The organism is Pseudomonas sp. St316 (genome assembly GCF_018325905.1).
Lineage (GTDB): Bacteria > Pseudomonadota > Gammaproteobacteria > Pseudomonadales > Pseudomonadaceae > Aquipseudomonas.
In genome coordinates, this window is sequence record NZ_AP021901.1 from 4,289,838 (window position 1) to 4,347,508 (window position 57,671).

General features: G+C 62.2%; 49 protein-coding genes (2 of these 49 cut by a window edge). 16 read left to right on the forward strand and 33 right to left on the reverse strand.

Translation table 11 applies throughout. The features are described 5' to 3' along the window. Both nfuA and KI237_RS18910 read right to left on the reverse strand, forming a co-directional pair. Positions 1 to 132, reverse strand: partial view of a Fe-S biogenesis protein NfuA gene (gene nfuA, locus KI237_RS18905; RefSeq protein WP_003182850.1) — the 5' end (the start) only. 453 nt of this gene lie to the left of the window's left edge; only the first 132 of its 585 coding nucleotides appear in the window; its start codon is at positions 130 to 132; the stop codon falls past the left edge of the window. Positions 133 to 247: 115 nt separating this feature from the next. Continuing rightward, the gene (locus KI237_RS18910) at positions 248 to 2,539 is read right to left on the reverse strand and encodes a fatty acid cis/trans isomerase (RefSeq protein WP_212796536.1); all 2,292 of its coding nucleotides are present in this window, start codon (positions 2,537 to 2,539) and stop codon (positions 248 to 250) included. A gap of 155 nt (positions 2,540 to 2,694) precedes the next feature. On the opposite strand from KI237_RS18910, the gene metH reads away from it, so the two are divergent. Both metH and KI237_RS18920 read left to right on the forward strand, forming a co-directional pair. Then, positions 2,695 to 6,405: a methionine synthase gene (gene metH, locus KI237_RS18915; protein WP_212796537.1), complete on the forward strand. Its 3,711-nt coding sequence runs from the start codon at positions 2,695 to 2,697 to the stop codon at positions 6,403 to 6,405. A gap of 54 nt (positions 6,406 to 6,459) precedes the next feature. Next, positions 6,460 to 6,678, forward strand: coding sequence for a DUF2970 domain-containing protein (locus KI237_RS18920; RefSeq protein WP_212796538.1), 219 nt, complete (start codon positions 6,460 to 6,462; stop codon positions 6,676 to 6,678). 88 nt (positions 6,679 to 6,766) lie between these two features. Here KI237_RS18920 and KI237_RS18925 read toward each other — a convergent pair whose 3' ends face one another. Next, entirely contained in the window at positions 6,767 to 7,906 is a 1,140-nt protein-coding gene (locus tag KI237_RS18925) for an ABC transporter substrate-binding protein (RefSeq protein WP_212796539.1), read from the reverse strand. Positions 7,907 to 8,409: 503 nt separating this feature from the next. On the opposite strand from KI237_RS18925, the gene KI237_RS18930 reads away from it, so the two are divergent. Next, positions 8,410 to 10,068: a nitrite/sulfite reductase gene (locus tag KI237_RS18930; RefSeq protein ID WP_212796540.1), complete on the forward strand. Its 1,659-nt coding sequence runs from the start codon at positions 8,410 to 8,412 to the stop codon at positions 10,066 to 10,068. After that, the gene (locus tag KI237_RS18935; protein WP_053121484.1) at positions 10,052 to 10,546 is read left to right on the forward strand and encodes a DUF934 domain-containing protein; all 495 of its coding nucleotides are present in this window, start codon (positions 10,052 to 10,054) and stop codon (positions 10,544 to 10,546) included. The genes KI237_RS18930 and KI237_RS18935 overlap by 17 nt, the downstream gene beginning before the upstream one ends. A 232-nt stretch (positions 10,547 to 10,778) precedes the next feature. Here KI237_RS18935 and sohB read toward each other — a convergent pair whose 3' ends face one another. Then, entirely contained in the window at positions 10,779 to 11,810 is a 1,032-nt protein-coding gene (gene sohB, locus KI237_RS18940) for a protease SohB (protein WP_212796541.1), read from the reverse strand. A 226-nt stretch (positions 11,811 to 12,036) separates the two neighbouring features. Here sohB and KI237_RS18945 point away from each other — a divergent pair, with 226 nt between their 5' ends. From KI237_RS18945 to KI237_RS18960, 4 genes are all read left to right on the forward strand, one after another. Beyond that, positions 12,037 to 12,747 (forward strand): histidine phosphatase family protein, encoded by a 711-nt coding sequence (locus tag KI237_RS18945; protein ID WP_212796542.1) that lies wholly within the window; start codon positions 12,037 to 12,039, stop codon positions 12,745 to 12,747. 51 nt (positions 12,748 to 12,798) lie between these two features. After that, positions 12,799 to 13,113: an SCP2 sterol-binding domain-containing protein gene (locus tag KI237_RS18950; RefSeq protein ID WP_212796543.1), complete on the forward strand. Its 315-nt coding sequence runs from the start codon at positions 12,799 to 12,801 to the stop codon at positions 13,111 to 13,113. Between the two features lie 218 nt (positions 13,114 to 13,331). After that, positions 13,332 to 15,050 (forward strand): hydrogenase maturation protein, encoded by a 1,719-nt coding sequence (locus KI237_RS18955; protein WP_212796544.1) that lies wholly within the window; start codon positions 13,332 to 13,334, stop codon positions 15,048 to 15,050. A 63-nt stretch (positions 15,051 to 15,113) separates the two neighbouring features. Next, positions 15,114 to 15,977 carry a LysR family transcriptional regulator gene (locus KI237_RS18960; protein ID WP_003200177.1) on the forward strand — a complete coding sequence of 288 codons (864 nt, stop codon included), beginning with the start codon at positions 15,114 to 15,116 and terminating at the stop codon, positions 15,975 to 15,977. Between the two features lie 73 nt (positions 15,978 to 16,050). Here the strand turns inward: KI237_RS18960 and KI237_RS18965 are convergent, their stop codons facing one another. Continuing rightward, positions 16,051 to 16,287 (reverse strand): HP1242/YdcH family protein, encoded by a 237-nt coding sequence (locus KI237_RS18965; protein WP_212796545.1) that lies wholly within the window; start codon positions 16,285 to 16,287, stop codon positions 16,051 to 16,053. 217 nt (positions 16,288 to 16,504) lie between these two features. On the opposite strand from KI237_RS18965, the gene KI237_RS18970 reads away from it, so the two are divergent. Then, positions 16,505 to 17,026, forward strand: coding sequence for a DUF4142 domain-containing protein (locus tag KI237_RS18970; RefSeq protein WP_212796546.1), 522 nt, complete (start codon positions 16,505 to 16,507; stop codon positions 17,024 to 17,026). 228 nt (positions 17,027 to 17,254) lie between these two features. Here the strand turns inward: KI237_RS18970 and KI237_RS18975 are convergent, their stop codons facing one another. The 15 genes from KI237_RS18975 to KI237_RS19045 form a co-directional block, all read right to left on the reverse strand. Next, positions 17,255 to 17,467: a hypothetical protein gene (locus KI237_RS18975; RefSeq protein WP_502937131.1), complete on the reverse strand. Its 213-nt coding sequence runs from the start codon at positions 17,465 to 17,467 to the stop codon at positions 17,255 to 17,257. Between the two features lie 81 nt (positions 17,468 to 17,548). Next, on the reverse strand, positions 17,549 to 19,660 hold the full coding sequence (locus KI237_RS18980; protein WP_212796547.1) for a hybrid sensor histidine kinase/response regulator: 2,112 nt from the start codon (positions 19,658 to 19,660) through the stop codon (positions 17,549 to 17,551). A gap of 315 nt (positions 19,661 to 19,975) precedes the next feature. Beyond that, positions 19,976 to 23,074, reverse strand: coding sequence for an error-prone DNA polymerase (locus KI237_RS18985; protein ID WP_212796548.1), 3,099 nt, complete (start codon positions 23,072 to 23,074; stop codon positions 19,976 to 19,978). After that, a complete protein-coding gene (locus KI237_RS18990; RefSeq protein ID WP_212796549.1) occupies positions 23,050 to 24,471 on the reverse strand; it encodes a Y-family DNA polymerase in 1,422 nt (473 codons plus the stop codon). Before KI237_RS18990 ends, KI237_RS18985 begins: the two co-directional genes overlap by 25 nt. 7 nt (positions 24,472 to 24,478) lie before the next feature. Then, the gene (gene imuA / locus KI237_RS18995; RefSeq protein ID WP_212796550.1) at positions 24,479 to 25,111 is read right to left on the reverse strand and encodes a translesion DNA synthesis-associated protein ImuA; all 633 of its coding nucleotides are present in this window, start codon (positions 25,109 to 25,111) and stop codon (positions 24,479 to 24,481) included. Beyond that, entirely contained in the window at positions 25,111 to 25,728 is a 618-nt protein-coding gene (gene lexA, locus KI237_RS19000; protein WP_212796551.1) for a transcriptional repressor LexA, read from the reverse strand. The genes imuA and lexA overlap by 1 nt, the downstream gene beginning before the upstream one ends. A 434-nt stretch (positions 25,729 to 26,162) precedes the next feature. Continuing rightward, positions 26,163 to 26,435 carry a DUF971 domain-containing protein gene (locus tag KI237_RS19005; protein ID WP_212796552.1) on the reverse strand — a complete coding sequence of 91 codons (273 nt, stop codon included), beginning with the start codon at positions 26,433 to 26,435 and terminating at the stop codon, positions 26,163 to 26,165. After that, positions 26,432 to 27,394 carry a HEAT repeat domain-containing protein gene (locus KI237_RS19010; RefSeq protein ID WP_212796553.1) on the reverse strand — a complete coding sequence of 321 codons (963 nt, stop codon included), beginning with the start codon at positions 27,392 to 27,394 and terminating at the stop codon, positions 26,432 to 26,434. Before KI237_RS19010 ends, KI237_RS19005 begins: the two co-directional genes overlap by 4 nt. Then, the gene (locus KI237_RS19015) at positions 27,391 to 28,239 is read right to left on the reverse strand and encodes an ABC transporter ATP-binding protein (RefSeq protein ID WP_212796554.1); all 849 of its coding nucleotides are present in this window, start codon (positions 28,237 to 28,239) and stop codon (positions 27,391 to 27,393) included. The genes KI237_RS19010 and KI237_RS19015 overlap by 4 nt, the downstream gene beginning before the upstream one ends. Continuing rightward, positions 28,239 to 29,021 carry an ABC transporter permease gene (locus tag KI237_RS19020; RefSeq protein ID WP_212796555.1) on the reverse strand — a complete coding sequence of 261 codons (783 nt, stop codon included), beginning with the start codon at positions 29,019 to 29,021 and terminating at the stop codon, positions 28,239 to 28,241. Before KI237_RS19020 ends, KI237_RS19015 begins: the two co-directional genes overlap by 1 nt. Positions 29,022 to 29,161: 140 nt before the next feature. Further along, positions 29,162 to 30,568: an ABC transporter substrate-binding protein gene (locus KI237_RS19025; RefSeq protein ID WP_212796556.1), complete on the reverse strand. Its 1,407-nt coding sequence runs from the start codon at positions 30,566 to 30,568 to the stop codon at positions 29,162 to 29,164. A gap of 235 nt (positions 30,569 to 30,803) precedes the next feature. Then, positions 30,804 to 31,049 (reverse strand): 4Fe-4S dicluster domain-containing protein, encoded by a 246-nt coding sequence (locus KI237_RS19030; protein ID WP_003180418.1) that lies wholly within the window; start codon positions 31,047 to 31,049, stop codon positions 30,804 to 30,806. Between the two features lie 24 nt (positions 31,050 to 31,073). Continuing rightward, positions 31,074 to 32,804 (reverse strand): fumarate reductase/succinate dehydrogenase flavoprotein subunit, encoded by a 1,731-nt coding sequence (locus tag KI237_RS19035; protein WP_212796557.1) that lies wholly within the window; start codon positions 32,802 to 32,804, stop codon positions 31,074 to 31,076. Further along, positions 32,797 to 33,555 carry a GntR family transcriptional regulator gene (locus KI237_RS19040; RefSeq protein ID WP_212796558.1) on the reverse strand — a complete coding sequence of 253 codons (759 nt, stop codon included), beginning with the start codon at positions 33,553 to 33,555 and terminating at the stop codon, positions 32,797 to 32,799. The genes KI237_RS19035 and KI237_RS19040 overlap by 8 nt, the downstream gene beginning before the upstream one ends. Positions 33,556 to 33,639: 84 nt before the next feature. Beyond that, a complete protein-coding gene (locus tag KI237_RS19045; RefSeq protein ID WP_212796559.1) occupies positions 33,640 to 34,683 on the reverse strand; it encodes an AraC family transcriptional regulator in 1,044 nt (347 codons plus the stop codon). A gap of 207 nt (positions 34,684 to 34,890) precedes the next feature. Between KI237_RS19045 and KI237_RS19050 the strand changes: the two genes are divergently transcribed. Next, positions 34,891 to 35,835, forward strand: coding sequence for a SphA family protein (locus KI237_RS19050; protein WP_212796560.1), 945 nt, complete (start codon positions 34,891 to 34,893; stop codon positions 35,833 to 35,835). A gap of 217 nt (positions 35,836 to 36,052) precedes the next feature. On the opposite strand, the gene KI237_RS19055 is transcribed toward KI237_RS19050, so the two are convergent. From KI237_RS19055 to KI237_RS19065, 3 genes are all read right to left on the reverse strand, one after another. Next, entirely contained in the window at positions 36,053 to 37,351 is a 1,299-nt protein-coding gene (locus KI237_RS19055) for a D-arabinono-1,4-lactone oxidase (RefSeq protein WP_212800659.1), read from the reverse strand. Between the two features lie 115 nt (positions 37,352 to 37,466). Beyond that, a complete protein-coding gene (locus tag KI237_RS19060) occupies positions 37,467 to 37,838 on the reverse strand; it encodes a c-type cytochrome (protein ID WP_212796561.1) in 372 nt (123 codons plus the stop codon). A 262-nt stretch (positions 37,839 to 38,100) separates the two neighbouring features. After that, entirely contained in the window at positions 38,101 to 38,985 is an 885-nt protein-coding gene (locus KI237_RS19065; protein ID WP_212796562.1) for a LysR family transcriptional regulator, read from the reverse strand. Between the two features lie 130 nt (positions 38,986 to 39,115). Between KI237_RS19065 and KI237_RS19070 the strand changes: the two genes are divergently transcribed. After that, the gene (locus tag KI237_RS19070; protein ID WP_212796563.1) at positions 39,116 to 40,759 is read left to right on the forward strand and encodes a GMC family oxidoreductase; all 1,644 of its coding nucleotides are present in this window, start codon (positions 39,116 to 39,118) and stop codon (positions 40,757 to 40,759) included. Between the two features lie 204 nt (positions 40,760 to 40,963). Further along, positions 40,964 to 42,586 carry an MFS transporter gene (locus tag KI237_RS19075; protein WP_212796564.1) on the forward strand — a complete coding sequence of 541 codons (1,623 nt, stop codon included), beginning with the start codon at positions 40,964 to 40,966 and terminating at the stop codon, positions 42,584 to 42,586. Positions 42,587 to 42,628: 42 nt separating this feature from the next. Here the strand turns inward: KI237_RS19075 and KI237_RS19080 are convergent, their stop codons facing one another. From KI237_RS19080 to KI237_RS19095, 4 genes are all read right to left on the reverse strand, one after another. Beyond that, positions 42,629 to 45,106 (reverse strand): TonB-dependent siderophore receptor, encoded by a 2,478-nt coding sequence (locus KI237_RS19080; protein WP_212796565.1) that lies wholly within the window; start codon positions 45,104 to 45,106, stop codon positions 42,629 to 42,631. A 96-nt stretch (positions 45,107 to 45,202) separates the two neighbouring features. Beyond that, positions 45,203 to 46,162 carry a FecR domain-containing protein gene (locus tag KI237_RS19085; RefSeq protein WP_212796566.1) on the reverse strand — a complete coding sequence of 320 codons (960 nt, stop codon included), beginning with the start codon at positions 46,160 to 46,162 and terminating at the stop codon, positions 45,203 to 45,205. Further along, positions 46,159 to 46,680 (reverse strand): sigma-70 family RNA polymerase sigma factor, encoded by a 522-nt coding sequence (locus KI237_RS19090; protein WP_212796567.1) that lies wholly within the window; start codon positions 46,678 to 46,680, stop codon positions 46,159 to 46,161. The genes KI237_RS19085 and KI237_RS19090 overlap by 4 nt, the downstream gene beginning before the upstream one ends. Before the next feature lie 102 nt (positions 46,681 to 46,782). Next, the gene (locus KI237_RS19095) at positions 46,783 to 47,190 is read right to left on the reverse strand and encodes a response regulator (protein WP_212796568.1); all 408 of its coding nucleotides are present in this window, start codon (positions 47,188 to 47,190) and stop codon (positions 46,783 to 46,785) included. 242 nt (positions 47,191 to 47,432) lie between these two features. Here KI237_RS19095 and KI237_RS19100 point away from each other — a divergent pair, with 242 nt between their 5' ends. Then, entirely contained in the window at positions 47,433 to 49,379 is a 1,947-nt protein-coding gene (locus tag KI237_RS19100; RefSeq protein WP_212796569.1) for a DNA topoisomerase III, read from the forward strand. 632 nt (positions 49,380 to 50,011) lie between these two features. Beyond that, entirely contained in the window at positions 50,012 to 50,341 is a 330-nt protein-coding gene (locus KI237_RS19105; protein ID WP_212796570.1) for a hypothetical protein, read from the forward strand. A 63-nt stretch (positions 50,342 to 50,404) separates the two neighbouring features. Here the strand turns inward: KI237_RS19105 and glsB are convergent, their stop codons facing one another. After that, positions 50,405 to 51,313 carry a glutaminase B gene (gene glsB / locus KI237_RS19110; RefSeq protein ID WP_212796571.1) on the reverse strand — a complete coding sequence of 303 codons (909 nt, stop codon included), beginning with the start codon at positions 51,311 to 51,313 and terminating at the stop codon, positions 50,405 to 50,407. A gap of 326 nt (positions 51,314 to 51,639) precedes the next feature. Between glsB and KI237_RS19115 the strand changes: the two genes are divergently transcribed. After that, on the forward strand, positions 51,640 to 51,834 hold the full coding sequence (locus tag KI237_RS19115; protein WP_003200134.1) for a hypothetical protein: 195 nt from the start codon (positions 51,640 to 51,642) through the stop codon (positions 51,832 to 51,834). Between the two features lie 9 nt (positions 51,835 to 51,843). Here the strand turns inward: KI237_RS19115 and KI237_RS19120 are convergent, their stop codons facing one another. The 5 genes from KI237_RS19120 to KI237_RS19140 all read right to left on the reverse strand — a co-directional run bounded on the left by KI237_RS19120 (position 51,844) and on the right by KI237_RS19140 (position 56,110). Further along, positions 51,844 to 52,863, reverse strand: a complete 1,020-nt coding sequence (locus tag KI237_RS19120; protein ID WP_212796572.1) for a hypothetical protein — start codon at positions 52,861 to 52,863, stop codon at positions 51,844 to 51,846. Positions 52,864 to 52,980: 117 nt separating this feature from the next. Beyond that, positions 52,981 to 53,628 carry an amino acid ABC transporter permease gene (locus tag KI237_RS19125; RefSeq protein ID WP_212796573.1) on the reverse strand — a complete coding sequence of 216 codons (648 nt, stop codon included), beginning with the start codon at positions 53,626 to 53,628 and terminating at the stop codon, positions 52,981 to 52,983. Between the two features lies 1 nt (position 53,629). Further along, positions 53,630 to 54,310, reverse strand: coding sequence for an amino acid ABC transporter permease (locus KI237_RS19130; protein WP_212796574.1), 681 nt, complete (start codon positions 54,308 to 54,310; stop codon positions 53,630 to 53,632). Between the two features lie 3 nt (positions 54,311 to 54,313). Beyond that, positions 54,314 to 55,090: an amino acid ABC transporter ATP-binding protein gene (locus tag KI237_RS19135; RefSeq protein WP_249410642.1), complete on the reverse strand. Its 777-nt coding sequence runs from the start codon at positions 55,088 to 55,090 to the stop codon at positions 54,314 to 54,316. Positions 55,091 to 55,144: 54 nt separating this feature from the next. Further along, entirely contained in the window at positions 55,145 to 56,110 is a 966-nt protein-coding gene (locus tag KI237_RS19140) for an ABC transporter substrate-binding protein (RefSeq protein WP_212796575.1), read from the reverse strand. Positions 56,111 to 56,405: 295 nt separating this feature from the next. Here KI237_RS19140 and KI237_RS19145 point away from each other — a divergent pair, with 295 nt between their 5' ends. After that, positions 56,406 to 57,671: the 5' portion of an aminotransferase-like domain-containing protein gene (locus tag KI237_RS19145; protein WP_212796576.1), read on the forward strand. The gene runs 153 nt beyond the window's last position; the window shows 1,266 of its 1,419 coding nt (coding positions 1-1,266); it begins with the start codon at positions 56,406 to 56,408; its stop codon lies beyond the right edge, outside the window.

The window sequence follows — 57,671 nt, forward strand, 5'->3', positions numbered from 1 at the left end:
AATGCACGTCTCGGCGTACTGGGTGCCGGGCTGGGTGATGAAGATGCGGATCCCGATACCCGGGGTGTTCTGCTTGGACAGCAGGTCGGCCAGGTAATCGTGGGCGGCATCGGTAATGGTAATAGCGGTCATGGAAACTCCTCGCAGGCTTGCCAGCAGTTTACGCCAATCATCGCCCCGGACAAAGTCCCAGTATTTTTGTCAGGAAAGCGTCCGGCGGCACGGAGTTTGCCGCCGCAGCTTTCGATCAGAGGTTCTGGTAGCGATTCATGTCCAGCACACCGTTTTCCACGGGCTCCGTCTCCTGGATGTACTGGCTCAGGTCATGGAAGTAGTACCAGAACTGCGGGTGACTGCGGCGAATGCCCCAGCGCTCGACAATCCGCTCGAACGCCGGTGCATCCTGGGCGCCTTGCATGGCCTCGACGAATGCCGGTACTTGCCCGGCCGGAATGTTGAACATGAAGTTCGGATAACTGCTGAGCACGCCCGGGTAGACCGTCAGGGTGTCCAGCCCCGGCTGGTAGCGCGTCTCCTCGCCCAGCAGGAATGCCACGTTGCTGTGGGCTCGGTTGCGCAGCAGGCTGTAGACCTCACGATGACCGCCGGCGGTTTCGACGCGCAGCAGGGTCGCTTCCGGCAGTTGGTCGATCACCTTGAACCCCGCCGCCGGGCGTGACACCAGACGACTGAGGGCCTGTTCGGCGTTTTGCAACGTCGGGTCGATGTTCGGGCGCGAGCAGTAGGCCCCGTCGCAGCGGTTGATTGGGTCGGGGCGCGCATTCAGCTCACCATAACGGGCCAGCAGTTGCTGGGCGAAATCACCCTTGGGGTCGCGTTCGTCGAGCTTGAGGGCCGTCGGCTTGTCATCGTCGATGGCCTCGTAATCGAGCCACATCTTGAATTTGCCGCCGGCCTGGTACCAGTCGTCAAGGTAGCCTTCCCGGGAGTCGGCCGGCATCAAGCGCAGGAAATTCTGCTCCGCACCGTTGCGGATCAGGTCGAAGTAAAGACGGGTCTGGGCTTGATGGGAGACGTTGCCGAACACATCGAAATTCACCGCCAACTGGTAATAGGTGCGCTCCAGCAACGGGAAGTCGAACAACCACATCGTCTGCGGCACTTCCCCGATCAGCCCCTTGGTGACCGAAGCGCTGTCGAAATGTCGGAAAATGCTCAGCAGCGCGTTGTCGTTGCCGGCCCATAGCGTCGACCAACTCGGTGCCGGCAGCTCGGCGTAGTTGTCGCGGCGCAAGGCTTCGTACTTGTTGCGCTTGTCCCGGTAGTCGAGCCACAGGCTGACGACGCTGCCCACGTCGTCGTTCTGCCCCGGCATCGCCAACAGCGGCGTAGCCTGGCCGCGGTAGTTCGGGTCGGTGATGTAGAGGTCATGCTCGGGGGCCTGGAACAGCGCCCAGAAATTGTCACGGATCACATCCGTGGCGATCTGGCCCCGACACACCGGTCCGCGAATGAAGGTGCGCACGAAATACTCGGCGTTATCGAGCATGAACTGATAGCGGGCCTGTGCTGGAATCGCTTCAAAAGTGGAAAACGGATTGGCCCGGCGCTCCGGCCCATAGCCCGGCAAGGCATTCACCTGCCATTTGCCGCTGTAGAACAGGCTCTTGATCCGCGCCATCTTCGCCGCACTCAAGCCGTAGGTGATATGGGTCTTGTGCACGATCACGCCTTGCACCGGCCAGAGCCGGTAATAGACACGGGTACCGGGATCGTCGTTCGGACGGCGGGTGTTGATCAGATCGATGGGCTGACCGGTGGGTGTACGCGAACGCACCCATTGGAAGAAATGCCCCTGTTCGCCATCCTTGAAATAGATATGCGCCAGGAACCAGTGTTCGAACAACCAGCGGCCCACCAGGCTTTGCCGGGCGCCTGGCGCGTTGAGCAAGCTCTCCCACTGCACCACCTGCAAGGCCTCGGCGGCGCTCGGGGCCAAGGCCTGCTGGTCGATGGGCGCGCCGACGGCCAGCCAGCGCTGCAGCGTCTGATATTGCTGGTCGGTCAAACCGGTGACGGCCAAGGGCATGCCGTCCTTGGGATGGCTGCCTGCGTATTCGTCGAATTGATCCGGCAGCGCGCAGCTGTTTTCCCGATCGAGGCCCAGCACGATGTCTTCCGGCAACTTGGCGTTGGGCTGCAGCGGCGTGCGGTGGCCCAACTCCAGCATGCGCGCCATCAGGGCAGCCTGGCTGCCCTGAGCATCGAGGACCGAATAGAACCCCTTGCGCTGCCAGGCGCGCTGGCCGGAAGCGTCGTAGAACAATCGGGTCGGCTGCGCCGCCACACGTCGCTCACCGTCATACACCGACAGCTTGCTCGCACCCCGGGCCGCGCCTTCGCCGCTGCCCAGGTTCAACTGGCAGGCGGAGTCGTAGCAGGCGTGGCAGGCCACGCATTTTTCGGTGAAGATCGGCTGGATGTCGCGCGTGTATGAAGGCGCCAGAGCGGGATCCCGGGCCACTGCAATAAAAGACCACAGCAGCAACAGACTGCCGACGAAAACGCGGTACGGCATGTCGCGGATCCTGAAAGTGAATCCGGCGATTCTACCGAGCCAGCATCGCCTTGCAAACATGAGCGATATTCATGCAAAAGCCCCTCATGATCAAATCCTGCGCAGGTTTGCTATCATCCCGGCCTTCGTAATGGTCTTTTTTTCCAGGTAGTCCTATGTCTGATCGCAGCGCTCGCCTTTATCTTCTCCAGCAAGCCCTCAAGGAACGCATCCTGATCCTCGACGGCGGCATGGGCACGATGATCCAGAGCTACAAGCTGGAAGAACAGGATTACCGCGGCAAGCGCTTCGCCGACTGGCCGAGCGACGTCAAGGGCAACAACGATTTGCTGGTGCTCAGCCGCCCCGACGTGATCGGTGCCATTGAAAAAGCCTACCTGGATGCTGGCGCCGACATCCTGGAGACCAACACCTTCAACGCCACCCAGGTGTCCCAGGCCGACTACGGCATGCAGGGGCTGGCTTACGAGCTGAACCTGGAAGGCGCGCGCCTGGCTCGCCAGGTGGCCGACGCCAAGACCCTGGAAACCCCGGACAAGCCGCGCTTCGTCGCCGGCGTACTCGGCCCGACCAGCCGCACCTGCTCGCTGTCGCCGGATGTGAACAACCCCGGCTACCGCAACGTGACCTTCGACGAACTGGTAGAGAACTACACCGAGGCCACCAAGGGCCTGATCGAAGGCGGCGCCGACCTGATCCTGATCGAAACCATTTTCGACACGTTGAACGCCAAGGCGGCGATCTTTGCCGTGCAAGGGGTCTACGAAGAACTGGGCGTCGAACTGCCGATCATGATCTCCGGCACCATCACCGACGCCTCCGGCCGCACCCTCTCAGGCCAGACCACCGAAGCCTTCTGGAACTCGGTGGCCCACGCCAAGCCGATCTCCGTGGGTTTGAACTGCGCCCTCGGTGCCAGCGAATTGCGTCCGTACCTGGAGGAGCTGTCGAACAAGGCCAGCACCCACGTATCGGCCCACCCCAACGCCGGCCTGCCCAACGAATTCGGTGAATACGACGAACTACCAGCCGAAACGGCCAAGGTCATCGAAGAGTTCGCCCAGAGCGGCTTCCTGAACATTGTCGGCGGCTGCTGCGGCACCACCCCCGCGCACATCGAAGCCATCGCCAAGGCCGTGGCCGGCTACGCGCCGCGGCCGATTCCAGAGATTCCCCGGGCTTGCCGCCTGTCGGGCCTGGAACCGTTCACCATCGATCGCAGTTCTTTGTTCGTCAACGTCGGCGAGCGGACCAACATCACCGGCTCCGCCAAGTTCGCCCGGCTGATCCGCGAGGACAACTACACCGAAGCCCTGGAAGTGGCCCTGCAACAGGTCGAAGCCGGCGCCCAGGTGATCGACATCAACATGGACGAGGGCATGCTCGATTCGAAGAAGGCCATGGTGACCTTCCTCAATCTGATTGCCGGCGAACCGGACATCTCCCGCGTGCCGATCATGATCGACTCCTCCAAGTGGGAAGTGATCGAAGCCGGCCTCAAGTGCATCCAGGGCAAGGGCATCGTCAACTCCATCAGCATGAAGGAAGGCGTCGAGCAGTTCATCCATCACGCCAAGCTGTGCAAGCGCTACGGCGCAGCCGTGGTGGTGATGGCCTTCGACGAAGCCGGCCAGGCCGACACCGAGGCGCGCAAGAAGGAAATCTGCAAGCGCTCCTACGACATCCTGGTCAATGAAGTCGGCTTCCCGCCGGAAGACATCATTTTCGACCCGAACATCTTCGCCGTCGCCACCGGTATCGAAGAGCACAACAACTATGCCGTGGATTTCATCAACGCCTGCGCCTACATCCGTGACGAACTGCCCTACGCGCTGACGTCGGGCGGGGTGTCCAACGTGTCCTTCTCGTTCCGCGGCAACAACCCGGTGCGCGAGGCGATCCACTCGGTGTTCCTGCTCTATGCGATCCGCGCGGGCCTGACCATGGGCATCGTCAACGCCGGCCAACTGGAGATCTACGACCAGATCCCGGTGGAACTGCGCGACGCCGTGGAAGACGTGATCCTCAACCGCACCCCCGAAGGCACCGACGCCCTGCTCGCCATCGCCGACAAGTACAAGGGCGACGGCAGCGTCAAGGAAGCGGAAACCGAGGAATGGCGCGGCTGGGAAGTGAACAAGCGCCTGGAACATGCGTTGGTCAAGGGCATCACCACCCACATCGTCGAAGACACTGAGGAGTCCCGCCAGTCCTTCACCCGCCCCATCGAAGTCATTGAAGGCCCGCTGATGGCCGGCATGAACATCGTCGGCGACTTGTTTGGTGCCGGTAAAATGTTCCTGCCCCAAGTGGTGAAATCCGCCCGGGTGATGAAACAGGCGGTCGCCCACCTGATCCCGTTCATCGAGGCGGAAAAAGGCGACAAGCCGCAGGCCAAGGGCAAGATCCTGATGGCCACGGTCAAGGGCGACGTCCACGACATCGGCAAGAACATCGTCGGCGTGGTGCTCGGTTGCAACGGCTATGACATTGTCGACTTGGGCGTGATGGTGCCGGCGGAAAAAATCCTGCAGGTGGCCAAGGAGCAGAAGTGCGACATCATTGGCCTGTCTGGGCTGATCACCCCGTCCCTGGATGAGATGGTGCATGTGGCGCGCGAGATGCAGCGCCAGGACTTCCATCTGCCACTGATGATTGGCGGCGCGACCACCTCCAAGGCCCACACGGCGGTGAAGATCGAGCCCAAGTACAGCAACGACGCGGTGATCTACGTCACCGATGCCTCCCGCGCCGTGGGCGTGGCGACCCAGTTGCTGTCCAAGGAACTCAAGCCGGCGTTCGTCGAGAAGACCCGCCTGGAATACATCGACGTGCGCGAGCGCACCGCCAACCGCAGTGCCCGCACCGAGCGCCTGAGCTACCCCGCCGCCGTGGCCAAGAAGCCACAGTTCGACTGGAGCGGCTACCAGCCGGTCAAGCCGACCTTCACGGGCGCCAAAGTGCTGGACAACATCGACCTGAACGTCCTGGCCGAGTACATCGATTGGACGCCGTTCTTCATTTCCTGGGACCTGGCCGGTAAATACCCGCGCATCCTCACCGACGAAGTGGTCGGCGAAGCGGCCACCGCGCTGTACGCCGACGCTCGGGCGATGTTGCGCAAGCTGATCGACGAGAAACTCATCAGCGCCCGCGCGGTGTTCGGTTTCTGGCCGGCCAACCAAGTGCATGACGACGACCTGGAAGTCTACGGTGACGACGGCAAGCCACTGGCCCGCCTGCATCACCTGCGCCAGCAGATCATCAAGACCGACGGCAAGCCGAACTTCTCCCTGGCCGACTTCGTCGCGCCAAAGGACAGCGGCGTAACCGACTACGTCGGCGGTTTCATCACCACCGCCGGCATCGGCGCCGAAGAAGTCGCCAAGGCCTATCAAGACGCTGGCGACGACTACAACTCGATCATGGTCAAGGCCTTGGCCGACCGCTTGGCCGAAGCCTGCGCCGAATGGCTGCACCAGCAGGTGCGCAAGGAGCATTGGGGTTACGCCCAGGACGAGAGCCTGGACAACGACGCCCTGATCAAGGAGCAGTACACCGGCATCCGCCCTGCACCCGGCTACCCGGCCTGCCCGGACCACACCGAGAAAGCCACCCTGTTCCGCCTGCTCGACCCCGAGGCCAGCGAACTGAAGGCTGGCCGCAGCGGTGTGTTCCTCACCGAACACTACGCCATGTTCCCGGCAGCGGCAGTCAGCGGCTGGTACTTCGCCCATCCTCAGGCGCAGTACTTCGCCGTGGGCAAGATCGACAAGGACCAGGTCCAGAGCTATACCGCCCGCAAGGGCCAGGACTTGAGCGTGACTGAGCGTTGGCTGGCGCCAAACCTGGGCTACGACAACTAAGTCCGCAGCAATTGGCTATGCTCTCCACATACGACCTTGTGTATGGAGAGCATCATGGACGAACCGACCGAAAATAAGGCGCCCACCCTCTGGCAAATGCTGCACAGCGTTGGAGCGGCAGCCTTCGGCGTGCAAAGCGGAAAAAACCGCGCCCGCGACTTCACCCACGGCAAGCCGAGCCACTTCATCATCCTCGGCATCCTGTTTACGGTGATCTTCGGGGTGACGTTGTATGGGATCGTCAATCTGGTGCTGTACTTTGCGGGCGTATAGGACGTATCTGCACAATATGGAACCAGGCCTCTTTCCAACAGAAACAGCCACATTGCCCGTCTTGCCAGCCGCGATCTGAGCCGCCGGATTAGCGCCGTCCCAATGCATCGAGCGAGAAAGCATAACGCTCGCCATCCGGATGCGACACCAGGCTGAAGCGCTTGAAGTCCAAGCGATAGTCCTTGGTGGGATCCATTTTCAGCCACGCGCGGGCCTGGGCCGGATCGAGCGACTGCATCAGGTCGAGCTGCTGGTTGTAGCCGCCATGGCGCGCGAGATCGACGCCCCGGGCATGATCATGCAGCATGACCATGGCCCACCCTCCCAAGCTGAAGTGCCCGGTGAACAGCACGCTCAAGCGCCCGTCGATACGGGCCTGGAGCGCCGCCCTCGAGCTGTTCATGGCGCTGAACAACACATCCTTGCCCGGTTGGCGACCCGCCTCCTCGAACGCCTGCATGGCACCCAGTGCCATTTCATCGTTGGCCGACCAGACCAGCGCAGCCTGCGGATAGCGCTTGATCAACTGGCTCGCCTGCTCATGAGCCCGTTCACGATTCCACTCGCCATAGACCAACTGGCGCAGATGCACTTGCGGGTACTCGACCAGCGCCCGGCGCAGACCTTTCTCACGCAGTTGCGCCGAAGGGGTGAATTTCTTCCCGGAAAAAGCCAGCAGATCGAGCGTCTGCCCAGGCGCCAGCGGTCCGTATTGGCGCAGCAGTTCCTTGAGCATCAGGTAACCGCTGCGCTCATCATTGGGCACCAGGCTGCCCAGCAACTCCGGAGGTGGGGCACCGCCCTCTGTCAGCAGGCGACTCTGATCGCTGGTCAACGTGTTGTTCACCAGGAACAGCTTGACCCCACTGCCCTGCGCCAATTGCAGGATCCGCGGGGCGACATACTGTTCGTTGACCAACACCAGGTAGTCCGGACGGTCAATCGCCGTAATCGCCTCGCGTGCCAGGCGGATCATGAGCTGGGCATCGCGTCCGGCATATTCCACGCGCAGCCGCAGGCCCAGCCCACTTGCCGCCGCTTGCATGAATTCGGTATAGCTGACCCAGAAAGGCTCCGTGGAATACCCCGGATTGAGGAACACTACCGAAGGAGCAGCCGATCTCGCCACCGAAGCCTCGGTCGAGGAAGAGACCGTATTGGCGGCTTGGACCTGCGTCCAGAATGACAGGCATAACCACGCTAGTAGCCTGCAAATAAACTTCGACATCCCGCCCGTCCCAAATAATACGCCACCCAGTATAACGACCCGGGTGGCGAACGGGCACATGAACGCGAGACCTTCATGTGGCCGGCGACGGCGCGAACCTATTGATGACTGACCCAGAACACTGCGGTGCCCACCACCAGGATAATCAGGAACAAAATGGCCCAGGCATCAACAGAACTGTCGCTTTTCCTTGCTTTGGTCGGATTGCTCATTGCATCGCCTCTTGTCGGTTTTGTAGGTGATTGCTCAAAGACTCGACCACAGTTAAGACGATGATTGCCCGTACGACAAATGTGGGTTAGGCAATAATCAATCTCATTAGTCGATTTGGTTCTTTACATATACTCAAACATCACTTTTGCGCATAACTCAAAACAGGTATCTTGCACCGGCTCCTCTAGGAGTGCGCGGCCGTGCGCGCAGAATTGCCGAGGCAGAACCCGATTCCAGCGAGCCAACATGCAGCTGTTTCTGATCGGCCCAAGCCTGAGACCGAGACTTATATGTACGTATATGACGAGTACGATCAGCGGATCATCGAGGACCGCGTCAAGCAGTTCCGTGATCAGACCCGACGCTATCTGGCAGGCGAGCTGAGCGAAGAAGAATTCCGCCCTCTGCGCTTGCAGAATGGCCTGTATATCCAGCGTTTCGCCCCGATGCTGCGCGTGGCCGTGCCTTATGGCCAACTGACCTCGCGCCAGGTGCGCAAGCTGGCGCAAATCGCCCGCGACTACGATAAGGGCTACGCCCACATCAGTACCCGACAGAACGTCCAGTACAACTGGCCAGCCCTGGAAGATGTGCCCGAGATCCTCGCCGAACTGGCCACCGTGCAGATGCACGCGATCCAGACCAGCGGCAACTGCCTGCGCAACGTCACCACCGACCAGTTCGCCGGTGTCGCCGCCGACGAGTTGATCGACCCGCGCCCGTGGTGCGAGATTGTCCGCCAGTGGACGACGTTCCACCCGGAATTCGCCTACCTGCCGCGCAAGTTCAAGATCGCCATCAATGGCTCGACCTCGGACCGTGCGGCCATCGAAGTCCACGACATTGGCCTGGAGACGGTCTACAACGCGGCCGGCGAGCTGGGCTTCCGTGTGCTGGTGGGCGGTGGCCTGGGCCGTACGCCGGTGGTCGGCGCGTTCATCAACGAGTTCCTGCCATGGCAGGACCTGCTGAGCTACCTCGACGCCATCCTGCGGGTGTACAACCGCTACGGCCGTCGCGACAACAAATACAAGGCGCGGATCAAGATCCTGGTCAAGGCCCTGACGCCTGAAGTGTTCGCCGAGAAGGTCGACGCCGAGATGGCTCACCTGCGTGGCGGCCAGACCACCCTGACCGAAGCCGAAGTGCATCGCGTCGCCAAGCACTTTGTCGACCCACAGTACAAAGCGCTGGGCAATCAGGACGCCGAACTGGCAGCGCTCGACAAGGAACACCCAGGCTTTGCCCGCTGGCGCACCCGCAATACCCTGGCCCACAAGAAGCCCGGTTATGTCGCGGTGACCCTGTCCCTGAAGCCGACCGGCGTCGCGCCCGGCGACATCACCGACAAGCAACTGGACGCCGTGGCCGACCTGGCCGAGCGCTACAGCTTCGGCCAGTTGCGCACCTCCCACGAGCAGAACATCATCCTGGCGGACGTTGAACAGAGCCAGTTGTTCACCCTGTGGGGCGAATTGCGCGAGCAAGGCTTCGCCACCCCGAACATCGGCCTGCTGACCGACATCATCTGCTGCCCGGGCGGCGATTTCTGCTCGCTGGCCAACGCCAAATCGATCCCTATCGCCGAATCGATCCAACGTCGTTTCGATGACCTGGACTACCTGTTCGACATCGGCGAGCTGGACCTGAACATTTCCGGCTGCATGAACGCCTGTGGTCACCACCACGTCGGCCACATCGGCATCCTGGGCGTGGACAAGAAAGGCGAAGAGTTCTACCAGGTCTCCCTGGGCGGCAGCGGTAGCCGCGACGCCAGCCTGGGCAAGATCCTCGGCCCATCGTTTGCCCAGGACGACATGCCTGACGTGATCGAGAAGCTGATCGACGTGTACATCGAACAACGTACCGAAGACGAGCGCTTCATCGACACTTACCAACGTATTGGCATCGACCTCTTCAAGGAACGCGTCTATGCAGCGAATCATTAAGAACAACGAGGTCATCGACGAAACCTGGCACCTGCTGCCCAAGGACGCGACCTTCGATGGCATCTCCAACTGTGACGACCTGATCGTACCCCTGGCCCTGTGGCGCGATCATGCCCACGCCCTCAAGGCCCGCGACGGCGGCCTTGGCGTGTGGCTGGACGCCGACGAGGAAGCCGAGGAAATTGGCGACGACGCCAACCAGTTGCAGGTCATCGCCCTGAACTTCCCGGCCTTCACCGACGGGCGCAGCTACTCCAACGCCCGCCTGCTGCGTGACCGCTATGGTTTCAAGGGTGAATTGCGGGCCATTGGCGACGTACTGCGCGACCAGCTGTTCTACATGCGCCGCTGCGGCTTCGACGCCTTTGCCTTGCGTGCCGACAAAGACCCCTACGAAGCCCTCGAAAGCCTCAAGGACTTCTCGGTGACCTATCAGGCTGCCACTGACGAGCCGCTGCCGCTGTTCCGTCGTCGCTAAGATCTGACACATGAAAAAGCCCTGATCCGGGTGTACCGGTTCAGGGCTTTTTTGTTGGGCATGATTTGCGCAAAATCTCGCAGCCCCGCCGAAACCACTGTGGGAGCGAGCTTGCTCGCGATAGCGGAGGGACAGCTTGCGTCAATGGGGATGTGCCGCCGTCATCGCGAGCAAGCTCGCTCCCACAAGGGGACACCCTATCCCCAATCCCGAGGATACCCGCCCCCCCGAATTACCAGAACCGCTGCTGGGTCAAGCGGCTCCACCAACTGAGCAGCAGACGATCCACTGAACCGCTGGCCGCCATGCCGATGCGTTCCTGCAGGCTTTTGCGTTCGGCGTAGTGCAGGTGGTACAGCTCTGCCCCCTTGGCGCGCTCGGCCAGGTATTCATCGCTGGTTTTCAGCTCATCCACCAAGCCCTTGCCCTGGGCCGCGACACCCAACCAGACTTCACCGGTCGCCACTTCATCAATGGCCAGTTGCGGGCGGTAGTTGGACACGAAGTTCTTGAACAGCTCATGGGTGATGTCCAGGTCTTCCTGGAATTTCTCCCGGCCCTTCTCGGTATTTTCGCCGAACACCGTCAACGTGCGTTTGTATTCCCCAGCCGTCAACACTTCGAAATCAATGTCGTGTTTCTTCAGCAGCCGGTTGACGTTGGGCAATTGCGCGACGACGCCGATGGACCCCAGGATCGCGAAGGGAGCGCTGATGATCTTCTCGCCGATGCACGCCATCATGTAGCCGCCGCTGGCCGCCACCTTGTCGATGCAGACCGTCAACGGCACGCCGGCCTGACGGATCCGCGCCAGTTGCGACGAGGCCAGGCCGTAGCTGTGGACCATGCCGCCGCCACTTTCCAGGCGCAGCACCACTTCATCCTTGGGCGTTGCCAGGGTCAGCAGCGCGGTGATTTCATGACGCAGGCTCTCGGTGGCCGAGGCCTTGATGTCACCGTCGAAATCCAGCACGAACACCCGGGGCTTGGCCGCCGGTTTGTCCTTGCTCTTCTTCCCGGCCTTTTCCGCCTTGCCTTCGGCCTTGCGCAGCGCCTTGAGCTGATCCTTGTCCAGCAACGTCTGTTCCAGACGCTCACGCAGCCCCTTGTAGAAATCGTTGAGCTTGCTCACCTGCAACTGGCCGGTCGACTTGCGTCGCCCCTTGCTGCGCAGCGCGGCAAAACTGGCCAGCACCACCAGGATGGCGATCACCAACGTCACGGTCTTGGCCAGGAAACCGGCGTACTCGATGAAAAACTCCACAGCAACTCCTTAAATGCAATGCGCCACTGAACGCAGGCGCGTAACGGTCCCAGCATACCCATGCGCCTGCGTCGCGACCAGTGATGAAACCGGTGGTTACCTTAACGCGAGCGAGGCAGGACAAGGCTGCAACGGGCATTTCAAACAAGCGTATGTTTTTTCATTGACAGCTCACCGCCATCCCCATAACCTCGCCAAACCTTCAACGTACCGGGATGACGCGGACGTGGGCAGTATCTATCTGATTCGACATGGCCAGGCCTCGTTTGGTGCGGACGACTACGATGTCCTTTCACCCAATGGCGCGCGCCAGGCGCAAGTGCTCGGCGACCACCTGGCGCAGCTTGGTGTCGTATTCGATCGCTGCCTCTCGGGTGACCTGCGTCGCCAACAGGATACCGCCATCGGCGCGCTGGGCCAGATGTCCGCCGCCGGATTGCCGGTTCCCGGGCTGGAAATCGACGCCGCGTTCAACGAGTTCGATGCCGACGCGGTCATTCGTGCCCTGCTGCCGGACATGCTCCCCCAGGAGCCCGAGGCGCTGCACATCCTGCGCAACGCCGCGCAGAACCGCACCGAATTCCAGCGCATCTTCGCACTGATCGTCGAGCGTTGGCTCAGCGGCCAGTATGACCCGCCGGGCCTGGAAAGCTGGCTGGGTTTCGTCGAACGGGTCCAGGCGGGCCTGCAGCGCATCCTGGAGCAAGCCGACAACACCCATAAGATCGCCGTGTTCACCTCCGGCGGCACCATCACCGCCCTGCTCCACCTGATCACCCAGATACCGGCCCGACAGGCCTTCGAACTGAACTGGCAAATCGTCAACACCTCGCTCAACCACCTGAAATTCAGGGGCAGCGAGGTGGCCCTGGCTTCCTTCAACAGCCATGCCCACCTGCAACTGCTGAAGGCCCCGGACCTCATCACCTTTCGCTGAGTCCGGATTACTGTAGACCCTTGCTGTACCACCCAAATAAGGATCGAAACCATGACCACCGTAGCCGACGCCGTACAAGCCATGAAAGCCAAGTTCAACCCAGCCGCCGCTTCCGGCCTGGACCTGGTATTCGGTTTCCGCATCGACGATACCAAGAATTTCTCGCTGGTCGTCAAGGACAGCACCTGCGAGCTGCTGGAAGGTGAAAACCCGGACGCCCAGGTGACCCTGGTGATGGACGGCGAAACCCTGCAAGGCATCGTCGACGGCAGCACCGACGGCATGCAAGCGTTCATGGGCGGCAAGCTGCGCACCGAAGGCGACATGATGCTGGCCATGAAACTGTCCGAGCTGTTCCCAAGCTGAGACCGCGCTCGCGTGCTTCGCGAGCCGTTGGTTGCAAACGAATCCCGCCCCTGTGGCGGGATTCGTGTTTTTACCCTCCGCTGATTTTTGCATTGCCCTCACAACCTTGATCCCTGTCAGTGGTCGCTCCTCCCCCAGCCGCTAACGTAGCGCTTCCATCAAAGCCAGGGACGGCTCCTCGGAAGCTGGTACCGGCTCATCTCAAGGAAGAGAGACTCATGCCCACACTGAAGATCATTTTGCTGTCGAGCGCCTTCAACGGCCTGACCCAACGCGCCTGGCTGGACCTGCGCGAGGCCGGCTATCGCCCCAGCGTGGTGCTGTTCACCGACCCGGACTCGGTCTGCCGGCAAATCGAAGAAAGCGGCGCCGACCTGGTGATCTGCCCGTTCCTCAAGGACCGCGTACCCGAGCAGTTATGGCGCAATCCGCGGCGCCCGGTGGTGATCATTCATCCCGCCATTGTCGGCGACCGCGGCGCCAGCGCCCTGGACTGGGCAATCACCCGGCAGCCCAAGCGCTGGGGCGTCACGGCATTGCAGGCAGTAGAGGAAATGGACGCCGGCCCAGTCTGGGCCACTTGTGAATTCGACCTGCCCCACGGCCTGCGCAAATCCGAGCTGTATAACGGCCCGGTCAGTGACGCTGCTATCCATTGCATCCGCGAGGTTGTGAAAAAACACCTCGACGGTTTCATCCCGGTGCCACTGGACTATGGCAATCATGACGTGGTCGGACGCCTGCAACCGAACATGACCCAGGCCCATCGCACCTTCAGCTGGCACGACAACACCGGTTTCATCAAACGCTGCATCGACGCCGCCGACGGTCAACCCGGAGTACTGGCGAGCCTGGCCGGCGAACAGTTTTACCTGTACGACGCCCATCCAGACGTTCGCCGCGGCCTGCCCGGTGAACTGCTGGCCGTGCGTGATGATGCGGTGTTGGTGGCGACAGGGGATGCAAGCCTGTGGATCGGTGCCCTGCGCCGCAAACCGCAGCCCGGCGAACAGACCTTCAAGCGCCCGGCGCGCCATGTTTTGTCGAACCACCTCGAAGGCGTTCCAGTGCTCGACGGTTCCCTGGCCCGCCAGCCGTTCAGCGATGAGCCTTATCAACCCATTCGCTACCGGGAATGCGGCCATGTGGGCGAACTGACGTTCGAGTTCTACAACGGGGCGATGAGCACTGAACAATGTCAGCGCCTGGTGGACGCACTGCGCTGGGCCAAGTCCCGGGACACCGAGGTGCTGTTGATCCGCGGCGGGCGTGGCAGTTTTTCCAACGGCGTGCACCTGAACGTTATCCAGGCCGCCGCCGAACCCGGCCTGGAAGCCTGGGCCAACATCCAAGCCATCGATGACGTCTGCATGGAGCTGTTCAGCGCCCGGCAACTGGTGGTCAGTGGCCTGACGGGAAACGCCGGGGCCGGCGGTGTGATGTTGGCTTTGGCGGCCGATATCGTGCTGGCGCGCCGCGACATTGTGCTCAACCCGCATTACGCGACCATGGGCCTGTATGGCTCCGAATACTGGACCTACAGCCTGCCCCGGGCGGTCGGCCCGGACATGGCCTGGAAGCTCACCCAAAACTGCCTGCCCATCAGTGCGCTGCAAGCGTTGCGCTATGGCATGGTCCAGGAGATCGGGCCACGCTGCCCCGACGAGTTCGGCCTGTGGCTGCTGCAACGTGCCAACCGTGCGCTGCTCGATCCGAACTATGAAAGCATCCGGATTCGCAAGGCCGAACGGAGCCTGTCAGCCATCCAGGCGTGCCGCGAGGGTGAACTCACGCAGATGCGGCAGGACATGGTGGACAACCGTCACGGCTTCGCCGACAAGTGCAGAGGTTTCGTCTTCAAGCACAAGGCCTGCCGCACGCCAGAACGCCTGGTTGCCCCTTGGGCGCGAACAGCGCAGGTCCCAGCTGTCCAATAATGTCCGGTATCGGCGAGGCGCGGCAGCTCTTACAATGCCCGCTTCCCCCGCTTCGGCCTGAACATGGACATCGACCTCGCCCGCACCTTCCTGGAAATCGTCCGCCACGGCAGCCTCGCTGCGGCGGCCGAAAAGCTGCACGTGACCCAGACGGCGATCACCGCCCGGGTGCAGAAGCTCGAAAGCCAGCTCGGCTGCGCGCTGTTCGTACGCAACCGTGCCGGCGCGCGCTTGACCAGCGACGGTGAGGCGTTTGTGGTCTACGCCAACCAGCTCGTGCAGACCTGGGAAGCGGCCCGTCGGGACCTGCCACTGCCCGAGGGCTATCGCAACGTCTTGCACCTGGGGGGCGAGGTCAGCCTGTGCAATCCCTTGATGCTTGCCTGGGCCGGCGAACTGCGCCAGAAAATTCCCGGCCATGCCCTGCGCATGGACATCCGCGACGGCGAGAAACTGCTGCAACAGCTGGAGCTGGGCCTGCTGGACGCGGCGGTGGTGTATCAACCCGAATACTGGCCGCGCCTGCAGGTAGAACAGCTGCTGGAAGAGAAACTCATCCTGGTACGCCTGGCCGCCCGTCCCGAGCCCTACGTGTACATCGACTGGAGTGCTGACTTCCGGCGCCAACACGACACCGCGCTACCAGACAAGGCCAAGGCCGCCGTGACCTTCAACCTCGGCCCCCTGGCCCTGCAGTACATCCTGGAAAACGGCGGCAGCGGCTACTTCCGCACGCGGGTCGTGCAGAGCTACCTGGACAGCGGCATCCTGGAGCGGGTGCCCAAGGCACCGGAATTCAACTACCCCACCTACCTGGTCTACTCCCGCGATCGGGATTCAGCGGCGTTGCAGCAGGCATTCGAGGTGTTGCGAGAGATCGTCAAGACCGGCAGCGACTGGTCGCAGCGCTGGGATCCACTGACCTGAGTTTGTGAGGGTGAGGTCCTCGCCCAAAAAGCCCTTCGCAACACGAAGGGCCTTCACAGGTTCGGTCCCGGGGCTAGCGCTGCATCTGAGCCACGATCTCGTCCTTGACCAGTAATCGCTTCTTCTTGAGCGCCTCCAAAGCATCGTCGGACAGGGCGCCAGAGGATGGTTTCTCGGCTTCGACCACCTCGGCATCAAGTTGGGAATATTTTTGAATTAACGAGTCGAGCCTTGGATTCTCGCTGCGTTTCTGCTGGATGTGGTCTTTTGTGCATTTGAGATCCTGGCACAAATCGTGAGACACCGGCATGGAACACCTCCTTCGATGGGTCGGTGGCAGACGCCCTTGCGGCGCCCGTCGATTATCAGGATGGCCTCCTCGACAGGGTTCTGTCGACCGCCAATCCGACCAGCGGTGACCGTTCGTCGTACCGGATCGCTTGGCGATCAAACCTTTGCCGGTGCGTCGCCCTCCATTGAACAGAGACGACAAGAATCGCTCGTTCAACCTGTGTGGAGACTTACCTATGGACAGATTCACCCTGCGTCAACTCGGCCTGGCAGTTGCCCTGAGTAGCAGCATGGGCATGGCATGGGCCGCGACTTCCAACGACTTTGTCGACAACGCGGCGGCCGGTGGCATTGCGGAAATCGAGACCAGCAAACTGGCCTTGGAAAAAAGCCAATCGGCGGACATCAAGGCATTCGCCAACAAGATGATCACCGACCACACCAAGGCCAACGAAGAGTTGAAAGCCCTGGCGCAAAAACATGACATCGAAGTACCCGACGACACCACGTTGATGAAAAAAGCCAAGGCGAAGATTCTCGACGTGCGCGATGAGTCTTTTGATGCGGCCTACGCCAACAACCAGGTCAAGGCCCACGAAGAAACCATCGTCCTGTTCAAAAAAGAAGCCGAAACCGTTACCGACGACAAGAAGGCTGGCAATACCGAACTCAAGGCCTTCGCCCAGAAGATGCTGCCAGACCTGCAACATCACCTGGAAGCGGCCAAGAAACTTCAGGCTGCGCATCCAAGCAAGTAGAGCGAGGCACCAAAGAGCCCGACGCTTGAGTCGCCGGGCACCGCTCACTTAATGAAAAACGGCGCTTCCCTTGAAAGGGGGGCGCCGTTTTTTTTAAAAAGCGCCTCTCCTGTGGGAGTGAGCTTGCTCGCGATAGCGGTGGTTCAGTCACACGGATGTCGAATTTGCCACGGTCATCGCGAGCAAGCTCGCTCCTACAATCGATCTGTGTTGCACATCCTTCATGGGCTAGCCGCCATCGGTGTCGATATCAGCGTCAGTATCCTCGCCAGATTTCGGCCGATCCGGTTCAGGCTTGAAGCCGGGGCTGAAGTCGTTGTCATTGTCCTTATGACGATTCTTCTGATCGACCTCAGTGGCGGCGCTCTGGGCCTGATCCGCCCCGGCAGGGCGCAGTGGCTGGGTGTTTGCTGGATCGTCGCTCATAGGCACCTCGTTCATGGATAAGACGGATGAATGACCGGTCTTGAGTATTCGAAGGTGACACAACGGCTTGAGTTCCATTTTGTCAGGACCCCGCGATCAGCCACCCAGCACGGTTCTCACCATCCGGGTCAGCGCGTCCGGGCCGTAGGGCTTGCTCAACAAATGGGTATCGGGGCTCAACTGATGGTTCCGGGAGATGATGTCCCGGGTGTGACCCGAGGTGAACAGCACCGGGACCGGTGGTTTCTGCACCTTGGCCCAGGCAGCCAGGTCGGAACTCTTGATCAGGCCGGGCATGACCACGTCGGTGAAGATCAGGTCGACCGAGATGCCTTCCAGTAACAGCTTCATCGCCTCATCACCGTTGGCGGCCGTGAGGGTCCGATAGCCGGACTCTTCCAGCAGTTCCACCGACGCGCTGCGCACCTCGTCGTTGTCCTCCACCACGAGGATCGTCTCTTGCCGGCCGGACTGAATCACGTCGTGCTGCTCGGTTTCGCCCACTTCGGGCGCAAGGCTTCGAGGGAAATACATCCGTACTCGCGTGCCCTCGCCCAGGTCGCTGGTGATCTCGATATGGCCGCCACTCTGCTTGACGAACCCGAACACCATGCTCAGTCCAAGCCCGGTGCCCTGACCATCGGTCTTGGTGGTGAAAAACGGTTCGAACGCCTGCTTCAGGATGTCGGGCGGCATGCCGGCTCCGCAATCGATCACCGACAGCCGGACATAGTCGCCGGCCGGGATCCCCTTGCCGGCACAGAACGGTTCATCGAGCACGATGTTCTCGCCGATCATGCCGATGGTGCCCTCGCCGCCCATGGCATCGCGGGCATTGATCGCCAGGTTCAACAGGGCGTTTTCCAATTGATTGCGATCGACGTGGATGCACCAGGGCGCCTGGGGCAGGTTCACTTCAATCTGGATGTTTTCGCCCAAGGCCCGTTGCAGCAGTTCACCCATGCCATCGTAGATGCGTCGCGGGTTGTAGACCTCCGGTGACAATGGCTGGCGCCTGGCAAAAGCCAGCAGTTGCGATGACAACTTGGCCCCCCGCTCCACGGCCTCGATGGAGGCACTGACCCGCCGCTGCACGTTGGCATTGTCCCGCTCGTGGCGGGCCAACAAGTGCAGGTTGCCGGCAATCACTTGCAGCAGGTTGTTGAAGTCATGGGCCACGCCGCCAGTGAGACCGCCAATGGCCTCGAGCTTTTGCGACTGACGCAACTGCTCTTCTGCCACCAGCCGCGCCTGTACTTCGTCGGCGACCCGCTGTTCCAGGTCGCGGGTGAATTTGAGCAACGAAGCTTCGGCTGTCTTGCGTTCGTTGATGTCAATCAGTACCCCCGGGAAACGCAGGGGTTTGCCCAACGCATCGAACTCACACCGTCCGCTGGCCTGCACCCATAGGTAATCACCGCCCAGACGACGTACCCGATATTCAGCGCTGTAGGGTGTGCCCGTACGCAAGGTCAGTTCGACCCGCTGGTTCACTTCTTCCAGGTCATCCGGATGAATGCTCTGGCGGGCGATCTCGATCGGCAGAGCGTCCAGTGGAGTGTCTGGCGGGTAGTTGAAGGTACGGGCGAAACGCTCATCGCCCGACAGCGTGTCGGCCTGGATGTCCCAGACGAACGATCCCAGCAAGGGTCCCGCCGAGAGGGCCAATTGGATGCGTTCATTGACGGCTCGGTAACTGCGTTCGGCCTCTCGCCGGGCGCGCTCGGTCAACACGTGCTCGGTGGTTTCCACCACAATCGCCAGCACGCCCGCCGGGGACTGGTCGTCATCGGGCACCGGGCTGTAATAGAGGTCCATCCACACATCTTCAGGCTTGCCGTCGCGCAGCAGGACCAACTCTTTGCTGCGGTAGGACAAGGTGCCGCCGGCCAGGCAGACGTCCAGCACATGCCGATTGAATTCGGCGACCTCCGGCCAACCCAACTCCACCGCGCACCCTAGCAGGTAAGGATGGCGGCCACCGGCGAACTCGGCATAGGCATCGTTGTAGATCATGAAGCCCTGGCGGCCCCACAACATCACCATCGGCAGGGGCGACGCCAGCAACAACTGAACGGCGCTGCGCAGACTGGCGGACCAGTGCTCGATGGCGCCCAACTCGGTCCGGCTCCAATCGAACGCCCGGATACGCCCGGCCATTTCACTGCCCCACCCAGGGCACCCGTGATTCTGGGATAGAAACTGCATGGTCGACTCTGAGCCTCAAAATGCCTGCAGGGAATCGGCATACACAAATCCCTTGCGATCAGAGCTTCGAGCGCTGGGTTGGCGTTTGGTTTCATGGTGATCGGCTTACGCACGATCCCTGTGGTCAAGATTGCTCCTGCTTGGCTCTGTAGCAGCTGGCGAAGCCTGCGATCTTTTGATCTTGATCTTGTTCTTTATCTTTCGCTTGCTACTCAATTGCCTGGGACAAGGTCGCAACCTCGTTGCACTCGACAGCTCCTACATTGCTCCTACGGGCGCAGCCCATCGGGAGCAAGCGCACTCACCGCGGGGGACTCAGCGAAAATCACGGCTTTGTACCTGGATGCCCGCCAACAACTCGGTCAGGTCGCTCAGCCGCCCGGCGATCAAGTGGCGGACCTCGCCGACACTTTCCCAGCGCCCGTCGACCCTGAGCAACTGCGAGCCCACCAAGGTCTTGCGCTGGCGCTCGGCCAAGTCGCGCCAGACCACCACGTTGAGGTTGCCGAATTCATCTTCCAGGGTGACAAAGGTCACACCGCTGGCCGTGCCCGGGCGTTGGCGACCGGTGACCAGCCCGGCGACGCTGACGTTGCGGCCATGCTCCACCTCTTGCAACTCCCGTGAGCTGCGGCAGCGCCGGGCACGCAGTTCGGGGCGCAGCAGGGCCAGTGGATGAGGGCCCAGTGTCGTGCCGAGCGTGGTGTAATCGGCAAACAGGTTTTCCCCCAGCGTGGGTTTTGGCAGGGCCACGGGCGGTTCCTCCTGGCTGGGTAAACCGGCGAACAACCCCAGTTGCTTCTGCACCCCGGCCACTTCCCAGCGGGCACGATGGCGATCACCGGCCAAGCCCTGCAAAGCTCCCGCGTCGGCCAATTGCGCCTGGGCCCGGGCATCGAGTTGCGCACGCTCGCCCAAGTCAGCCACGTCGCTGAAGGGCCGATGCCGGCGGGCTGCTTCGATACGGCGAGCATCCTCTTCGCGAAAGCCCTTGACCATGCACAGCCCCATGCGAATCGCCGGTTGCCGACCGTCCATGGGTTCGAGGCTGCAATCCCAATCGCTGGCGCGCACGTCCACCGGACGGATCGACAGTTGATGCCGGCGGGCATCCTGGAGGATCTGGTCCGGGCTGTAGAACCCCATGGGCCAACTGTTGATCAGGGCACAGGCGAACGCCGCCGGTTCGTGGCATTTGAGCCAACTGCTGGCGTAGGTCAGCAAGGCGAAACTGGCGGCGTGGGATTCCGGGAAACCGTAATTGCCGAAACCTTTGATCTGTTCGAAGATTTGCGCGGCGAATTCAGCGGTGTAGCCGTTTTTCTTCATCCCCTGCGCCAGGCGTTCCCGATGGGGTTCCAACCCACCGTGACGTTTCCAGGCAGCCATGGAGCGACGCAATTGGTCGGCTTCACCCGGGGTGTAGTCGGCCGCGACGATGGCGATCTGCATGACCTGTTCCTGGAACAAGGGAACACCCAGGGTGCGGTTGAGCACTTCTTCCAGCGCGGCAGAGGGGTAAGTCACCGCCTCTTCTTTGTTTCTGCGCCGCAAATACGGATGCACCATCCCACCCTGGATCGGCCCAGGCCGTACGATCGCCACTTCGATGACCAAATCGTAGAACGTCTTGGGCCTCAGCCGAGGCAACATCGACATCTGCGCCCGTGATTCGATCTGGAATACCCCGATGGTGTCGGCGCGACTGATCATCTCGTAGGTCGCCCGATCCTCCTGGGGCAACGACGCCAGGGTATAGCGGTGCCCCCGGTAGTGCTCGATCAAGTCGAAACAGCGACGAATCGCACTGAGCATGCCCAAGGCCAGGATATCCACCTTGAGTAACCCGACCGCGTCCAGGTCGTCCTTGTCCCACTGGATGATGGTGCGTTCGGCCATGGCGGCGTTTTCCACCGGCACCAGGGTGTCCAGGGGCTGCTCGGAAATCACGAAGCCGCCAGGGTGCTGGGACAAATGCCGAGGGAAACCGATCAATTGCTGGGTCAGGCTCAGCACCCGGCGCAACACCGGGCTGTCCGGGTCGAAGCCGCCTTCACGCAAGCGCTCCACTGGCGGCGCCTCGTCGCTCCAGCGGCCACAGCAATCGGCCAGGGCGTTGACCTGGTCCGGCGGCAAGCCCAGGGCCTTGGCCACATCGCGCACCGCCCCGGCGCCGTGGTAACTGCTGACCACCGCCGTCAACGCCGCTCGATGACGACCGTAGCGCTGGAACACGTACTGCAGCACTTCCTCGCGACGCTCGTGTTCAAAGTCGACGTCAATGTCCGGCGGCTCGTTGCGCTCCCGGGACAGGAAGCGTTCGAACAACAGGCTGGTGAGGCTGGGATCGATTTCGGTGATGCCCAGGGCGTAGCACACCGCCGAGTTGGCCGCCGAACCGCGCCCCTGGCAAAGGATATGGCGGCTGCGGGCGAAACTGACGATGTCCTGGACGGTGAGGAAATAACTGTCATAGCCCAACTCGGCGATCAGGCTCAGCTCCCTGTCGATCTGCGCGCGCACTTTGTCTGGCACCCCTTTTTTCCAGCGTTCACGCATGCCACGCTCGGTCAGCTCCCGCAACCAGGACGCCGGTTCATGGCCCTCGGGCACCAGCTCACGCGGGTATTGATAGCGCAACTGACCGAGGTCGAACCTGCAGCGCCGGGCGATCACCAGGGTTTCGTCGAGCAAGGCCCGCGGGTAGAGATCGACCAGGTCCTTGCGGCTGCGCAAGTGGCGCTCGCCGTTGGGGTGCAGGCGCTGGCCGGCCTCGGCCACCGTGACGTGGTGACGGATGGCGGTCATGGTGTCCTGCAAGGCACGACGGCCGCGCACATGCATGTGCACATCGCCACTGGCCACAACGGGAAGATCCAAGCGCGCGGCCAGCGCCAACGAGTCTGCCAACCAACGGCGGTCGTCCTGTGCGCAATGCAACTGGACCGTCAGCCACAGGCGCCCGGCAAAGATCGGCTGGAGCCAACGGCCATGTTCCTCGGCGTCCTTGCCCTCGGCGACCCACAACGCCAGCAATCCCGGCAAAGGCTGGTCGAAGTCCTCTCGCACGATGCGATAGTGGCCCTTCTCGCTGCGACGCCGGGCGCAGGTGATCAGCCGGCACAAGGCTTGATAGCCTTCCAGGTTTTCCACCAGCAACACCAGTTTCGGACCGTTCTCGACCTGGATTTCGCTGCCGACGATCAGTTGCAGCTCCAGTTCCCTGGCCGCCTGCCAGGCCCGGACGATTCCGGCCAGGGTGCACTCATCGGTGATTGCCAGGGCCTGGTAGCCCTCCTGCATGGCCCGACGACACAGCTCCAGGGCACTGGAAGCGCCGCGTTGGAAGCTGAAGTTCGACAGGCAATGCAGCTCGGCATATTCAACGCTCATGCGAACCAGCCCTGCAGCCACAACGGCCCGCCCTCGCCCACCGGTCGATAGGCCCAGCCACGTTGTCCGCTGCGGGTTTCGATCAGGTAGTAGTCGCGGCGTACGTCGGCACCGTCCCACCAGCCGGTCTCGATGCGCTCCGGGCCCATGAGGACTCGCGCCTGGCTGTCCTGCAGCACCTGGGCCTCATTCAGCAGCCAGCCGGGACGCTGCACGCCAGCGCGCACCGGACAGGTCTGGGGCCGGGGTTGGGGCGTCATTTGCCAGGCGCATTCAGGTCGGTGGTCATCACGAAACCCCAGGCCCTGCACCGCGTCGTCCCCCAGTCGCGCCCGCAGCCGTTCCCGCAGTTGCTCCCAGGGCAAGGACTGTTGCGGGCGCTCGTCGAACAGTTCCAGGCGCTGGGGCACGAAGCTCGGCAGGTCCTCGGCACACAGGCGAAAACCCCGCACCGGGGCCGCGACCTGCACCTGCTCCAAGCGACCGCGGGCCAGTTCGAAAAGCATCGCCGGATCCCGTTCGGCGCTGAGCAAGCCGACCTTGATCAGCGTGTCCGGCAAACCGGCGTGCTCCAGGTGCAGGTCGAAGCGCTGCACGCCGCTGTCGCGTCCGCACAGGAAGGCCGACAAGTCACCGGTCAAGCGACGCAACGGAAACAGCAGCGCCTGATGGGATTGCACGTCATAGTTGAGTTCGATGCGCACATCGAAACGGTCGGGCGGCAGGTAGAACGACAGCGCCAGGGTGCGACTGCCCGTCAACGCATCGAGGTGCTTGAGCACCTGGGCCTCGAAGCGCCGTGCCAGGGTCTGCCGGGGCAAGGCCTGGACCTGGCTCAGGCGGCGCAGACCCATGCGCGACAGCGCCGTGGCGACCTCGGGGTCCAGGCCGATCCGCTCCACAGGCATGTCTCCCAGGCATTGTTGCAAGGTCTCGGCGTCGGGCACCACCAAGGCGTCATAGGCATTGGCCAACACCCGCGCCGCCACCGGATTAGGGGCGGCGACGATGCGATGGCGAAAGCCCAGCTCGGTCAGCTCGGTCCGCAAGCGCGCCTCGAACACCGGCCAGGGCCCGAACAGACCCAGGCTCGACTCGATCTCGAACAGCAGCGTACGCGGGTAATGCACGCTGACCTGGGAGCTGAAACGGTAGGCCCAGGCCGCCAGGAACTGTTGCCAGTGTTCGATTTGCGCCGCGTCGTATTCGGCGGTGGCAAAGCCTTTGCTCAAGGCCTGGGCGGCGGTCATGGTCTGGCCGGGACGCAAGCCCAGGGCCCGTGCCGGCGCATTCACCGCTTGCAGCACCCGACGCTGGGCCGGACCGGTCAGCAATGCCAGGGGCTGTTCGGGATCGGGGCGCTGACGCAGCGCGGCGTCCAGCGCCAATTGCGGGAAGAGAATACAGACCCAGCGCATCGCAACCTCAATGCCCGGTTTGTGTGGCGAGCGTGGTAAAGGCAATCGGCGCCGAACGAGCCAACCCGCCCCGGCACTTGAGCACGCGCAATTGCGCAGGCCGGGCATCGATGGCAATGCGCAGCGCCGCCGGCGACGGGTTGATGGCCTCCTGGATCGAGCGCCAGGCGAATGCCAGGGTCTGGCCGGTTTCCGCTGCCACTTGCAAGCGGCGCAAGGCCCGATCATCCGCCTGGCGGGGCCAGCACAGGACCGCGCCACAACTGCCCGAACGCAGGCATTGTTCGGTGGCCCACAGGGCGTCGCGTTCATCGGCCTGGATCACCGACATTTGGCGCAGGTCGATCCCGGCGTTCTGCCAGGCCTGAGGATAAGGCACGAACGGTGGCGCCACCAGCACGATCCGCTCCCCCGCCGCCGACAGCCGCGCCAGGGTCGGCCACACCAGTTGCAACTCACCCACGCCCGGCGCGGCGATGAGCAGTTCCGTCAACGCCGCTTCCGGCCAGCCACCACTGGGCAACGCCGCGTCCAGTGCCGCATGGCCGGTGGGTTGCGGGCTGGCGGCTGGCGGCGCAGGCCGGCCTTTCCAGACCTGGCCGCCGTTGAACAGCGTGTCCAGCGCAACGACAGCGCCCATCAGCCTTGCCTCACCAAGCCACAGAACACCCCTTCTATCGCCAGGTCCTGGTCGGCCTCGACGATGATTGGCTGGTAGGCCGGGTTGCGCGGCAATAAACGCACCCGCTCGCCGAGGCGCTCGAAGCGCTTGATGGTGACTTCACCGTCCAGGCGCGCCACGACGATCTGGCCGTTGGAGGCCTGCGGCGTGCGCTGCACGCCCACCAGGTCACCGTCGAGGATACCGTCCTCGATCATCGAATCGCCCTGGACCCGCAGCAGGTAATCCGGCGCCTTGGTAAAGATCGCCGGGTCCAGCATCAGGCGGCTGTGGACCTCGGCGTCGGCACCGATCGGCAGCCCGGCGGCCACTCGCCCCAGCACCGGCACGTCCAGCAGCTCGGGTCGAGGTGGCTGGTTCAGCAAGCGAATGCCCCGGGCCTGGTGCGGATTGACCTCGATGAAACCGGCTTCGGTCAACGCCAGCACATGCTTGCGCGCCACGCTGCGGGAGGCAAAACCAAACGCCTCGCTGATTTCAGCGAGGCTGGGAGGCTGGCCCTGATCGGCGATGCGTTCGCGGATGAAGGTCAGGATGGCGGTGCGGCGGGGAGTGAGAGTCGTCATGGAGTACATTTGTACTCTTGCGAGGTTTTTCTGACAAGCGCCGCCAGTCAGTTCACAGCCCAGCGGGAGCAATCTCTGGCCACAGGTCTCATCACTTTTCTTTAAATGAGCAGCCCTACCCTGTGGGAGCGAGCTTGCTCGCGAAGACACCAGCACATTCGACATCCATGCAAGCTGACCCAGCGCCATCGCGAGCAAGCTCGCTCCCACAGTTGGATTGGGGTTCAGCCGTAAAGACATGTCGGCTATCAGGCCGCCTCGCGAGCACGCTTTGCACAGACCTCCCCCACATAGGTTTTTGGTTGTTTACAAGATCAATGTCCACCGCCAATCCCTGTGGGAGCCAAGCTTGCTCGCGATAGCAGTGGGTCTGATTACATCAATGCTGAATGTGCCACCGCCATCGCGAGCACACTCGCTCCCACAAGGGATCCGTGAAGAGACTACAACCCCGCCAGGTAAGCCCATGGATAAATCCCCCGCTCATGCCCATCACTGAACACCAATTGCACCCCATACCCCTGGGCATTGACCCCAACCACCCGAACCCGCGGATCGACCTGAACCGTCAGCCCTTGCAGGCGAAACGCCCGGCACTGGGAACAGGGGCATTGCCGACGCAGTTCGGCATGGTCCAGGCATTGTTCAAGGCCATCGGGCCAGTCGAGCTTCAATTGTCCTTTGTCCCGGGAATTGCCAATCGCCAACGGGCTCATTGCAACTGCCCCAAGGCGATGCGCACGGCTTTGCGCACTTCGGGGTCGCCATCGTCCCGCGCAGCCTGCAACGCCGGGACAGCGCCGTGATCGTTCAACTCACCCAAGGCCAGGGCCGCCTCCTTGCGCAGGTTGCTGATGCGATGGCCCAGGGTCTCGATCAATCCCGGCAACGCCGGGGCGTAGCGCAAGCGGCCAAGGCTGCGGGTGGCGCGCAGGCGCACTTGCCAATAATCATCCCCCAGGGCCTCGACCAGGGCCGGGCCGGCGTCGACATGGCCGACCTTGCCCAGGGTGGTGGCGGCTTCTTCGCGTACCGCCCAGGCCGGGTCCCGCAGCGCCTGGCGCAGGGCCGGCAAGACCTGTGCGTCAGAGGCCAGGCCGAGGGCGCCAGTGGCAGCCCGCCGAACCTCGGTGTCCGGATCGTCACTGGCCAACCGCGCCAAGGCAGGCAAGGCGTCGAGGTGCTTGAGCCAGCCGAGCACGCCGACAGCTTCGCGGCGAACGCTGGCATCGTTGTCGGCCAGGGCAACGAGCGCCACCGGTGCCGCGTCGGCCAGACGCAATTCGCGCAAGGCCCTGAACGCGGCGACGCGCACGCTGGCCTCCCCGTGGGCGGCCCAGGGCAGGATCACCCTCCCCGCCGCCTCGCTCTTGAGCAGGCTCAGACTCTGGGCGGCGGCACCCTGCACCGTCGTGGACGGATCGGTCAGGGCCTGGCACAACGCGGCGACCACCGGCGCGTCTTCCCAGGCTTCGAGCAGTCGCGCGGCTTCGGCGCGGACCTCGGCGCTGGCATCGTGGGCCAGGCGATCCACCAGCCATAGCAGGCCTTCAGGCTCCTCGAGGTCGGCCAGTTCGATCAGGGCGATGCGGCGCACGCCCGGGTCCTCGTCGGCCAGGCGTGGTTGCAGGGCAAGGATATCGTCGTTGTCGGTGTTTTCGAATAGAGAGGTCATAGGGCAAATCGCGGCAAGGAGGTTTCAGGGGGAAGCCCGAGGGGATTGAGGCGCGGCAACTGCCGGCCGTCTTCATGGCGCAGCAAGTCGAGGCAGTGGCGCTTCAAGCGGGAGAACTCAGGACGGGTAACCAGTTCGGTCGTGCGTGGCCGTGGGAAGTCCAGGCGCAGATCCTCGATGATCCGACCGGGGCGCGGGCTCATCACCAGCAAGCGATCGGCCAGGAACAGCGCCTCGTCGATGTCGTGGGTCACGAACACCACGGTGGTACGGATGCGGGTCCAGATGTCCAGCAGCAGCTCCTGCATGTTCAACCGGGTCAAGGCATCGAGCGCGCCAAAGGGTTCGTCCATCAGCAGCAGCCGTGGACGATTGACCAGCACCCGGGCGATTTCCACCCGTTGCTGCATGCCCCCGGAGAGCTGGTCCGGCCAGTGCCCGGCGAAACCTTCCAGGCCCACCAGCGCGATGATTTCATCGGCGGCCCGGTGCCGCTCGGCCTTGCCCAGGCCGCGCATCTTAAGGCCGAAAGCGACGTTGTCGCGCACGCTGCGCCAGGGAAACAGCGTGTGTTGCTGGAACACCATGCCGCGTTGGGGCGACGGGCCGGAAACCGCCAAGCCGTCGACATTCAAGCTGCCGGAGCGCGGCTGCAGATGCCCGGCCAAGGCCCCGAGCAAGGTGGACTTACCGCAGCCGGACGGCCCGAGAACACAGACGAACTGACCCGCCTCGATCTGGCAATCGAGGCCTTGGACCGCTTCGAAGGCTTGGTTCCCCTGACCAAGGACAATGGACAGCTGACGGATATCGATCCGCCCTTCGGGTGTTTGCATCACGCTCATCAGGCCTTCCCTCGTGGTCGATGCCAAGGCGTGAACAACCCGCCCAGGCGTTTGATCAACAGGCTGCTGCCCATGCCCAACAAACCGATCAGCAACATGCCGACGACGATGTCGGCGTAGTTCTGCACGGTGTAGGACGCCCAGGTGTAGTAGCCGATGCCGTACTGGCCGGCGATCATTTCCGCCGTCACCAGGCAGAACCAGGACGTGCCCATGCCGATGGCCAGGCCGGTGATGATGCTCGGCGCGGCGCCCGGCAGAATCACCTCCAGCAGGATCGCCCGGCGCCCGGCCCCGAGGCTTTTTGCCGAGGCGATCAGCCGCCGGTCCACCCCTTCGACGCCGTGTACGGTGTTAAGCAGGATCGGGAACAGCGCGCCGGTAAAGGTGATGAACACCATCGACAGTTCCGACGAGGGGAACATCAGGATCGCCAGGGGAATCCAGGCCACCGCCGGGATCGGCCGCAGCACTTCCAGCGGCGGCAGCAACAGGTCTTCGGCCCATTTCGAACGGCCGATGGCCAGGCCCAGCGCCACGCCAATCAACAGCGCCGCGCCATAACCGGCAAAGACCCGCCCCAGGCTGCTACCCAGGTGCCGGGCGAGATTGCCGGAATCACCCAGGCCCAGCGCGGCCTGTACCACCGCCAATGGCGTCGGGACGTTGGCGAAGGTCACCAGGCCAAGGTCCCAGTGGCCGTTGGCGGCGAGTTGCCAGAACAGCAGGCAGAGCAACAGGGAAGCGGCTCGCAGGAGCCAACGTTTGGATGATGGATACACAAATTTTCCTCAGTTATGGAGATCCCTTGTGGGAGCGAGCCTGCTCGCGATAGCGGTGTGTCAATCACATCAACTTCAACTGATCTGACGCCATCGCGAGCAGGCTCGCTCCCACAGGTTTTGCTTTCACTCGAGTCAGGTCAGCGGGCAGCAACCGCCTGAGTGGTGGCCTCGCTGAAGTCCAGGACCTTGCCGCCCTGGGTCGTGGCAAATTGCTCGGCCTGGCCCTTGAGCAGGAACGCGCTGAGCTGGCCCTTGGCATCGCTGGCGAACCACGCCTGTTCGGCCAGCAGCTTTATCCCGCTGTCGCTGGCCTGGGCATAGACGGCGCGGATGCCCTTGCCTTCCTGCTTGAGGCTCGCCAGCGCGGTGAAGGCCGATTGGGCCGAGGCATAATGGCGCACTTTCGGCTCACCGCGTACCCAGATCTCGGCGACGTGACTGAAGTCGCTGATGGCTTTGCCGGTCAGGGCATCGACGGTGCTGAGCGGGGTCTGGGCGTAGTTGCCCAGCTGCGCGGTGTAGTCCAGGTTCGACGCCTTGAACGCGGCGCGGATGTACTGGTCATCGATGAAGGTATTGAGGTCGAGCCCGCGATCAGCCTTTTTCAATAGCTTGAGCGTGTCGATGGCGGTACCGACCGCTTGCCGGTACTCCGGTTTCCAGGTCAAGTCGCGGGTCTGTACACCCAACGGTCCGTGGAACAGGTAATTGACCTCGGCATCCACTCCGGTGACTTTGGCGATCAACTCGCTGTACTTCTCAGGCTCGGCGGCCAGCAACTGATTGGCCTCGATGCTCGCGCGCAGGTAAGCGACGACGATTTCCGGGTAATGCCTGGCATAGGTTTGATCCACCAGCGCACCGTGGAACGTCGGCGCGCCAGCCTGGGCGCCATCGTAGATCTTGCGGGCGAAACCGCGGCTGGGGAACAGTTCGGCGAACGGCACGAAGTCGGCGTGGGCGTCGATCTTGCCGGCTTGCAACGCGGAACCGGCCACCTCCGGCGGCTGGGCAATGATGTTGACGTCCTTGAGCGGATCCCAACCCTGGGCCGCCACGGCGCGCAGCAACATGCCGTGGGCGGTGGAGGCGAACGGCACGGAAATCGTCTTGCCCTTGAGTTCCGCCAGCGACTGCACACCCGACGCACTCGGCACCACGATGCCGTTACCACTGCCCTGGGTGCTGCCCGACAGCACGCTGATGAACAGGCTGTGCTTGCCGGCGGTTTCGAACGCCACGCCGTTGAACGCTCCGGGGAAATCGGCCATGGCGCCGAAGTCGAGTTTGCCGGCGACCATCTCGTTGGTCAGCGGCGCGCCACTGGTGAAGTTCTTCCACTGGATATCGTATTGGGCGTCCTTGTAGGCGCCGTCGTGGGGCAGGTATTTATCCAGCAAGCCCAGTTCCCGGATCAACAACCCGCCGGCGGCGCAGTTGATGGTGGTGTCCTGGGTGCCGATGGCGATACGGATGGTTTCTGCCTGGGCAGGCAAGGTCAATGAAGCCAGTACCAGACCGGCGAGTGCTGCACGCAATAGCATGGGTGTGTCCCCTCGAATCATTTATTGGATTTCGTCTCCGCCACGATCAAGGCGCGGTGGGAAACGAGGGGTGTTCTGAATGTGCGTCCGGGGGTGGCCGGATGGCATCTGTGGTGTTTGGGTGGGCCTCATCGCGAGCAAGCTCGCTCCCACAAGGGTTCTCGGGTGTCCACAGATCTTGGGCTCCCCACAAATCCCTGTGGGAGCGAGCTTGCTCGCGATAGCGTCCTGCCGGTCAACGCAGCAGGTACGGAATCTCGACTTTCACCGCCCCGGTCGGGCAGTCCTTTTCACAGGGCATGCAGTACCAGCATTCGTCGAACGCCATGTAGGCCTTCTGGGTCGCTGGGTTGATCGCCAGCAGGTCCATGGGGCAGACATCGACGCAGACGGTGCAGCCCTTGTGGGCAATGCATTTGTCCTCGTCCACGGTGACGGGAGCATTGGAGCGGAAAAAGATTTCCTGGGGTTGATAGGCCATGGGGGGTCTCTTTGGGTGAAGGGTTCACGCCGCGTCGGCACCGACCCGCAGCCGGTCGTAAGCCTGCAGTTCGTCGGCATCGAGGGCGATGATGTAGGGTTCGACGGCTTTCTTGAATGAGGTCATCGCGCCGTCATCGCCCTTCTTCAAATGGCAATGGCAAAACCAGTCGCTGTCGTTGCGTTGTGGATGATCGACCCGATAGTGGTACAGGCCCCAACGGCTTTCGGCGCGAAACAGCGAAGCGCGGGCGGCCATTTCGGCGCAGTCGCGGATCACGCTGACTTCCATGGCGCGCATCAGTTCATGGGCGTTGTGGGCCTTGATCTGGTCCAGGTCGCGCTGGATATCGCTGAAGCGTTGCAGGCCGATCTGCATTTTCCTGGTGACTTTCGGTGGTTGCAGGTAATCGTTGACGAAGCGGCGCAGCTTGTATTCCACCTGAGCCGGCGGCAGGCCGTGCTCGCGATCCAGCGGTGCGTAGACACGCGCCTTCTCCCGTTCGATCTGTCCGGCATCCAGCGCCGAAAAATCCTTTCCCGCCACAAAGTCCGCGGCGTTGTTGCCGGCAAACCAGCCGTAGGTGAATGCACCGAGCATGTAGTTGTGCGGCACTGCCGCCATGTCGCCGGCCGAGTACAAGCCCTTGACCGAAGTCTCGGCCCGCTCGTTGACCCACACGCCCGAGGCTGAATGACCGCTGCAAAAACCGATTTCGGAGATGTGCATCTCCACCATCTGCGTGCGGTAGTCGGTGCCACGGTTGGCGTGGAACTGACCGCGACTGGGCCGCTCGTTGCTGTGCAGGATCTCTTCGATGTTCTGGATGGTTTCCTCGGCCAGGTGATCGAGTTTGAGGAACACCGGACCATTGCCGCCTTCGAGTTCCTGGTGGAACTCCCACATCATCTGCCCGCTCCAGTAGTCGCACTCGATGAAGCGCTCGCCCTTGTTGTTGGCGGTATAGCCGCCCAGGGGGCCAGTGACATAGGCGCACGCCGGGCCGTTGTAATCCTTGATCAATGGGTTGATCTGGAAGCACTCCAGGTTCGCCAGTTCAGCACCGGCGTGGTAGGCCATGGCATAACCGTCGCCGGCATTGGTCGGGTTCTCATAGGTGCCCATCAGGTAGCCGGAGGCCGGCAACCCCAGGCGCCCCGCCGCGCCACAGCAAAGGATGACGGCCTTGGCCTTGATCACATGAAAGTCGGCGGTGCGGCAATCGAAGCCCATCACACCGTTCACCGCGCCCGCTTCGTCCGTCAGCAACCGTGTGCAGACCAGCCGATTGGTGATGCTCACCCGGGCCCGTTTCAGTTGCCGATAAAGCACCTTCTTGATGTCGTGCCCTTCCGGCATCGGCAGCACGTAGGCGCCCATGTGATGGACCTTCTTCACCGCGTAGTCGCCGGTTTCGTCCTTCTCGAACTTCACGCCCCAGCGGTCCAGCTGCTCGATCGTTTCGAAGCTGTGGGTCGCATAGGCGTACACCGCCGCCTGGTTGACGATGCCGTCGTTGGCGATGGTGATTTCCTTGGTGTACTGCTCAGGTGTCGAGTGACCGGGAATGATCGCGTTGTTCAACCCGTCCATGCCCATGCTGATGGCGCCGCTGCGCTTGACGTTGGCCTTGTCCACCAACAGCACGCGCAAGTCACGGTTGCGCTCCTTGGCCTTGATCGCCGCCATGGGCCCGGCCGTGCCGCCACCGATGACGACGATGTCGTATTCCTGTTCCAGGGTGCTTCTAGTCATGGCGCTGCGTCCCTTTTTGCCGGTCGATCCGCAAGCGGTACTGGAAGGCATCGCCGCGGTAATAGAGGTGTTCGAAGTCCAGGGGCTGGCCGCTGGTGTCATGGGTCAGGCGCTCGATGCGCATGATGGGCGAACCTGGTTCGACCTCCAGCGCCTGGCTCAGGTCGCTGTCGGCCAGCACCGCATCGATGGCCAGGTCGGCATGACCCAAGGTCAAGGCGCAGTCGTTTTCCAGAATCAGGAAAATATCCCGGGTGACCAGGTCGGCCTTTTCCAGCCGTTCACCGAGGGCCTTGGACAGGTAGGTAATCTCCAGGGAAACCGGCTCGCGATTGATCAAGCGCACCCGTTTGATCTGCGCCACCACGTCCCCTTCCATCACCTTCAGGCGCTCGGCCACGAGCTTGTCGGCCGCGATGAACTTGAAACTGAGCAAACGGTTGATCACCTCGAAACCACGCCCGGTCATGGACTCGGCCAAGCCTTGGAGAGTGCTGACGTTCTGGAAGGTCTTGGGCTTGGCCACGAACGTACCTTTGCCGTGGATCTTGAAAATCAGGCCTTCCTTTTGCAGATCGCCCAAGGCCTGGCGCACGGTGATGCGGCTGACGCGAAACAGCGCGCCGAGCTCGCTTTCCGAGGGCATCTGGTCGCCTTGGGGGTATTCACCGTCGAGAATGCGTGCGCGCAGCACGTCTCGCAGTTGCGTGTGCAGCGGTACGCTGCTGAGGGAAAGAACGTTGTCGGACATGGCCTCTTTCACTTGTCATAACGAGTTATGACGTGATCTTAGGCAAACCACCCACGACCTGAGAAATACTCTTTGGACATATCCTTAGAGCCGGGCTTCGGCACTCTCGTTGCGAAACGCGCTCGGGCTCATGCCAGTCCAGCGTCGGAACGCCCGACGGAAGCTGCGCACATCGCTGTAGCCGACCTCTTCGGTGATGCGCTCGATGGACAACTCGGGGTTGGCCAGCAGGTTCAGCGTGCGGCCGCGGCGCACCTGTTCGAGCAAAGTCTCGAAGGTCAGGCTGTGTTCAGTCAGGCGCCGCCGCAGGGTGCGGCTGCTCATGTTGAGGTCGCTGGCGATTTTCTCGATATGGCTGCCCCGGGTCAGGTCCCGGGCAATCGCCCGTTCCACGGTCTGGATCAGATCGATTTTCTGGTGCACCTCGGTGGCCTCCTGCTCCAGCAAGGCCAATGCCTGGCGCAGGGCCAACGGGTGGTGATTGGGCAAACGCATATCCAGCCAGCGCACGTCGATCAGCATGCGATTGTGCCGGCAACCGAAGCGCACATCCGGCCCCAAAATCCGCTGATATTGCTGGGCATAGGACGGCGCGGCATGCATGAACTCCACGGCCAGGGGCTTGAAATCGGGGCCCGCCAGCGCCCGACCATAGACCATCAGGCTGGCGAAGAACTCTTCCACGGCAAACACCTGGATCTCGGCGAAAGGCAGGCGGCAGGTCGCCTCGACCATAATCCGGTCAGTGGCTTCTTCGACGCTGGTCACCGCGATGCCCCCGGTGGTGTGCTGGTAACGAACCCCCAAGGCGAAGGCATCGCGCAGGGTTTCGCACAGCGATAAGACGTGGCCCAACAGGCCGAGGGTGCCAAGCACGTTACGATCACCCACCCACAAACCCAGCCCCTGCTCGGGCAACAGCTTGAGCGCCCGTTGAATCATGACCACGGCCTGGCGGTAGGAAATGCGCTGGGCGGGATCTTGCAGATCATCGAGGCCAAACCCCAGGCCGCGACACAGGCTGGCGGCATCGAAGCCTTTGTCCGCCACCACCTCGGCCAGGGTCTGCAGCAGGAAGGGCGATACCAGCGCCAATTCATAGGTGGGGTCGATGACTTTCATCTGCATGGGGACGGGTTCCGGAGCACGTTAGGTGGCGTTTTTGTAACCGGTTGTTTCACAAAGTTAGCATGCCCTGGCGGATCGAGGGGCACAAAAATCTGGCCGCCCAAGTCCCCTGTATGGCCGCCAATACCCTGCCCTGTCGGCGGCGAACGGCTTATTTGTATGGCTCGGACTTTCGGTGCATCGCCAACAATAACAATGAGCCCCCACATGAACCCGATCCGCACGACATTCGCCTTGCAATTGACCCTCGGCCTGGCCTGCGGCTATGCCCTGCCCGCCTTGGCCACCGAATCAGGGGTCGACAACATCGGCCCCGGCACCGATGGCTTTTTCGTGTTGCCGCTGGAAGTCGACAGCCTTCCGGACCACATGGTCGCGTTCAACCTCTACTACAACCATTACAAAGCCCGGAAATTCAACATCAGTTCGTTGGGCGGTGAACTGCCGGACGTCGAAATCGAATCCACGGCAGTGGTCCCGCGTATCGACTACCTGAGCCCGTTGCGGGTGGCCGGTGGACGCGCGGGGATCTACATCGCCCAGCCCTGGATCAAACAGGAAGTTTCGGTGTTCGGCCTGCATGACACCCGCGAGGGCATGGGCGACACCACCATTTCACCCATCGTGCTCTGGGACATGGGCAAGAACCTGACCCTGGCCGCGGCGCTGGAAATCACCGTACCGACCGGCGAATACAGCACCGATCGATTGGCCAACACCAGCAACAATTTCTACACCTACAAGCCGCTGTTTTCCTTCACCTGGTTGCCCACCGAAGACACCGAGGTGTCGATGAAAAGCACCTACAGTTTCAACCGCAAGAACAAGGACACCGACTACCGTTCGGGGCAGATTTTCCATTTCGACTATTCCGCCAGCTACCGCGTGACCGACAACCTGAGGGTGGGCCTCAACGGCTACTACCTGAAGCAGACCACCGACGACAAACAGTACGGCCGCACCGTGCAATTCGCCGGGCAGGATGTGGACGACGGGGTACGCGGCCAGGTCTTCGCCATTGGCCCGGCGCTGCACCTGACCTTTCTCAAGTACGCCAGCGCCGAAATTCGCTGGGCCAAGGAATTCGACGTGCAAAACCGCCCCGAAGGCGAGATGCTCTGGGCCAAGGTCAGTATTCCGTTTGCGTTTTGAATGGATGCAGCCCTACCGCTTGTTTTGTCATCAGACCGAGTCGCCTGCTTCGCGTGCAGGCTCGCTCGCACAGGGGGATGTGCAGTGAAATGCAGATATTGAACACCCCTGAACAACTGTGGGAGCGAGCTTGCTTGCGATAGCGGTGTGTCAGTCGACAGTTATGCCAACGGATGCATCGCTATCGCGAGCAAGCTCGCTCCCACAGGCTATTCCTTCAGCTGAAACCCAGGATCGACGAAAGATGCCCATTGAGGAATTTGCCGCTGGGGTCCAGCGCCTGGCGCACCTCGGTGAATTCCGTCCAGCGCGGGTACAGCGCCTGGAGCGCTTTGGCGTTCAGCGAATGCAATTTCCCCCAATGCGGACGGCCCTGGTATTTCCAGAAGATCGGCTCGATGGCGGCAAAGAAATTGTGATGGTCCATCTGGTAATGCTGGTGAACCGAGATCGAGCAACTGTCCCGGCCTTCGAACATGCTCAAGGCAATGTCGTCGGCCTTCACGTAGCGGTACTCGATGGGAAACCAGGTGCGCAGGTCCTTGTCGCGGATCAGTGCGAGGATTTCACGCAGGCATGCCGGGCCGTGTTCGGCCGGCACCGAGTACTCCATCTCATTGAAACGCACGGTGCGGGCATTGGCGTAGATGTCATGGGAATCACCGACCCGGTCGTCGAAATCGGCCACCAGCCGCAAGCTGTTGAGTAGCGCTCGCCGAATCGTGGGAAAATCGCTGCCGTACTTGTCGAGGTTCTCGATCAGGGAAACGAATTCGTTGCCGCCCTCCTCCTCGGGGCTGATTGGCGGCGTGGCCGGGTCCGTGGTTTCGTTCAGGGTAATCGACAATGCGTAGTCGGAATGGGTGACGACCTGCATTTCCCAGTGCTGGTTGTCCCGGGTGTTGGCTTCCACGTCCTCGAGCAATTCCTCGGTTTTCGCCACCCATTGGTGCTCGCGCAAGCGATAGGCGGGGCGGTTCTGCAGGCGCACGCGGGTCACCAGTCCCAGCGCGCCAAGGGACACCCGGCCAGCCTTGAACACTTCGGGGTGATGCTGGGCATCGCAATCGAGCACCTCGCCGCTGGCCGTCACCAGTTGCAGGCCGACCACCTGGGACGCGTACGAACCGAAGGCCTTGCCAGTGCCATGGGTCGAGGTGGCAATGGCACCGGCCAGGGTCTGGTAATCCACGTCAGCCATGTTCGGCAGTGCCTGGCCGATGGCCTTGAGCGCCGGGCCCATGCGGGACATGGGCGTGCCGCCGCCGAACTCGGCTTGCAGGCTGGCCGCATCATGAGCCAACAGGCCACTGAAAAAACTCAGCGACAACAAGGTGCCGTCAGTGGGCACCAGGGCACTGAAGGAATGCCCGGAACCCACCGGACGAATCCGCCCTTCGGCGCGCCTCACCACGTTCACCAGCTCATCGAGGTCCTTGGGGGCCAGGCGTGCCGCCGGCAGGCAACTCTGCGCACCGGACCAATTGCGCCACGGGATCAGCCGCGGCGCGCGCATCAACTCGGCCAGGGCGCCCTGGCTGCCCAGGGCCGTAAAGGCTGCGACAACGCCGGCCTGTTGCAGCAACCGACGCCGTGAGTAGTCCATCGTCATGCCGTTGTACCCGTCGTTGTTATTGGAAGTGTTGACCGGACATGAAGGCGATCAGGGCCAGGAACTGCTCTTGGGAACAGTGCATGCACAGGCCCATCGGCGGCATGCCGTTGTAGCCGTTGATCGCGTGGTCCAGCAGGGTGTCGGCGCCCTGGGCGACCCGCGGGGCCCAGGCGTTCGTATCGCCGGTCAACGGCGCCCCGGCACCGGGGTTGGCGTGGCAGAGCTTGCAGCTGCTGTCGTAGACCTGGGCCAGCGCCGCATCGCTGGGCATGGCGGTGAACACCGTGGGCCCGGGCGGTTTGGCCTCTTCGCCGCAGCCTGTGAGCAGGACGCCAAGCAGGATGATGGAGACAGGGTTGAGCCAGGTTGAAGGTGTCGTAGCCGGCATGGGGCCCTCTTGGCTGCGCTTTTGTTGTTGTAGGCCAACACTAAGGCACGCCAGCGCTTCGGCTTGAGGTCATTGGGGGCCATAAAAGGGGGCTTGGGCGGCCAGGTGCTGGCGTATCAATTACCTTTGTGGCGAGGGCATTTATCTGTGGGAGCAAGGCTTGCCCGCGATCAAGGCGACTCGGTTCCAGATAGGCCGTGTGTCCTTCATCGCGGGCAAGCCTTGCTCCCACATAGCCGCTCGCCATAAAGGTGTTGTGTGCTCAGGGCAGCAGCAGCCCTTGCTCGCGTTCGCACAGTTGCACCACGTAGTCCCACAACACCCGCAATCGCACGGATTTGTGCAGTTCGCGACGGGTGCTGATCCAGTAGCTGCGGCGGATGGTTTCGTCCGGCAGCAATGGCACCAGCGTCGGGTCGCCGCTGGCCATGTAGCAAGGCAGCACGGCGATCCCCAGGCCCGAGCGCGCAGCCTGTTGCTGGGCGATGACGCTGGTGCTGTGGAACACCACCCGAGGGTTGCGGCAAAAGCTGTTGAGGAACATCAGTTCCTGGCTGAACAAAAGATCATCGACATACCCGATCCAGGCATGGCGGGCCAGGTCTTCGCGGCTGCGCAGCGCTGGCGAGCGGTCCAGGTAGGCCTGGCTGGCGTACAGCGCCAGGCTGTAGTCGGTGAGTTTGCGCGTCACCAGCAGGTCAGCCGCCGGGCGTTCGAGGTGGATGCTGATTTCTGCCTCGCGGTTGAGGATGCTGACAAACCGCGGCACCGCCACCAGTTCCACCTCCAGCCCCGGATAGCGCTGGAACAGCCCGTCCATGCGACTGGCGAGGAACATGATGCCCAGCCCTTCGGTCACCCCCAGGCGGATCTTGCCCAGGGGCGCGCTAGACTGGGTAATGTCCTCCTGGGCCAGCAACGCCACGTTCTCCATCGCTTCGGCGTGCTTGAGCAATGTCTCGCCGGCCGGGGTCAGTTCATAGCCTTGGGCGTGCTGGACAAACAGCGCCGTACCGAGGCTTTTCTCGATGGCCTCGATGTGCCGGGCCACGGTGGCGTGGGTGGTGTTCATGCGCCGTGCAGCCGTCAACAAACGCCCGCTGCGTTGCAGTTCCAGGAAATAGCGCAGGTCATTCCAGTCGAACATGAGGCGATCCTTGAACGCGCCCGAAGGCATGACTGTTTATAAACGCACAGCCGCTGCACAAAAACTAACATTCTTTTGACGAAAACTAACAACTAGGATGGATCCCACAAAAACAAGAATGAGGTCGCGAATGCAACCTGTCGTCGATGAATACGATTACGTGATCGTGGGCGCCGGCCCTGCCGGATGCTTGCTGGCCAATCGGCTTTCGGCCAACCCGCAACACCGGGTGCTGCTGCTCGAAGCCGGTGGGCGCGACAACTATCCGTGGATTCACATCCCGGTCGGCTACCTGTTCTGCATCGGCAACCCACGCACCGACTGGTGCTTCAAGACCGAAGCGCAACCGGGCCTGCAAGGTCGCGCCCTGAGCTACCCCCGCGGCAAGGTCCTGGGCGGTTGTTCCTCCATCAACGGCATGATCTATATGCGCGGCCAAGCGGCGGACTACGACGGCTGGGCCGCCGAGGGCAATCCCGGCTGGGCCTGGGAAAACGTGCTGCCGCTGTTTCGCCAAAGCGAAAATCACTTTGCCGGCGCGTCCGAATTCCACGGCGCCGGCGGCGAATGGCGAGTCGAACGCCAGCGCCTGTCATGGCCGATTCTCGATGCCTTCCGCAGCGCCGCCGAACAGAGCGGCATCCCGAACATCGACGACTTCAACAGCGGCGACAACGAAGGCTGCGGCTACTTCCAGGTCAACCAGAAAGCCGGCGTACGCTGGAACGCGGCCAAGGCGTTTCTCAAACCAATTCGCCACCGCGCCAACCTCACGGTATTGACCGACGTCGAGGTCGACCGCGTGTTGCTGCGTGACGAACGTGCCCACGCCGTCAGCGCGCGCTGGCAAGGCAAAGGCATGACCTTCAAGGCCCGCAAGGACATTGTCCTGTGCGCCGGGGCCGTGGGCTCGCCGGGCATCCTGCAACGCTCCGGGATCGGCCCGCGCAGTTTGCTGCAACGCCTGGGCATCGGCGTGACCCATGAGCTGCCCGGTGTCGGCGGCAACTTGCAGGACCACCTGCAACTGCGACTGATCTACCAGTTGGAAAACGCCCGCACCCTGAACCAGATCGCCGGTACCCTGTGGGGCAAGATGGGCATGGGCCTGCGCTACCTGTACGACCGCAGCGGCCCGCTGTCGATGGCCCCCAGTCAACTCGGCGCATTCGCCCGCTCGGGCCCGGAGCAGGCTTCGGCCAACCTCGAATACCACGTACAACCATTGTCCCTGGAGCGCTTCGGCGAACCGCTGCACAGCTTCCCGGCGTTCACCGCCTCGGTCTGCGACCTGCGCCCGCAAAGTCGTGGTCGGGTGGACATTCGTTCGGCCGACCCGCACGAAGCGCCGCTGATCCAACCCAATTACCTGAGCCACCCCGAAGACTTGCGGGTCGCCGCCGACGCCATCCGCCTGACCCGACGCATCGTCGCGGCCCCGGCCCTGAGCGCGTTCAAACCGGTGGAATACCTGCCGGGGCCCAGCCTGCAAACCGAAGAGGAGCTGCACCAGGCCGCCGCCCGGATTGGCACGACGATTTTCCACCCGGTCGGCACTTGCCGCATGGGCCAGGATCGTGACGCGGTGGTGGATGCGCAACTGCGCGTCCACGGCATCAAGGGCCTGCGCATCGCCGACGCCTCGATCATGCCGCGCATCACCTCGGGCAATACCTGCTCGCCGACCTTGATGATTGCCGAGAAGGCAGCGCAGATGATGCTTGAGGCGGACACAAGAATCACCACGCCCCAAAAGGAGCCGGCCACCGTCTGAAAAAACACCAAGCCCCCTGTGGGAGCGAGCTTGCTCGCGATAGCGGTCTGTCTGTCACCTATTTGTTGAATGTGCAGCCGTCATCGCGAGCGAGCTCGCTCCCACAGGGGAGATGAGTCGATTCAAGGAAAGTGTGTCAAATCAGGAGACGCCCCCCGGCGTCGCAGTGGAACAACAAAAACAATCACTGTGAGGGATACCGCTATGTCCGAGCATGTTCAGCCCCTGGAAGCCACGCGCAGCGCCGGCACCAGCCAGGAAACCCAGAAAGTCATCTTCGCTTCGTCCCTGGGGACGGTGTTCGAGTGGTATGACTTTTTCCTCTATGGCGCCCTGGCGGCGGTGATCAGCAAGCAGTTCTTCGCCGGGGTCAACGACACCACCGCGTTCATCTTCGCCCTGATGGCGTTCGCCGCCGGTTTCATCGTGCGACCATTCGGTGCGCTGGTGTTCGGCCGACTGGGGGACATGATCGGGCGCAAATACACCTTCCTGGCGACCATCATTCTCATGGGCCTGGCGACGTTCTGCGTCGGCCTGCTGCCCAACTACGCCAGCATCGGCATCGCCGCGCCGATCATCCTGGTACTGTTGCGCATGCTCCAGGGCCTGGCCCTGGGCGGTGAGTACGGTGGCGCAGCGACCTACGTGGCCGAGCACGCGCCGATGGGCAGGCGCGGTTTCCATACCAGCTGGATTCAGTCCACCGCCACACTGGGGTTGTTGCTCTCGTTGTTAGTGGTACTGGGCTGCCGCTACTTCACGGGTGATCAGTTCGAAGTCTGGGGCTGGCGCATTCCGTTCCTGCTGTCGATCCTGCTGCTGGGCATTTCCACCTGGATTCGCCTGAGCCTGCATGAGTCGCCGGCGTTCCTGAAAATGAAAGAAGAAGGCAAGTGCTGCAAGGCGCCGATCCGCGAATCCTTCGGCAAATGGGAGAACCTCAAGGTGGTGCTGATCGCCCTGTTCAGCATCAACGCCGGACAAGCGGTGACCTTCTACGCCGCCCAGTTCTACGTGCTGTTTTTCCTCACCCAGTTCCTGAAGATGGACCCGGCCCTGGCCAACAGCCTGCTGATTGTCAGCGTGGTGATCGGCGCACCGTTCTTCATCTTTTTCGGCTGGCTGTCGGACAAGGTCGGGCGCAAACCGGTGCTGATGATTGGCCTGCTGCTGGCCACCGCGCTGTACTTCCCGATCTTCAAGACGCTGGCCCATTACGCCAACCCGGCCATCGACCAGGCGAGCCGCCAGGCACCGATCACCGTGGTCGCCGACCCGGCCACCTGCACCTTCCAGTTCGACCCGGTGGGCAAGGCGCGTTTCGACAGCCCTTGTGACAAGGTCAAGACCTTCCTGGTCAAGCAAGGCCTGCCCTACAGCAGCGTTGCGGCTCCAGCTGGCAGCTCGGTGCAGGTCAGCGTCGGTGACGTGAAACTCGAAGGCTACGACGAAGCGGCCCTGCGCGGTGCAGTGACACTGGCCGGCTACCCGCAGCAGGCTGATGCACAGCAGATCAACCGGCCGATGATCGTGGCCTTGATCGTGGCGCTGATCATCATCTCGGCGATGTGCTACGGACCGCTGGCGGCGTTGATGGTCGAACTGTTCCCGACCCGGATCCGCTACACCTCCATGTCCCTGCCCTACCACATCGGCAACGGCTGGTTCGGCGGTTTCCTGCCCACCGTGTCGTTTGCCCTGGTGGTCTACACCGGGGATATTTTCTACGGGCTGTGGTACCCGGTGGTGATCACCGGGGTGAGCCTGGTGGTGGGTATGATTTGCCTGCGGGAAACCCGCAACGTGGACCTGGATACCAACTGAGGGCCAAACCGTGGCGAGGGCATAGGCGCCCTCGCCAGCGGATCAGAAACGCGCCTTCACAGTCATGGTGAAATTGCGTGGCTCCCCGTAATAGTTACCGAAGCTCTCGGTGCCGATGGTGGTGTAGTAACGCTTGTCGAACAGGTTGTTGCCATTGAGGGCCAACGACCAGGTGTCATCGATGCGGTAGCCAACGCGACCGTTCCACACGGCATAACCGGCCTGGGTGATCTTCTCGCCGCTCGCCGGCGATACGCGGAAATTGTCGCTTTGTGCATTGACCCCGGCGCCGATACTGAACCGTTCCAATGCCCCGCCGAGGGCATAATCACCCCACAGGCGCAACACCTGGCGCGGCACGTAGCTGTTGAACGAGCCACCGTTGAGGCTGGTGTCAATATCGTCGAGGGTCTTGGTCTGGGTGTAGGTGTAGCCGGCCAGCAGTTGCAGGCGCTCGATGACTTCACCGCTGATCTCGGCTTCGAAGCCCTGGGCGCGAACCTTGCCGGCGTTCTCATAGCAGAAACCGTCCGAGGACGCACAGCTTGAGGCGTAGTCAGTCTGGGCCTGGTCTTTCTGCAATGTGCGGAACAGGTTGAAAGCGCCGTTCAAGCGCCCCTCGAACCACTCGCCCTTGATCCCCAACTCATAACTCTCGCCCACCAGGGGCTTGAGCGCCGAGCCGCTTTCGGAGCGATAGTTGCCCTGGGGAGTGAAGATATCCGAATAACTGGCGTAAGCCGTCAGGTGCTCATCGAGGTCCAGTAACACGGCGGCAAACGGCGTGACTTGTCCCGTTTCCGTGCTCTTGGCGTGCTCCGAACCGCCGGTGAGGAACTGCGAGTCGGTCTTGGAGCTGTACCAACTCACCCGACTGCCCACGACAAAGGTCAACGGGTCGGCCAGTTTCAGGCGCAGGGTCCAATACATGCCTTGCTGCTCGGTAACGGTCTTGACCGGGCCACCGCGCGTCGAGTTTTCGATGAAGTAACTGTCGTCCGGTTCGGGAATATGTCGATCCGGCTCGAACACATTCTGCTTCTGTGGCAGCACTACGACCGAGAAAAAATCATCCTTGTCCGAGCGACTGGCGTTAAAACCGACGATCAACTCATGTTGCTGCCCCAGGGCGGCGAACTTGCCGTCCAGATAGGCGTCGAGGCCGTAATCGACCTGGTCGTAGTCGTACATGCTGCCCAGCATGTTGGTGGTCGAGGTGCCGGGCGTCACCGAACCCGATGCAAAGGCGTATTTGATGTCCTGGGTATTTTTCGTATAGACACCCGCGACCTTCACCGCCCAGTCGTCATTGAGCTGATGCTTGAGATCGCTGAACACCGTGGTCCGCTGGCTGCGCCAAGTGTTCCACGACGGATCCAGGCAAGTGGAGCGGCTGAGTTTCAAATCGCTGCCATCCCGGTAGCGAGGCAGCCCGCCCCAGCAAGGGCTTGCATCGACGTCTTCATAGGCAACGCCCACGCCGAGCGTCGTGTCGGGCGACAGATCGAAATCCAGGGCACCGTAATAAATCTGGTCCTTGCGCTGGGCATCGTCGTAGAAAAAATGCCGGCTCTGCTCGGCGATCACCGCCCTGCCCCGCACGGTACCGGCATCATTCAGCGGGCCACCGGTATCGACCTGTCCACGGTAGTTGTCCCAGGTGCCGCCCGAGAGGCTGAGTTCGGTCTGGGCCGTGGCCTGGCCACGTTTGCGGACAAAATTGACGCCACCGGACGTACCGCCCGCGCCCTTCATCATGCCGGCGGCACCGCGCAGAACTTCGACACGGTCGTAATAGGCCATATCGCTGCTGAAACTGTCGGCCTGGACATAGCTGTTGCCCATGTCCAGTGGAACGCCGTCGTATTGATACTGACCGGACATCCGGAACCCACGGGAATAGAAATACTTGCCGCCCATGGTCGAGTCGTAGACGGTGATGCCGGGGGTCTTTTCCATCACTTGATCGATGGTGTTGAGGTTCTGGTCATCGAGCATCTTGCGGGTGATCACTGTCACCGATTGCGGCGTTTCGCGCAGGGAATGCTCGCCCTTGCCGATGGTCACCGCGCCCGTCGTGTAGGAACCACTGTTCTCGGTGGTCGCCCCGAGCATCTGCGCCTCAATGGTGGTGGCTCCCAGCTCCATGACCGAACCGTTGGCAGGCAGCCGGCGCAGCACGTACGTGCCGTTGGCCTGGGGCTCAGCTTGCAGGCCACTACCGTCAAGAATGCGGGCAAAGCCGTCGCCCACGCCGAAAGAACCGCTCAGGCCTGGCGATTGCAGATCCTCAAGTTGCCGGGCATCAAACGAAAGGGCGACACCGGCGGCGCTGGAGAAACGGGTCAGCACATCCACCAGGCTACCGGCGCCGATATCGTAGGCCTGCACCGAACGCTGCTGCGCCGAGGCACCTGGAACCGGGCTGGCATTCACGGCCGTGGCGCCGGCGGTGGTGACAGCCAGCAAGCCGATTTTCACTGCAAACACCAGACGGCTTGGCGCGCTTACCCAAGGCATATTTCCCTTCCCCAAAACGGTCGATAAAAACTTACTGAGGAAGAGCCGAACGATGAGGATGAAAAGTGCAGGCCCGGACTTTTTTATTACACAGCGTCACCGCCGGTCGCCACCGGCGACCTGGACCCAGAATCGGCTGTAGCGGGTCACTCGCAACGAAAAGCCGCTCTCCAACGCCGCCAGGGCGAGGTCGGTGTTATCGACAGGAAACACACCGGACACCTTCAAGTCGCCAATCGCCGGGTCCCAACGCAGCACACCGGGGCGGTAGCGCGACAGCTCATCCAGCAGCGCCGCCAGAGGACGGTCAATGGCGATGATGCTGCCCTTCTGCCAGGCACCAACCGACACATCGTTGCCACGCAGCGCCCCCAACGACCGTTCATTGAAATCCAGGCGCTGGCCGGCTTCGACCCGCCTCCTTGACCCCATCGCCGGCAGGCTCACCTCGACCGCTTTCTCCAGCACCGCCACTTCGCCGCCTCGCGCCTGGCCACGGACGATAAACCGCGTGCCCAACGCAAGCACCTCGACCGGCCCCGTGGCCACCTTGAACGGACGTCGCAAGGGATCGACCGCCGTCGTCACGAGAATCTCACCTTGCAACAGCTCCAGGCGCCGCTGCTGCCCATCGAAACGAACATTGATCGAGGTGTCGGTGTTGAGCAGGACCGTGCTGCCATCAGCGAGTTGGAACTCGCGACGCTCGCCCACGGCGGTGCGGTAATCGCAAAACAGGTTCTGGGTTGCCTGGCTGCGCCAGCCCAACCAGCCCAGGCCGCCGGCGGACGTCAGCAGCAAGGCGCTGCGCAACACCTGGCGGCGGGATCGACGGTGGGTGTCGCTCAAGGTCGATGCGGCCAAGGCGCCGGGTACGCTTGCCATCTGCTCGGCCACTGCCGCCATGCGTTGCCAGGCCTGGCTGTGCAACGGATCCGCAGCCAGCCAGGCGCGCCAGTCGGCCCGGTCCGCGTCGGTGGTGATGCCCGAATGCAGCCGGGCGTACCACTGCGCCGCCACACGAATGGCGTTCAACTCTTCAGGGGGCAGGTTCATGAAAGCTGCAGTTGAATCTGCATCAGGCAGCAATGCTCCATGGCCTTGGCCATGTGGTTGTTGACCGTGCGTACGCTGACCCCCAGGCGTTCGGCAATTTGCGGGTACGTCAGGCCATCGAACTGCGACAGGATGAACGCCTGCCTGACGCGCGGCCCCAACCCCAGGAGCAAGCGATCGATCTCCATCAAGGCTTGGAGCATGATCGCCTGCTCTTCCAGCGAGGGCTGCTGCTCTTGCGGCATGGCCGCCAAGACTTCGAGGTAGGATTGCTCCAGCGAGCGACGGCGAAACAGGTCGATCAGCAGCCCTTTGGCGATCCTCGACAGGTACGGTCGTGGCTCACGGATATCCAGCGCAGTGCGCGCCTTGATGACCCGCACAAACGTATCCTGGGCAAGGTCCGCGGCATCGAAGGTGTTGCCCAGACGCTTGCGCAGCCAGCCCTGGAGCCAACTGTGATGATCACTGTACAGAACGTCGACAGCACTGCGTAGGGACGGATCGTTGGCGGGCATGGCAATGGAATGATTCGCGACTGATAATTACTCGCATTGTCATGGAGCCTATCGCCGCTTGCAACCCAAACATGCCCGGCCACCACCACTCGCTGCAATGACTCAGTTCATGGAGTGACTTTTCACCGTGCTTTCCACCAGGTCCAGCATCTGTCCCAGCGCCCAGGGCTTGGCGATGAACGAAGCGTGGTGCTTGATTCCAGCGCTTTCCGGGGTCTCGAAGCCGGACATGATCAGCAGTGGGATCTGCGGCCAGCGGTCTCCCGTCAGGTTGGCCAGGTCCGCACCGTCGATCCTGCCGGGCATGGTGATGTCGGTGAGCAACAGGTCGACAAAATGGGCGCTCTCTTCGAGGAACGACAATGCATCGTCAGCGCTTTCACGAGGTTCCACGACGAACCCTTCCTCCTCGAGAATTTCACAGAGAAACTCCAGGATGGTTGGATCATCTTCCACCACGAGAATCAAACGTGTAGTCGCCTGGCCATTGTCATGTGGCATCGAATTCATGAAAGTGACTCTCCTTGACCTCATAAAACCTTCTTTGCGGTAGCAACCGCCTTGAAGTTATGAGCGATACCCCTTCGAGAAATTCATTCTGCATGCCAACAGGCCGCCGAATGCATGCCAGACACCCCTTGGCAACGCAGCGAAACGCTTTTTATCTGTATATCCATACAGATAAAACTTGCCCTGACGCGCATCCATGACCATGCTACAACCCCATCAAACCTGCTCAGGAAAAGGGCGCCATGCAGCTGTACCTGTGTGAAAAACCGTCCCAGGCCAAGGACATCGCCGCAGTCCTCGGTGCTACCCGCCGTGGCGACGGTTGCTGGCTGGGCCCCGGCGTCACGGTCACCTGGTGCATTGGCCACCTGCTGGAAACCGCCCCACCGGATGCCTACGATGCGCGCTACAAGCGCTGGGTCCTGGCCGACCTGCCCATCGTGCCGGCGCAATGGAAAATGACCGTCAAGCCGAAAACCGCCAGCCAATACAAGGCGGTCAAGCGCCTGTTGGGAGAAGCGAAGGAGTTGGTGATCGCCACCGACGCCGACCGTGAAGGCGAAATGATCGCCCGGGAGTTGGTGGAACATTGCCGTTATCGCGGGCCGATCCGGCGGCTATGGCTGTCGGCCCTGGACGAAGCATCGATCCGCAAGGCCCTGGCCGCCCTCAAGCCGGGTGCCGAAACCTTCAACCTGTACCACTCGGCGCTGGGCCGTTCCCGGGCCGACTGGCTGATCGGCATGAACATGAGTCGCCTGTTCACCCTGCTGGGGCGCCAGTCCGGTTACCAAGGCGTACTGCCGGTGGGCCGCGTGCAGACCCCGACGCTGCGGCTGGTGGTGGACCGCGACCGCAGCATCGCCGACTTCGTGCCGGTCGCCTACTGGGCCATCGACGTACAGCTCAGCCACGAAGGTACGGCGTTCACCGCCCAGTGGCGCGCCGACCCGGATGCCTGCGACGACCAGGAGCGCTGCCTGAACCAGGCCTTGGCCCGGGACGCCGCGCAGGCCATGAGCAACGCCGCCACCGCCCGGACACTGAAGGTGCGTACCGAGCGCCTGCGCGAAGCGGCACCGTTGCCCTTCGACCTGGGCACGCTGCAGGAAGTCTGCTCGAAAAAACTCGGCCTCGGTGCCCAGGAAACCCTGGACATTGCCCAGTCGCTCTACGAGACCTACAAGCTCATCACCTACCCTCGCAGCGATTGCGGTTTCCTGCCCTTGAGCCAGCACAGTGAGGCACCGGCGATCCTGGCCGCCCTCGCCCAGGCCGACCCAAGCCTTGCACCGCTGCGCGAGCACCTGCAACCGCAACGCAAGTCCAGGGCCTGGAACGACGCCAAGGTCAGCGCTCACCACGGCATCATTCCCACCGCCGCCGCCAGGAACCTCGACAAACTCGCCAGCAAGCAGCGCGCGGTCTACACGCTGATTCGCGCGCGCTACCTGGCGCAGTTCCTGCCCAACCACGAATACGACCGCACCCAGGCCGACTTCGACTGTGCCGGCCAGGCGTTGCGTGCCGTGGGCAAGCAGATCGTCGAACCCGGCTGGAAACGCGCCCTGCCCGAAGCGCTGGCACCGGCCAGAGGCCGTGAGGCACCGGCGCCGCAGACCCTGCCGGCACTGGCCGAAGGTCGTGATTGCACGGTGGACGAGGTGAAACCCAAGGACCTGTGGACCCAACCGCCCAAGCCGTTCACCGAAGGCGACCTGATCAAGGCGATGAAGAACGTCGCCAAACTGGTAGAAGACCCACTGCTCAAGCAGAAGCTCAAGGACACCACCGGCATTGGCACCGAAGCGACCCGGGCCTCGATTATCCAGGGGCTGCTCGACCGCGGTTACCTGGTGAAAAACGGCAAGGCCCTGTCCGCCACCCCGGCGGCCTTCAGCCTGATCGACGCGGTGCCCCGGGCCATCGCCGACCCGGGCACCACCGCCATCTGGGAGCAAGCGCTGGACATGGTGCAAAGCGGTGAAATGAGCCTGGAAGAATTCGTCACCCGGCAAGCCGCCTGGATGAGCAAGCACGTCGCCCGCTGCCAGGGCATGAGCCTGACCATCAGCGGCCCGGCCAGCCCCGCCGGCCGTGGCGCCACCCCGTGGAAAAACAAACGCAAGCCGGCCAAGCGCAAGGCTGGCGGTGCACCGCGCAAGGCGAGCAAGGCCAAGGCCACCTGAGCAGAAATCAGGCCCACCAAAATCCCCGTGGGAGCGAGCTTGCTCGCGATAAGCGGCAGTTCAGCTACAAGGATGTCGACTGATACGCCGCCATCGCGAGCAAGCTCGCTCCCACACCGAATGGGGTTTGGCCGGAAATCCTCATACCCAAACCGTTTTGTCCGACAATATGTAGTGACCAAAAATAATCACTACAAAACCGTTGACGCCTCCGATTTGCCCTTGCATGATGCAGACGTCTCCCCGATCGGGAGTACAGGCAACTGTTTGAGCAAGCTCGTCTGACCGCCGAGCTGTTTTTTGGATAAGGGACTGCCCACAAGGCAGATTGAAGGTGCTGACCTGGCATGACCGTCCGGTAACAAGGACGAGAAACGTCGGCGAAGATCCTCATGATGCGCGTGGTCGACCCTCGAAAGTTGACACTGCCTGAAGATCCTTCGCTGTTTCTCTTCGTTGTAGCGCATTTGCGTAGCAGCCCTTCGATAACACTACACAACCGATGCACGACCCCGTCGAAATTCGACGGATGAACGCTGACGGCCTGGTTTCGGTACCAGGTAGCACTTACCGAGAAGCGAAGTTTTTGCGAACCACCAGACAGATCAACCAAATGGTCAAGGGGCTTACACATGAATCTGAATAATCAACCATCTATTGATGAACTGGCTCGCATATTCGCAGCACACAAGGACACTCTCGACAACCATATCCTGTGGATCAGCAAGACTGGCCAGGTGCATATGGATTGCCTGTCGCCCTACACCCGCGAAGACGAGTTCGAAAAGAACACGCAAGAGCTGGGTGCCCGGCTGAAGATGTACCGCCGTGGCCAGGGCTACGTCGGCAAGAAGGCCGCGGCCGACAAAGACTTCATCGGTCGCGTATTGCAAACGCTGACCCTGGCCTGGCAGTCGATGCAGACCACTTCTGAGGTCCGGGTCATCGATCGCCTCTGCTGATCACCACTCAACAAAAAGGCCCGCTCCTGATCCAGGAGCGGGCCTTTTTTTGTGAAGCAGACTCTAGAACACTGACCAGCCGATCCGCTGGCTCATCAACTCCAGCGCCGCCATGCCGGCAAGCGAGTTGCCGGCGACGTTGAGTTCAGGCGACCAGACGCACACCGTGAACCGCCCCGGCACCACGGCGACAATCCCGCCACCGACCCCGCTCTTGCCCGGCAGGCCGACGCGATAGGCGAAATTGCCGGCCTCATCGTACAAACCGCTGGTGGCCATGATGGAATTGACCTGCTGGGTTTGCCGGGCGCTGAGGATCTGTTCGCCGCTGTGCTTGCAGAACCCGTCGTTGGCCAGGAAGCAGAACGCCCGCGCCAGGTCGACGCAGCTCATCCGCAGGGCGCAGTGGCTGAAATAACTGCGCAGTACCGCTTCCACGTCGTTATGAAAGTTGCCGAAAGATTGCATCAGGTACGCCATCGCCGCGTTGCGGGCGCGATGCTGGTATTCCGATTCGGCGACCTTGCCGTCCACCATCACCTGTGGGTTACCCGACAGACGGCGCACAAAATCGCGCATCGACAGTGCCGGGGCGGCGAAACGCGACTGGTTGATATCGCAGATCACCAACGCGCCGGCGTTGATGAAAGGGTTACGCGGTCGACCGCGTTCGAATTCCAGTTGCACCAGGGAATTGAATGGTTGGCCGGACGGCTCATGGCCCAGGCGCTCCCAGATCGCTTCGCCGGAATGCCCGATGGCCTGCACCAGGCTGAACACCTTGGAAATACTCTGCACCGAAAACGCTGTTTCGGCGTCGCCAGCACAATACAACTCGCCGTCGTTGCCATACACGGCAATGCCCAACTGGTTGGCCGCCACAGTGCTCAGGGCCGGAATGTAGTCGGCCACCTTGCCCTGACCAATCAGGGGGCGAACCGCATCGAGGATCTCGTTCAACAGTGCTTGCATATGCGCGGGGTCCAGTCATTCCCCGTTCGAGTGCGGGGATACAGACGCTAGACGCTGGTGGGCGAGGTCAGAGCACACTGTTGCATCAAACTGCACAAATCCCCTGTGGCGAGAGGGCTATCCGTGGGAGCAAAGCTTGCTCGCGATGCAGGCGCCTCGGCTCCCAAGGAGACCGCGTTGGCCTCATCGCGAGCAAGCTTTGCTCCCACGGATAAATCCCCTCGCCACAAAATGTGTTTGCCTCAGGCGCTTCAAAAGTTTTCGGGGGCGCATGTCAAAAAATCGTGCGGTCTATAGTTCAAAGAATCAATCGACAGGAGTAGACGATGCGTCAGATCATGCAAAAAGAACCCTGGTGGGCCTCACCGCCCAAGCCCGGGCAGGATGAAAGCGAGCTGGAATGGGGCTGGCTGGTGATCTACAGCGAAGGCGAGCCGCGCTTCGAATTCATCAAGGAACGCCCATCGGACGAGCAGATCCGCCAGCGCAAGGGTTGTCGGGTCACCCTCGGATCAGAATGAGCCAGCCCATTACGGCTTGATGTCCGGCAATGCCACCGCGCGATTGGCCAGGTCCGACTCCACCAGGCTGCCTTCTATTTCCTCGTCCAGGTAGTACACCGGTGCCATCACCCCGCTGAGGGGATGCTTGAGCGACTTGAACCACGCCTCATCGAACGCTGCGCTCAGGCTTTTGCGGATCTGCGCCTCCATTTCCGGCCGCTCGCCCTCATGAATGATCGCGCGAATACCCGCCACGCCCACCGAGATCAACGCCCCGGCTGCCTTCCCGGCTACTGCCGCCGCCGCGCTGGTCGCCCCGCGCGTGGTAAATTGCGCCTCGATTTTTTCGCTGGTGCGTTGCGCCACTGTTGCGATCACCGCTTCTGAGGGCCCGGCACCTGTGGCAGCGGCCTTGTTGACGTGATCGATCAGGGCCGCATAAGCCGGCAGTGTGTTCAGCGGTTCGGTATGCACCACCTCGTACAACGACGCGCTACGCGCCGCCGGCGGCCCCAGGTTGATGGCAGCAATGCCGTGCAGGCGCCGGTTCATCAGTTCGTTCGGGATTTGATGCCGCAGGGCAATGACCTGGACCTGCTGATTGAGCTGGCGTATGTAGTAGTCCGTCGCCGCAGCCCTGATCGCCTCGGGATCAATTTCCTTCGCCACCGGCTCCAGCACCTGCTCGCGATATTGTTCTTGCAGGTAAACCGCCAGGCGCCTGGCCGAGGAATCCGCCTCGCCCTTGGCACTGGCGTCATACCAACTGACCTTCACCGCCAGCCATTCCTGGGTCCAATAGCTGCTGAACCAGGGGATGAACTCAGCCTCGGTGCGTTCATAGACCAACACACGCCAATGTTCCATCGACCCACGGGCATAGAGTCCGGCCTGTTCGATAGCGCTTTTCGATGCGGCGATGATCTGCTGGTCCACCTGTCGCCAAGTGGCCTGGTCAATCGTCACCGTGGCCGCCTGTTGACCGCGCTGTGACGTGGCGCACCCCGCCAGAACGAGCATAATGGCCAGCATCAGCGAACGCAGCACGATCACGCCACCCTGGATTCAGGTCACCCACGGGTTGAGTATAGGTGGCGGGGAACAGAGGCTTAGAGGAAACACACAAAACCCATGTGTGTTATGTCAGTACATACTGAATGGTCCTCAGGATTTACGCCGCCGTTCCAACCGGCGCACCACCATGGACAACGGATAGCACATGGCGAAATACAGGGCGCCGACCAGCACATAAGTTTCCAGCGGCATGAAATACACGGAGCTCAGATCCTGGGCGCGCAGCATCAAGTCCGGTGCGGCGATCAGCGAGGCCACCGAAGTATCCTTGAGCAGGGAAATCGCCACATTGCCGATGGGCGCCAGCACGATGCGAATTGCCTGGGGTAGCACCACCCAACGCAACAGCTGGAGGCGCGGCATGCCGATGGCTTTCGCCGCCTCGACCTGCCCCTTGGGCACAGCCTCCAGGCCCGAACGATAAATCTCCGACAAGTAGGCCGCCGCATTGAGCCCCAGCCCGATCATCGCCGCTTGGAACGAGCTGAACTGCACGCCCACCGCCGTCAGGCTGAAGTAGACGATGAACAGCTGCACCAGCGCCGGCGTGCCGCGAAAAATCTCGATGTAGAACAGCGCACACCGACGCAGCGCTGGCGAGCCGGACAAGCGCGCCAACGCCACCAGCAGCCCGACCGCCAAGCCAATCACCAGTGCACCAAAGGCCAACTGCAAGGTGGCCCAGGCGGCTTGCAGCAATTCAACGTGGGTGGCTTCCCACAACTCGCCATAGCCCATGTCAGTTCTCCTTGATCACGGTGAGACGACGCTCGGTGCGCGCCGCCCAATGGGCCAGCACCAGGCTCAGCGCCAGGTAAATGATGGCCAGCAGGAAATAGATCAGGTTGGTCTGGTAGGTCTCGCTCACGAGCATCTTGGCCTTGAACATCAGTTCCGGCACGGCGGCGGCCGAGGCCAGCGACGTGTCCTTGAGCAGGCCGATGGCGAAGTTCGCCATGCCTGGAATCGACACCTTGAAGGCCTGGGGCAAGACGATCATGCGCATCGCCATGGCCCGAGTCATGCCGATGGAGAACGCGGCCTCGCTCTGCCCACGATCGACGTTCAGGATGCTGGAACGGAACACCTCCGACAGCATCGCCGCGCCATTGAGGCCAAAACCGATGATCGCCGCGCCGATGGCCGGTAACGTGATCCCAATGTAGGTCAGGCCGAAATAAAGGATGAACAGCTGAGTCAGGATCGGGACGTTGCGAAACACCTCCAGGTAAACACTGGCCACCCATCCCAGGACCCGGTGACGCGACAGGCGCATCAACGCCAGGCCGAACCCCAGCAACGCCGCCACAATGAAAGACGCCGCCGTCAGGCCCAGGGTGGTCAGTGCACCGATGCCCAAGACCTCAAGAAAATATGGCAGCAGGTCGAGGGACTTGGTCAGCTCGCTTGAGTCGAACATCGATCAATGCTCCTGAACGGCGCTGATGAAGGCGCGTGTGCGCTCCACCTGGCTTTCCCGGAAAATCTGCCGCGGTGGTCCCTGTTCGACGATGTTGCCATCGGCCATGAAAATCACCTGGTCGGACACGCTTTCGGCAAAGCGCATCTCATGGGTCACGATGATCATCGTCATGCCCTCCTCGGCCAACTTGCGCATCACCGTCAGCACTTCGCCCACCAACTCCGGGTCGAGCGCCGAAGTGGCCTCGTCGAACAGCATCAGCTTGGGACGCATCGCCAGCGCGCGGGCGATGGCAATGCGTTGTTGCTGGCCGCCGGACAGTTGGTCCGGGTAGGCGTCGCGCTTGGCGAACATGCCGACCTTGTTCAACAAATCTTCGGCCAGCTCCACCGCTTCCGGGCGATTGCGCTGCTGGACCTTCAGCGGGCCGAGCGTGATGTTGTCCAGCACACTGAGGTGCGGGAACAGGTTGAAGCGCTGGAACACCATGCCGATGTTGGCGCGCATCCGGGCCAACTCCTTGTCGCCCATAGGCACCGTGCGCTCGCCTACCTTGCGCTGGCCGATCAGCGCATTGTCTATGTAGATGCTGCCCCGGGTCGGCTCTTCCAGATAGTTGATGCAACGCAACAGGGTGGTCTTGCCCGAACCGCTGGGCCCGATCAGGGATATTTTCTGACCCTGCTGCACCTGCAGGTCGATGCCTTTCAAGACGTCCAGCCGGCCGAAGGACTTGTGAAGCCCCTCGACCCGCACCAGTGGATGAGATTCAGCCATGAGCAATGTCCGCAAGTGGATGACGTAAAACGTGAACGCAGGCGCGAGAGCGTGTCAGGCAAATGCCTGGCTGAAATCCCGGGGCGCGTGCTTGAACGGGCCGATGAGGTTGCCCTGCTCGTCCCGGTCCACACCCACGCGCTGGTCCTTGGGCAGCGGCACCAGGTAGTCGGGGTTCTTGATGCCGTAGCGGGCCAGGATGGGGCCGATCTGCCCGGTGCTCCGTAACCAGCGTAGCCCCTGGTTCACGCCGTCGAACAGGTCCTGGTTCTGCGGATGAATGCCCCAGATCGCCTCGAACTTGGCGGTCAGGCTCGGGAATTTCTCGTCGTAGGCCATGGGCACTTGCTTGAGCTTGAGGCTGGGGTCCTGGAGGATCATGTAGTCGATGGTGGGGGCGTCGAGTACGGCGAAGTCCAGCCGTCCGGCGCGCACGTCCCGCAGGCAGGCGTCGGTGTTGTCGTAGAGCTTCACCTCTTTTACGCCGTCGATTTTCTTCATGTCGGGAATGGTGAAATAGCCGGTGTTGCTGCCTACCGTGCGCCCTTTCATGTCATTGACGCTGATGCTGGTCTGGAACGGCTCGCTGTCGCGCATGATCACGTACGCCCCGGTGTAGAACACCGCGTCGGTGAGCAACAGGATCTTGGAACGCATCGGGTTCCAGGCGAAGTTGCCGCCAAACCAGTCGGCGCGCCCCGAACGCACAGCTTCGATCACCGCCGGAAAACCCATGGTCAAGACATCGAGCTTGAGTTCGAGGCGGTCGGCGATCTGCTTCAGCAGTTCCAGGTCAGTGCCGACCGGCACGCCGTCGCGTAGGGCTCCCAGCGGCATGTCCCCCAGACACGCGGCGGTCAGGTAACCGGGGCGAATGGTCTTGATCGGTTGCCCGGCCGCGAAGGCGAATGGCATCGGCCCCAGGGCCGAGCCGGCGACGGCGGCCAGTGAACCGTAGCCGGCGGCTTTGAGCACCGAACGGCGGGAAAGGCCGGGGGTATCGAATTTGGAGTCGGACATGGGTTTCACCTTTTGGCAATTGAGGGTTTTGACCGGACAAGCCATACAACCAAACAACAACCTTGCCGCCCTATCCCTAAGCAGCTACCACGCCCCTCCGGGGCTCGACTTCAAGGAAGCCGGTACGAGAAACGAATTTTCAGCGCATTGTCATGCTCTATTGCATGACAAGCATTACAATTCACACACTAATCACGCTATTTTGCCTTGTCAATGGCCTTTTTATCAGATAAAAAGCATGACAAGTCGGCTTTAAGGCGCACAAAAAAGCATGACAACCCAGGAACAAGGACTCATGAGTCAATTTGAGAAACTGCTGAAAGAACTGAAGAACCATGCCGGCCTGCATCGCGAGAAAGCCGAGACGCTGTACGCGCAACTGGCCGACGCGCTGACCCACGCAATCCTTCATGGCCAGCTCAAGCCGGGCGATCGCCTGCCGCCTCATCGTGAGTTCGCCAGCGCCCTGGGGGTAAACATCACCACCGTGACCCGGGCCATGGCGGTGCTGCAGCAAAAGGGGCTGGTGGAAAGCCGGCCGGGCCGTGGCACGCAAGTGGCCCAGGGACGTCATCCGGCCGCGCAGTTCCAGTCGGCCCCCAGCAATGACCCCGGTACCGCCGACCTGAGCGTCAACCGCCCCGCCACGGACGGCTACAACCGGGTGCTCGCCCAATTGCTGCCCCGGCTGGCCGACGACCCGCGTTTTGCCGACATGAAGGATTACCACCCTTGCGAAGGTCCGCTCTGGGCCCGCCAGGCGATTGCGCAATGGTTGCGACACACCGGTGTCGAAGCCCAGGCCGATCACATCCTGATCGCCGAAGGCGCCCAACACGGCATCGCCCACACCTTGCGCAGCCTCACCAGCAGTGGCGACACGGTGCTGGCCGACAGCATTACGTACCAGGGCATCAACGGGTTGTGTCGTACCCTCGGCCTGAACCTGCTGGGCGTCGACGCCGATGAGCGCGGCATGTGCCCCGAGGCCTTGCGCCAGGCCTGCGTCGAGCATCAGCCGCGATTGCTGTTCCTGGTGCCGTCGATTCACAACCCGACGGCCATCACCCTCGATGCCGAACGCCGCGAAGCCTTGGCGGCCGTCATTCGCCAAACCGACGTACTGGTGATCGAGGATGACGTCTACCGACCGCTGCTGGAGCAATCACCCGCGCCATTCGCCGCCCTGCTGCCGGAGCAGACGATTTACATCAGCGCCCTGTCCAAATGCATCGCCCCCGGTTTGCGCATGGGCTTTGTCATGGCGCCGCCCGCGCTGCTGCAGGGCATCATCGCCATGCAACGCATTGACTGCTGGAGCAATTCACCGCTGACTGCACTGATCGCCACACGGCTGATCGAGGAAGGCCTGGCCGAACAACTGGTCTCGGAACAACGCGAAGAGCTGCGGATCCGCCAGACGCTACTGGCAACGCATCTGCAAGGGCTGGAGTTTCAGCACAGCACCACCGGCACCCATGCCTGGCTGCTGCTGCCCGAACCCTGGAACAGCTCGCGCTTCGCCCGCCTCTGCCAGGAACAGGGCGTGGTGCTGCTCCCC

Coding starts and splice junctions, on each gene's coding strand:
- KI237_RS19130 (WP_212796574.1), bottom strand. CDS start 54,310: ATGTTCGACTCAAGCGAGCTGACCAAGTCCCTCGACCTGCTGCCATAT.
- KI237_RS19140 (WP_212796575.1), bottom strand. CDS start 56,110: ATGTCCGACTCCAAATTCGATACCCCCGGCCTTTCCCGCCGTTCGGTG.
- KI237_RS19135 (WP_249410642.1), bottom strand. CDS start 55,090: ATGGCTGAATCTCATCCACTGGTGCGGGTCGAGGGGCTTCACAAGTCC.
- KI237_RS19025 (WP_212796556.1), bottom strand. CDS start 30,568: ATGCTATTGCGTGCAGCACTCGCCGGTCTGGTACTGGCTTCATTGACC.
- KI237_RS18950 (WP_212796543.1), top strand. CDS start 12,799: ATGACCACCGTAGCCGACGCCGTACAAGCCATGAAAGCCAAGTTCAAC.
- lexA (WP_212796551.1), bottom strand. CDS start 25,728: ATGTACTCCATGACGACTCTCACTCCCCGCCGCACCGCCATCCTGACC.
- KI237_RS19040 (WP_212796558.1), bottom strand. CDS start 33,555: ATGTCCGACAACGTTCTTTCCCTCAGCAGCGTACCGCTGCACACGCAA.
- KI237_RS19095 (WP_212796568.1), bottom strand. CDS start 47,190: ATGAATTCGATGCCACATGACAATGGCCAGGCGACTACACGTTTGATT.
- metH (WP_212796537.1), top strand. CDS start 2,695: ATGTCTGATCGCAGCGCTCGCCTTTATCTTCTCCAGCAAGCCCTCAAG.
- imuA (WP_212796550.1), bottom strand. CDS start 25,111: ATGGGCGCTGTCGTTGCGCTGGACACGCTGTTCAACGGCGGCCAGGTC.
- KI237_RS19050 (WP_212796560.1), top strand. CDS start 34,891: ATGAACCCGATCCGCACGACATTCGCCTTGCAATTGACCCTCGGCCTG.
- KI237_RS19005 (WP_212796552.1), bottom strand. CDS start 26,435: ATGAGCCCGTTGGCGATTGGCAATTCCCGGGACAAAGGACAATTGAAG.
- KI237_RS19105 (WP_212796570.1), top strand. CDS start 50,012: ATGAATCTGAATAATCAACCATCTATTGATGAACTGGCTCGCATATTC.
- KI237_RS19035 (WP_212796557.1), bottom strand. CDS start 32,804: ATGACTAGAAGCACCCTGGAACAGGAATACGACATCGTCGTCATCGGT.
- glsB (WP_212796571.1), bottom strand. CDS start 51,313: ATGCAAGCACTGTTGAACGAGATCCTCGATGCGGTTCGCCCCCTGATT.
- KI237_RS18965 (WP_212796545.1), bottom strand. CDS start 16,287: ATGCCGGTGTCTCACGATTTGTGCCAGGATCTCAAATGCACAAAAGAC.
- KI237_RS19125 (WP_212796573.1), bottom strand. CDS start 53,628: ATGGGCTATGGCGAGTTGTGGGAAGCCACCCACGTTGAATTGCTGCAA.
- KI237_RS19055 (WP_212800659.1), bottom strand. CDS start 37,351: ATGCGCGCGCCGCGGCTGATCCCGTGGCGCAATTGGTCCGGTGCGCAG.
- KI237_RS19070 (WP_212796563.1), top strand. CDS start 39,116: ATGCAACCTGTCGTCGATGAATACGATTACGTGATCGTGGGCGCCGGC.
- KI237_RS18970 (WP_212796546.1), top strand. CDS start 16,505: ATGGACAGATTCACCCTGCGTCAACTCGGCCTGGCAGTTGCCCTGAGT.
- KI237_RS19085 (WP_212796566.1), bottom strand. CDS start 46,162: ATGAACCTGCCCCCTGAAGAGTTGAACGCCATTCGTGTGGCGGCGCAG.
- KI237_RS19045 (WP_212796559.1), bottom strand. CDS start 34,683: ATGCAGATGAAAGTCATCGACCCCACCTATGAATTGGCGCTGGTATCG.
- KI237_RS19100 (WP_212796569.1), top strand. CDS start 47,433: ATGCAGCTGTACCTGTGTGAAAAACCGTCCCAGGCCAAGGACATCGCC.
- KI237_RS18960 (WP_003200177.1), top strand. CDS start 15,114: ATGGACATCGACCTCGCCCGCACCTTCCTGGAAATCGTCCGCCACGGC.
- KI237_RS19090 (WP_212796567.1), bottom strand. CDS start 46,680: ATGCCCGCCAACGATCCGTCCCTACGCAGTGCTGTCGACGTTCTGTAC.
- KI237_RS18920 (WP_212796538.1), top strand. CDS start 6,460: ATGGACGAACCGACCGAAAATAAGGCGCCCACCCTCTGGCAAATGCTG.
- KI237_RS18930 (WP_212796540.1), top strand. CDS start 8,410: ATGTACGTATATGACGAGTACGATCAGCGGATCATCGAGGACCGCGTC.
- KI237_RS18975 (WP_502937131.1), bottom strand. CDS start 17,467: ATGAACGAGGTGCCTATGAGCGACGATCCAGCAAACACCCAGCCACTG.
- KI237_RS18925 (WP_212796539.1), bottom strand. CDS start 7,906: ATGTCGAAGTTTATTTGCAGGCTACTAGCGTGGTTATGCCTGTCATTC.
- KI237_RS19010 (WP_212796553.1), bottom strand. CDS start 27,394: ATGACCTCTCTATTCGAAAACACCGACAACGACGATATCCTTGCCCTG.
- KI237_RS19030 (WP_003180418.1), bottom strand. CDS start 31,049: ATGGCCTATCAACCCCAGGAAATCTTTTTCCGCTCCAATGCTCCCGTC.
- KI237_RS19080 (WP_212796565.1), bottom strand. CDS start 45,106: ATGCCTTGGGTAAGCGCGCCAAGCCGTCTGGTGTTTGCAGTGAAAATC.
- KI237_RS19015 (WP_212796554.1), bottom strand. CDS start 28,239: ATGAGCGTGATGCAAACACCCGAAGGGCGGATCGATATCCGTCAGCTG.
- KI237_RS19060 (WP_212796561.1), bottom strand. CDS start 37,838: ATGCCGGCTACGACACCTTCAACCTGGCTCAACCCTGTCTCCATCATC.
- KI237_RS18955 (WP_212796544.1), top strand. CDS start 13,332: ATGCCCACACTGAAGATCATTTTGCTGTCGAGCGCCTTCAACGGCCTG.
- KI237_RS19075 (WP_212796564.1), top strand. CDS start 40,964: ATGTCCGAGCATGTTCAGCCCCTGGAAGCCACGCGCAGCGCCGGCACC.
- KI237_RS19115 (WP_003200134.1), top strand. CDS start 51,640: ATGCGTCAGATCATGCAAAAAGAACCCTGGTGGGCCTCACCGCCCAAG.
- KI237_RS18980 (WP_212796547.1), bottom strand. CDS start 19,660: ATGCAGTTTCTATCCCAGAATCACGGGTGCCCTGGGTGGGGCAGTGAA.
- KI237_RS18990 (WP_212796549.1), bottom strand. CDS start 24,471: ATGCGCTGGGTCTGTATTCTCTTCCCGCAATTGGCGCTGGACGCCGCG.
- KI237_RS18910 (WP_212796536.1), bottom strand. CDS start 2,539: ATGCCGTACCGCGTTTTCGTCGGCAGTCTGTTGCTGCTGTGGTCTTTT.
- KI237_RS18935 (WP_053121484.1), top strand. CDS start 10,052: ATGCAGCGAATCATTAAGAACAACGAGGTCATCGACGAAACCTGGCAC.
- KI237_RS19065 (WP_212796562.1), bottom strand. CDS start 38,985: ATGTTCGACTGGAATGACCTGCGCTATTTCCTGGAACTGCAACGCAGC.